Source organism: Shewanella sp. SW24 (genome assembly GCF_025653395.1).
Taxonomy (GTDB): Bacteria; Pseudomonadota; Gammaproteobacteria; order Enterobacterales; family Shewanellaceae; genus Shewanella; species Shewanella oncorhynchi.
Window position 1 is genome coordinate 1 of the sequence record NZ_JAKKSH010000012.1, and the last position, 57,671, is coordinate 57,671.

The 57,671-nt window shown below is 45.5% G+C and carries 39 protein-coding genes and 4 tRNA genes (1 of these 43 running past the window's edge); 22 read left to right on the forward strand and 21 right to left on the reverse strand.

Features of this window, described 5'->3' with window-relative positions; all coding sequences use genetic code 11:
• From L5M17_RS11410 to L5M17_RS11465, 12 genes are all read left to right on the forward strand, one after another.
• A partial coding sequence (locus tag L5M17_RS11410) for a beta strand repeat-containing protein (protein WP_263147513.1) occupies nucleotides 1-4,373 on the forward strand: 4,373 nt, incomplete at its 5' end.
• A gap of 116 nt (nucleotides 4,374-4,489) precedes the next feature.
• Complete coding sequence (locus L5M17_RS11415; RefSeq protein ID WP_105250446.1) at nucleotides 4,490-6,667, forward strand: type I secretion system permease/ATPase; 2,178 nt, start codon at nucleotides 4,490-4,492, stop codon at nucleotides 6,665-6,667.
• A complete protein-coding gene (locus L5M17_RS11420; RefSeq protein WP_168825932.1) occupies nucleotides 6,664-8,046 on the forward strand; it encodes an HlyD family type I secretion periplasmic adaptor subunit in 1,383 nt (460 codons plus the stop codon). Before L5M17_RS11415 ends, L5M17_RS11420 begins: the two co-directional genes overlap by 4 nt.
• Before the next feature lie 29 nt (nucleotides 8,047-8,075).
• Nucleotides 8,076-9,497: a TolC family outer membrane protein gene (locus L5M17_RS11425; RefSeq protein ID WP_105250448.1), complete on the forward strand. Its 1,422-nt coding sequence runs from the start codon at nucleotides 8,076-8,078 to the stop codon at nucleotides 9,495-9,497.
• The gene (locus L5M17_RS11430) at nucleotides 9,494-10,102 is read left to right on the forward strand and encodes an OmpA family protein (RefSeq protein ID WP_105250449.1); all 609 of its coding nucleotides are present in this window, start codon (nucleotides 9,494-9,496) and stop codon (nucleotides 10,100-10,102) included. Before L5M17_RS11425 ends, L5M17_RS11430 begins: the two co-directional genes overlap by 4 nt.
• A gap of 19 nt (nucleotides 10,103-10,121) precedes the next feature.
• Nucleotides 10,122-10,829, forward strand: coding sequence for a transglutaminase-like cysteine peptidase (locus L5M17_RS11435; RefSeq protein WP_105250450.1), 708 nt, complete (start codon nucleotides 10,122-10,124; stop codon nucleotides 10,827-10,829).
• 8 nt (nucleotides 10,830-10,837) lie between these two features.
• Entirely contained in the window at nucleotides 10,838-12,757 is a 1,920-nt protein-coding gene (locus L5M17_RS11440) for an EAL domain-containing protein (RefSeq protein ID WP_173496181.1), read from the forward strand.
• Nucleotides 12,758-12,927: 170 nt separating this feature from the next.
• Nucleotides 12,928-14,385 (forward strand): gamma-mobile-trio recombinase GmtY, encoded by a 1,458-nt coding sequence (gene gmtY / locus L5M17_RS11445; RefSeq protein ID WP_107946335.1) that lies wholly within the window; start codon nucleotides 12,928-12,930, stop codon nucleotides 14,383-14,385.
• Nucleotides 14,385-17,051, forward strand: a complete 2,667-nt coding sequence (locus L5M17_RS11450; protein WP_107946334.1) for an integrase family protein — start codon at nucleotides 14,385-14,387, stop codon at nucleotides 17,049-17,051. The genes gmtY and L5M17_RS11450 overlap by 1 nt, the downstream gene beginning before the upstream one ends.
• Before the next feature lies 1 nt (nucleotide 17,052).
• A complete protein-coding gene (gene gmtX / locus L5M17_RS11455) occupies nucleotides 17,053-17,730 on the forward strand; it encodes a gamma-mobile-trio protein GmtX (protein WP_107946333.1) in 678 nt (225 codons plus the stop codon).
• Nucleotides 17,730-18,167, forward strand: coding sequence for a VPA1267 family protein (locus L5M17_RS11460; RefSeq protein ID WP_107946332.1), 438 nt, complete (start codon nucleotides 17,730-17,732; stop codon nucleotides 18,165-18,167). Before gmtX ends, L5M17_RS11460 begins: the two co-directional genes overlap by 1 nt.
• On the forward strand, nucleotides 18,164-20,335 hold the full coding sequence (locus L5M17_RS11465; RefSeq protein WP_107946331.1) for an AAA family ATPase: 2,172 nt from the start codon (nucleotides 18,164-18,166) through the stop codon (nucleotides 20,333-20,335). The genes L5M17_RS11460 and L5M17_RS11465 overlap by 4 nt, the downstream gene beginning before the upstream one ends.
• A 337-nt stretch (nucleotides 20,336-20,672) precedes the next feature.
• Here L5M17_RS11465 and L5M17_RS11470 read toward each other — a convergent pair whose 3' ends face one another.
• The 6 genes from L5M17_RS11470 to L5M17_RS11495 all read right to left on the reverse strand — a co-directional run bounded on the left by L5M17_RS11470 (nucleotide 20,673) and on the right by L5M17_RS11495 (nucleotide 27,178).
• Nucleotides 20,673-21,602 carry a diguanylate cyclase gene (locus tag L5M17_RS11470; protein WP_218678307.1) on the reverse strand — a complete coding sequence of 310 codons (930 nt, stop codon included), beginning with the start codon at nucleotides 21,600-21,602 and terminating at the stop codon, nucleotides 20,673-20,675.
• Nucleotides 21,603-21,607: 5 nt separating this feature from the next.
• The gene (locus L5M17_RS11475) at nucleotides 21,608-25,414 is read right to left on the reverse strand and encodes a CHASE domain-containing protein (protein ID WP_263147524.1); all 3,807 of its coding nucleotides are present in this window, start codon (nucleotides 25,412-25,414) and stop codon (nucleotides 21,608-21,610) included.
• A gap of 1,216 nt (nucleotides 25,415-26,630) precedes the next feature.
• A tRNA-Pro gene (locus L5M17_RS11480) sits at nucleotides 26,631-26,707 on the reverse strand.
• A gap of 156 nt (nucleotides 26,708-26,863) precedes the next feature.
• A tRNA-Pro gene (locus L5M17_RS11485) sits at nucleotides 26,864-26,940 on the reverse strand.
• Nucleotides 26,941-26,972: 32 nt separating this feature from the next.
• Nucleotides 26,973-27,048 (reverse strand) — tRNA-His (locus tag L5M17_RS11490).
• Between the two features lie 53 nt (nucleotides 27,049-27,101).
• A tRNA-Arg gene (locus tag L5M17_RS11495) sits at nucleotides 27,102-27,178 on the reverse strand.
• 206 nt (nucleotides 27,179-27,384) lie between these two features.
• On the opposite strand from L5M17_RS11495, the gene L5M17_RS11500 reads away from it, so the two are divergent.
• Nucleotides 27,385-30,033, forward strand: a complete 2,649-nt coding sequence (locus tag L5M17_RS11500; protein ID WP_263147527.1) for a diguanylate cyclase domain-containing protein — start codon at nucleotides 27,385-27,387, stop codon at nucleotides 30,031-30,033.
• Nucleotides 30,034-30,080: 47 nt separating this feature from the next.
• On the opposite strand, the gene rep is transcribed toward L5M17_RS11500, so the two are convergent.
• Complete coding sequence (gene rep / locus L5M17_RS11505) at nucleotides 30,081-32,093, reverse strand: DNA helicase Rep (protein WP_263147528.1); 2,013 nt, start codon at nucleotides 32,091-32,093, stop codon at nucleotides 30,081-30,083.
• Nucleotides 32,094-32,327: 234 nt separating this feature from the next.
• Here rep and ubiK point away from each other — a divergent pair, with 234 nt between their 5' ends.
• The 3 genes from ubiK to L5M17_RS11520 all read left to right on the forward strand — a co-directional run bounded on the left by ubiK (nucleotide 32,328) and on the right by L5M17_RS11520 (nucleotide 33,425).
• Complete coding sequence (ubiK, locus tag L5M17_RS11510; RefSeq protein WP_006083441.1) at nucleotides 32,328-32,582, forward strand: ubiquinone biosynthesis accessory factor UbiK; 255 nt, start codon at nucleotides 32,328-32,330, stop codon at nucleotides 32,580-32,582.
• Between the two features lie 93 nt (nucleotides 32,583-32,675).
• Nucleotides 32,676-33,041, forward strand: coding sequence for a hypothetical protein (locus L5M17_RS11515; protein WP_173247981.1), 366 nt, complete (start codon nucleotides 32,676-32,678; stop codon nucleotides 33,039-33,041).
• Nucleotides 33,042-33,077: 36 nt separating this feature from the next.
• Complete coding sequence (locus tag L5M17_RS11520) at nucleotides 33,078-33,425, forward strand: hypothetical protein (RefSeq protein ID WP_173496177.1); 348 nt, start codon at nucleotides 33,078-33,080, stop codon at nucleotides 33,423-33,425.
• Here L5M17_RS11520 and L5M17_RS11525 read toward each other — a convergent pair.
• Nucleotides 33,422-34,594, reverse strand: coding sequence for a winged helix-turn-helix domain-containing protein (locus L5M17_RS11525; protein ID WP_263147530.1), 1,173 nt, complete (start codon nucleotides 34,592-34,594; stop codon nucleotides 33,422-33,424). The genes L5M17_RS11520 and L5M17_RS11525 overlap by 4 nt on opposite strands.
• A 248-nt stretch (nucleotides 34,595-34,842) precedes the next feature.
• Here L5M17_RS11525 and L5M17_RS11530 point away from each other — a divergent pair, with 248 nt between their 5' ends.
• The 3 genes from L5M17_RS11530 (at nucleotide 34,843) to L5M17_RS11540 (ending at nucleotide 37,931) form a co-directional block, all read left to right on the forward strand.
• On the forward strand, nucleotides 34,843-35,373 hold the full coding sequence (locus L5M17_RS11530) for a hypothetical protein (protein ID WP_113940862.1): 531 nt from the start codon (nucleotides 34,843-34,845) through the stop codon (nucleotides 35,371-35,373).
• A 176-nt stretch (nucleotides 35,374-35,549) separates the two neighbouring features.
• Entirely contained in the window at nucleotides 35,550-37,028 is a 1,479-nt protein-coding gene (gene creD / locus L5M17_RS11535; RefSeq protein WP_113940863.1) for a cell envelope integrity protein CreD, read from the forward strand.
• A gap of 93 nt (nucleotides 37,029-37,121) precedes the next feature.
• Entirely contained in the window at nucleotides 37,122-37,931 is an 810-nt protein-coding gene (locus L5M17_RS11540) for a phosphatase PAP2 family protein (RefSeq protein WP_263203776.1), read from the forward strand.
• Between the two features lie 83 nt (nucleotides 37,932-38,014).
• Here L5M17_RS11540 and L5M17_RS11545 read toward each other — a convergent pair whose 3' ends face one another.
• Nucleotides 38,015-38,740 (reverse strand): substrate-binding periplasmic protein, encoded by a 726-nt coding sequence (locus L5M17_RS11545; protein WP_263147539.1) that lies wholly within the window; start codon nucleotides 38,738-38,740, stop codon nucleotides 38,015-38,017.
• 189 nt (nucleotides 38,741-38,929) lie between these two features.
• On the opposite strand from L5M17_RS11545, the gene L5M17_RS11550 reads away from it, so the two are divergent.
• Nucleotides 38,930-39,430 (forward strand): Lrp/AsnC family transcriptional regulator, encoded by a 501-nt coding sequence (locus L5M17_RS11550; protein ID WP_105253008.1) that lies wholly within the window; start codon nucleotides 38,930-38,932, stop codon nucleotides 39,428-39,430.
• Between the two features lie 333 nt (nucleotides 39,431-39,763).
• The gene (locus L5M17_RS11555) at nucleotides 39,764-41,128 is read left to right on the forward strand and encodes a sodium-dependent transporter (RefSeq protein ID WP_263147542.1); all 1,365 of its coding nucleotides are present in this window, start codon (nucleotides 39,764-39,766) and stop codon (nucleotides 41,126-41,128) included.
• A gap of 243 nt (nucleotides 41,129-41,371) precedes the next feature.
• Here L5M17_RS11555 and L5M17_RS11560 read toward each other — a convergent pair whose 3' ends face one another.
• The 10 genes from L5M17_RS11560 to ilvC all read right to left on the reverse strand — a co-directional run bounded on the left by L5M17_RS11560 (nucleotide 41,372) and on the right by ilvC (nucleotide 53,977).
• On the reverse strand, nucleotides 41,372-42,235 hold the full coding sequence (locus L5M17_RS11560; RefSeq protein WP_263147544.1) for a Tim44 domain-containing protein: 864 nt from the start codon (nucleotides 42,233-42,235) through the stop codon (nucleotides 41,372-41,374).
• Nucleotides 42,236-42,713: 478 nt separating this feature from the next.
• Nucleotides 42,714-43,232 carry a DUF4303 domain-containing protein gene (locus L5M17_RS11565; protein ID WP_263147546.1) on the reverse strand — a complete coding sequence of 173 codons (519 nt, stop codon included), beginning with the start codon at nucleotides 43,230-43,232 and terminating at the stop codon, nucleotides 42,714-42,716.
• A 47-nt stretch (nucleotides 43,233-43,279) separates the two neighbouring features.
• Nucleotides 43,280-43,900, reverse strand: coding sequence for an imm11 family protein (locus L5M17_RS11570; RefSeq protein ID WP_131526149.1), 621 nt, complete (start codon nucleotides 43,898-43,900; stop codon nucleotides 43,280-43,282).
• 825 nt (nucleotides 43,901-44,725) lie between these two features.
• Complete coding sequence (locus L5M17_RS11575; protein WP_263147549.1) at nucleotides 44,726-44,986, reverse strand: hypothetical protein; 261 nt, start codon at nucleotides 44,984-44,986, stop codon at nucleotides 44,726-44,728.
• A 1-nt stretch (nucleotide 44,987) separates the two neighbouring features.
• Complete coding sequence (locus tag L5M17_RS11580; protein WP_131524964.1) at nucleotides 44,988-46,121, reverse strand: pyridoxal-phosphate-dependent aminotransferase family protein; 1,134 nt, start codon at nucleotides 46,119-46,121, stop codon at nucleotides 44,988-44,990.
• Between the two features lie 207 nt (nucleotides 46,122-46,328).
• Entirely contained in the window at nucleotides 46,329-47,930 is a 1,602-nt protein-coding gene (ilvA, locus tag L5M17_RS11585) for a threonine ammonia-lyase, biosynthetic (protein WP_263147684.1), read from the reverse strand.
• Nucleotides 47,931-47,947: 17 nt separating this feature from the next.
• On the reverse strand, nucleotides 47,948-49,822 hold the full coding sequence (ilvD, locus tag L5M17_RS11590; protein WP_263147551.1) for a dihydroxy-acid dehydratase: 1,875 nt from the start codon (nucleotides 49,820-49,822) through the stop codon (nucleotides 47,948-47,950).
• Nucleotides 49,823-49,879: 57 nt separating this feature from the next.
• Nucleotides 49,880-50,137 carry an acetolactate synthase 2 small subunit gene (ilvM, locus tag L5M17_RS11595; RefSeq protein WP_007651625.1) on the reverse strand — a complete coding sequence of 86 codons (258 nt, stop codon included), beginning with the start codon at nucleotides 50,135-50,137 and terminating at the stop codon, nucleotides 49,880-49,882.
• Nucleotides 50,134-51,807, reverse strand: a complete 1,674-nt coding sequence (gene ilvG, locus L5M17_RS11600; RefSeq protein ID WP_263147553.1) for an acetolactate synthase 2 catalytic subunit — start codon at nucleotides 51,805-51,807, stop codon at nucleotides 50,134-50,136. Before ilvG ends, ilvM begins: the two co-directional genes overlap by 4 nt.
• A gap of 691 nt (nucleotides 51,808-52,498) precedes the next feature.
• Nucleotides 52,499-53,977, reverse strand: a complete 1,479-nt coding sequence (gene ilvC, locus L5M17_RS11605; protein ID WP_131524931.1) for a ketol-acid reductoisomerase — start codon at nucleotides 53,975-53,977, stop codon at nucleotides 52,499-52,501.
• Between the two features lie 231 nt (nucleotides 53,978-54,208).
• On the opposite strand from ilvC, the gene ilvY reads away from it, so the two are divergent.
• On the forward strand, nucleotides 54,209-55,081 hold the full coding sequence (ilvY, locus tag L5M17_RS11610) for an HTH-type transcriptional activator IlvY (RefSeq protein WP_263141157.1): 873 nt from the start codon (nucleotides 54,209-54,211) through the stop codon (nucleotides 55,079-55,081).
• A 194-nt stretch (nucleotides 55,082-55,275) separates the two neighbouring features.
• Here the strand turns inward: ilvY and L5M17_RS11615 are convergent, their stop codons facing one another.
• Nucleotides 55,276-56,592: a hemolysin family protein gene (locus L5M17_RS11615; RefSeq protein WP_105250472.1), complete on the reverse strand. Its 1,317-nt coding sequence runs from the start codon at nucleotides 56,590-56,592 to the stop codon at nucleotides 55,276-55,278.
• Nucleotides 56,593-57,347: 755 nt separating this feature from the next.
• On the reverse strand, nucleotides 57,348-57,671 hold the end of the coding sequence (locus L5M17_RS11620; RefSeq protein ID WP_263147686.1) for a GGDEF domain-containing protein. The gene runs 1,461 nt beyond the window's last position; 324 of the gene's 1,785 nt are visible here — the last part of the coding sequence; its start codon lies off the right edge, out of view; it ends in the stop codon at nucleotides 57,348-57,350.

Consider the following 57,671-nt stretch of genomic DNA (forward strand, 5'->3'; position numbering starts at 1 on the left):
CCTTGCTCACCGGCACCACCAGTGTCGATGGCCCGCTCAGCATTCAGAGCTTCAGCGTCGCCGGACAAACCGGTCCGTTCACCCTGGGCACCGCCTACGTGATCGCCGGCCAAGGCACCCTGACGGTCAATGCCAACGGCACCTACAGCTTTGAGCCCGCCGCCAACTGGAACGGCAACTTCCCGGTTGTCACCTACACCGTCACCGACGGCGTCAGCACGGACACTTCGACCTTGAACATCGGTGTGACCCCTGTCACCGATGGCTTCACCGATGCCGATGAAACCCTGACCGTGGCTGAAGACAGTGGCGTCACCAATGGCTCCTTGCTCACCGGCACCACCAGTGTCGATGGCCCGCTCAGCATTCAGAGCTTCAGCGTCGCCGGACAAACCGGTCCGTTCACCCTGGGCACCGCCTACGTGATCGCCGGCCAAGGCACCCTGACGGTCAATGCCAACGGCACCTACAGCTTTGAGCCCGCCGCCAACTGGAACGGCAACTTCCCGGTTGTCACCTACACCGTCACCGACGGCGTCAGCACGGACACTTCGACCTTGACTATCACGGTCACGCCAGATAATGACGGAGTTTCTTTAGGTGGTCTCAACGTCCAAGATGGTGAGCTAACAGTTAACGAAGCTAACCTTTCAACGGGTTCAGCGCCTAATAGCAATGCGCTGACTCAGACTGGTAACTTTAGTTTTACCTCTGTTGATGGATTAGCCTCTATCACCATCAAAGGACAAAGCTTTAATTTGGCGGCATTACTGGCACTAAGCCCCAATACTGCGGTAAATATTACAACTCCTTATGGTGTCTTAACACTGACTGGTTTCACAGGCGATGCAAGCGGTGGCTCCATCAGCTACAGCTACACCTTAAATAATAATGTCGACAATGACTCTCCCCCTGCAACTAACACTAGTTATTTAGATAGCTTTGCTGTAACCGTTGTGGATCAGGATGGTAGCCAAGCAAATGGCAGCCTTGATGTGAAGATTGTTGATGATGTCCCTAATGCCAAAAACGACACAGGCAGTGTCGATGTGATCGTGGATAGTTTTATCGTATCTGGCGTTGTGGCAAATTGGACATCATGGACAAATGGCACAAGCGTAACCAGGTTCGATGGTACAACTAGTCCTAATGGTGGTGGGACGGATAATGACAGTGGTTTAGATCAGATCAGATGGGGAAATCCAACTAATACCTATCAATCTGGCTATGGTTTTATTGATAATGACAGTGCATTAAATGGTCAGTTCTCATTAAACCAAGATATCATTTTAGGTACTTTTACCCACTATAATTTCCCAGTCTCTTCAGGAGGAGCAATTACCAAAGCAAGCATGGATGTCACTTTCTCGGTTACTGATGCCTATGGGGTAGTCACACCAGTGACCCTTAAAGTCAACTTTGAACACAATGAAACGCCTAACACCAACGATCCTGAAGCATCAAAGGATATTATTAAAGTCAGCAATACGAATGTAACCTTTGAATATCAGGGGGCAATTTATACTCTGCAGGTAATTGGTTTTAGAGATCCAATTACTAATCAAGTTGTGACTGAAATTAGGACTTCTGAAAATGATGCAAGTAGCTATGAACTAGTTGTTCGTGTAGTAGCTGGTAATGGTTATGAATTACCCTCAACTACTGGCAATGTGTTAGCTAATGACATAATCAGTGCTGGTGCTGATGATGATATCACGGTAATTGGTGCCGCAGCGGGCAACCAAACAGGTTCAGGTACCTCTGGCAACCTAGGAACCATTATTTCAGGGCAATATGGCACGTTAATCATCTTCGCCAATGGTAGTTACACTTATTCAGTAACAGCCAACGCCTCTGCGATTCCAGCTAATGCAACGGAAACCTTTACGTACACCATGCAAGATGCTGATGGTGATAAATCCAGTGCATTACTGACTCTAAATGTAAATACCGTTAATGCAAATACGCTTAAAGCGGCTCAAGATCAAGATAGTGGTCCTGAAGATACTACTGTAATCGGTAATGTGCTGGATAATGATGGCAATAAAAATACGTCTGTAACCCATTTCACTGTTGCTAACAATGCCGCTCAGCATGCCGCTGGTAGTAAAATCACCTTGGCAGAGGGTGAACTGACTCTCAATGCAGATGGTAGCTATACCTTCAAACCTGCCGCTGATTGGAATGGTCAAGTCCCAGTGGTTACCTACACCACTAATACGGGAGCAACAAACACGCTGACCATCAAGGTAACGCCTGTTGATGATCCAACGGTAACTCAGGCAGATAGCAAAACCATTTCTGAGGATGCCTTAGCTAATGGTAACGTGTTGGAAAATGATACGGATGTGGATAGCACATTATCCATTACCAGCTTCCAGGTGAATGGCACAACCTATAATGCCGGTAATGCTTGGTATCAATTACCTGAAGGCAAGCTGCAATTGAAGGCAAATGGTGAATACAGCTTTGATCCAAAAGATCACTGGAGCGGTTCATTGCCTGAAATCACCTACACCACTAATACAGGTGCCACAAGTACATTGAATATCACTGTTAAAGCAGTAGCAGATGTACCTAACCTGACAATTAATGGGTACACCTCTGTTGCTGCTATCAACTTTGAAGATGCCCAATTCTCTGGCAGTTGGGATGGTGTTAAGGCAAATGACATTAAGGGCCTAAATACTATCGGCACTTGGCATACCAGCAATAAAGGTGGCCAAGTTGAGATTGGTTATGAAAGTGTCTACGTCTCTGGTGGCTCCAATAGCAATAAAGTCATGGAAATTGAGTTCAATGGTGGCGATAAAACCTTATATACCGATATTCAAGCGGATGCTGGTCGATTCTACGAACTCGGATTTGATATTGCGGCCCGCTCAGGTAGCGTAAATACCTCTGGACTGACGATTAAGCTTATTCCGCTAGATGCTCAAGGCAACCCATTAAATGCTCAAGCCATAACGCTATACGATTTCGATCCAACGAATGCTAATTGGTTAAGAGATCAAAAGATCACCTTACCTATTGATCACTCAGGTAAATATCGTTTGCAGTTTGAAGGAGATAATGGGGACTCATACGGTGCCTTGTTGGATAACTTAGCATTTAAAGTGGTAGACAATATGGGCTATCGCGGTGAGTTTATTAAACTCAGCAATATTTCGTCGTCGCTCAAAGATACAGATACTTCAGAAACACTGAATCTTAAGCTGCAAGGCTTACCTGAAGGCGCTGTGCTGAAAGATGCTGCGGGCAACGAAGCTACCGTAGGTGTTGATGGCACTGTGGATATCAGCAACTGGGATAAATCCAGCCTACAGATTAAAGTCACTAGCCATGGCAACTTCACCATCACTGTGGTGGCTACGGCGACTGAAACCAGTAATCAGGACACAGCGCAGAGCACTGCGGACTTCCAAGTCACCGTTCTGCACCCCAACAATGTTGTCGGTGGTCAGAGTGTTGATTCATTCATCATGACCGATTGGATCAATAATACAGCTCAATTTGCCGTTAATTTAGGAGGATACGGTACTGTCGCTTCATCATCCAAGACTCAGTACATTGCTAAAGATACTGAGCTGCTGATTAATGCTGGCAATAGTAATGATTACATCGACCTTGGTGTTTCTACTGCTAACAATATTGTGAACACAGGCAGTTCTTTGCCAAACCTAAATAACCCTGTAGTCACTCAGGCAGAGATCCTTAGTAGCAAATTTATGGCTCAGGATGATATCACCACCGATGCAGGTACATTGATGGCTGATGTGCTGCAGCCACTGCAACCAAAAACTGACACTGTTAACCTTGGTAGCGGTGATGATACAGTCTATGGTGATCAAGGTAGTCAACTTGTCTACGGTGGTAGCGGTGATGACTTACTGATTGGCGGCGAAGGTATCGATGGCTTACGCGGCGGTGACGGTAACGACACTCTGATCGGAGGCCTTGGTAATGACGTCCTGCGTGGTGATAGCGGCGCTGACACCTTCGTATGGCGCTATGCAGAAACGGGTATAGACCATATTACAGACTTTAACGTGAATGAGGACAAATTGGATCTGAGTGACTTGCTCAAAGGTGTAAATAGTAACGACCTAAATGACTATTTAAGCTTTAGCTTTGATGGCGGCTCAACTTCAATAACCATTGATACAGATGGTAACGGACCAAACTCGGTAACCCAGTTGATTATTCTTGATGGAGTGGATTTATCTAGAGAGTATGGTGTGACCAGCGATGTTGGTATTATTAATGGCTTACTCGGTACCAATGGTAATGGCCCGTTAATTGTTGATACTCAGCCAATTGTTGTAGACCCTGAGCTCAAGCATGAACCATTGAAAACTACAGAACTATTCTAGAAATAAAATTGTGAACAATTTAGTTTTAATAACTAATTGGATGGCCTATAGAAATATAGGCCATCATGACCGATACTTGCCATAACCATATAAAAATCCAAAGGATAAGTAATTAGGTGTCTGCTGCAGCTTCTGAAAAAATTGATCAATGGACCATTTCAGCCTCACAAAGAGTGTTAGTGGATCCTTTGCTGGATTGTTTAGTGTTACTCACTGAGCATTTTGGCAATCCGTGCTCGAGCGATTCGCTTGCGGCAGGTTTACCCTTGTCAGGTACAGTATTATCACCTGACTTATTGCCTCAGGCAGCTTCAAGAGCGGGGCTAGCGGCTAAGCTGTCTCGAAAAGGCTTAAACGAAGTATCACCTATATTGCTCCCCTGTATTTTATTATTAAAAGACAAAAAAGCCTGTATATTGCGAGAACTTGATGTTGCATCAGATAAAGCAATTATTCAATTACCCGAGACGGGCGGTGAAGAGACACTGACAATTGAGTCGCTCGAAGCCTTATATGTGGGATATTTATTCTTAGTCAAACAAGAATACCGTGGCGACATGGGCTTCGATGTTTATCTACACGATAATAAAACCCACTGGTTAGTCCAAACCCTCAAAGATTCAGCACCAATTTATCGTGATGCATTAATCGCTTCTGTATTGGTGAATTTATTCGCCTTAGTTTCACCGTTATTTATTATGAATGTGTATGACAAAGTCGTCCCAAACCTCGCTTTTGAATCCCTTTGGGTTTTAGCGATTGGTGCGGCGATTGCTTATATGTTCGATCTTATCATGCGGCAACTTAGAAGTTACCTCATCGATGTTGCAGGAAAAAAAGTAGATATTATTGTGTCTTCGCGACTTTTTGCTAAAGCGATAGGTATTCCCCTAGAAAAACGTTCTCCTAGTATCGGCGGCATGGCGAAGCAGTTAGGTGAATTCGATAATATTCGTGAAATTTTAACTTCGGCAACGATCACAACTTTAGTCGATCTCCCCTTCGCGATATTTTTCTTAATTATTATTTTTATTGTCGCTGGTGATCTCGCTATAGTTCCTGTCATTGGCGGCATAATCATTATTGGCTTCACGCTTTATATTCAACCTAAACTCAAAGCGGCAATCGAAGAAGGCAATAAATTTTCAAGCTTAAAACATGGGCATTTAATCGAGAGCTTATCAGCGCTAGAGTCAATTAAAGCTAATGGTGCTGAAGGAATTGTGCAAAAAAGCTGGCAACAGATGATAGGCCACAGTGCAAACTGGCAATTAAGGTCAAAAAAGCTCTCCAACTCAGTATCGAACGTAGCGAACTTTACGGTGCAATTTACCGTTGTCTGCGTGGTGATTTTGGGCGTTTATCGTGTGGCTGATAATGCGATATCTATGGGCGGAATTATTGCTGCGGTTATGCTATCGAGCCGCGCCATTTCACCTATGGCACAACTTGCAGGCCTGATGACGAGAGCAAACCACACAGCTAGTGCACTACGCCAACTGAATGAAATCATGACTCAAGAAGATGAGTTTGAAAATAAAGGGCATTTAGTTAGCAAACAAAGACTCATAGGCAAGATCAATGCTGATCATGTCGGTTTTAGTTATCCAGGTTCTGAAAAGCCTGTGTTGCATCCGATGTCGCTGACGATTAATCCTGGCGAACGCATTGCCATTATCGGTCGAAATGGTTCAGGTAAAAGTACGCTAGCTAAGCTACTGGTCGGGCTATTTCAACCCACGGCAGGAAGCTTGCGCTACGACGGTTTAGACTCAGCACAGATTCATCCGAGTGATTTACGTCGTAATTTTGGATACCTACCCCAAGATGTCACCCTATTCCATGGTTCTATTCGCGACAATATTTTATTTGGTACACGTCAAGTCACTGAACATCAACTCATCCGCGCGGTACAACTTTCTGGTGTGAGTCAATTCACCAACCTAGAAGCAGAAGGCCTAGACCAACAGGTCGGCGAAGGCGGCATGTCACTCAGTCGCGGACAAAGACAAACTGTCGCTCTTGCTCGCGCCACACTGAATGATCCCCCAGTGTTACTGATGGATGAGCCTACGGCGAGTTTAGATGCTCGCGCTGAACAACAATTTATTCGTTCAATGCAAAATGTCAGCAAAGATAGAACGTTAATTCTTATTACCCACAAGATGCATTTATTGCAACTCGTCGACCGCATTATTGTACTTGAACGCGGCCATGTGGTTGCCGATGGACCTAAAGCAGAAGTGCTAGAAAAACTCAATTTTGGCCTAGTGAACGGAGAGGCTAAAAGATGAGTAAACATTTAACAACAAACGACTTAGACATGGTTGATGATGTCTATGGCGCCATGATGACAGACGCTCCCAGCGGACACAGATTAATCATATGGGCACTTGCTGCTATGGTAGTGTGTTTTTTACTGTGGGCGGGGTTTGCTCAATTAGATAAGGTTACGACTGGAACGGGAAAAGTGATTCCTTCATCACAAGTTCAAGTTATCCAAAGTCTAGATGGCGGCATAATGCAAGAACTCTACGTTCAAGAAGGTGAGATAGTCACAAAAGGGCAGCCTTTAGTGCGTATTGATGATACCCGCTTTCGCTCCGACTTTGCTCAACAAGAGCAAGAGGTTTATGGCTTAAAAACCAATGCTATCCGCATGCGCGCCGAACTCGACAGCATTCTAATATCAGACATGACCTCTGATTGGCGTGAACAAGTGCTAATCACTAAAGAAGCATTGATATTCCCTGAAGCTATCATTGCTGCGGAACCCGCCTTAGTGAAAAGACAACAAGAGGAATACAACGGACGCTTAGATAACTTAAGTAACCAACTTGAGATCCTCGTACGTCAAATTCAACAAAGACAGCAAGAAATTGATGATCTCGCCTCTAAAACAACGACATTAACGACGAGCATGCAGCTAATATCCCGCGAGCTTGAACTCACTCGACCTTTAGCCAAAAAAGGTATTGTTCCTGAAGTTGAGTTACTCAAACTCGAACGCACGGTAAACGACTTGCAAGGTGAATTGAATTCAATGCGTTTACTCCGCCCTAAAGTGAAAGCGGCATTAGATGAGGCTATCTTAAAACGTCGTGAAGCCGTATTTGTTTACGCTGCAGAACTGCGCGCACAGCTCAATGAAACTCAAACCCGCCTCTCTCGCATGAATGAAGCACAAGTTGGCGCGCAAGATAAAGTCAGTAAGGCGATTATCACCTCCCCTGTTAATGGCACCATTAAAACCACACATATCAATACACTGGGTGGTGTAGTGCAACCTGGGATCGATATTATCGAGATAGTACCGTCGGAAGATCAACTGCTGATAGAAACTAAAATCTTGCCTAAAGATATCGCTTTCTTACATCCAGGATTACCCGCCGTAGTAAAAATTACCGCCTATGATTTTACCCGCTATGGCGGCCTTAAAGGAACTGTCGAACATATTAGTGCCGACACTTCTCAAGATGAAGAAGGCAATAGCTACTATCTCATCAGAGTTAGGACTGCAGAATCTAGTTTAACCAAAAACGATGGCACACAGATGCCAATTATTCCGGGAATGTTAACTTCAGTTGACGTTATCACGGGGCAAAGATCCATACTTGAGTACATTTTAAATCCAATTTTAAGGGCTAAGGACACAGCGCTCAGAGAGCACTAAGCCTTTTTTTATAAACCGGGAGGTTGGTCATGAAGACTTCAGCAATACGACAATTTCAATGTTCAAAGATAGCCATAGTGCTGTCATTAATCCTGTTACCTTTATCGGCTCAAAGTCAGACGTTAGAACAAGCCGTTGCACATACGCTAGATACAAACCCAGATTTACGAGTGGCTTTCAACCGCTTTAAAGCGCGAGAAGAACAAGTTAATCAAGCGATAGCAGGCTATATGCCAACTATTGATGTCAATGGTGGCTACGGTTACGAACAAACCGACAGCGTATCGACACGTAGACGACCCAATATCGGCGAAGTCGATAGCAAAGGGGTGGCTGAATTAAATCCCGGAGAGTTTGGTGTTAGCATAAAACAAATGCTTTTCGATGGTTTCTACACCAGCAGTGAAGTTGATCGTTATAGCTTTGAAGCTAGCGCAGACCAATGGGCACTGCTTGCTGCAGCTGAAGATATGGCACTCGATGTCAGTAAAGTCTATCTCAACTATTTACGCACCGATGAAGTGTTAAAATTAGCCGAGAAAAACCTTAACAGCCATAAAGAAATTTATGACCAGATTAAACAACGTACTGACTCAGGTTTAGGCTCAATCGCAGATCTATCCCAAATCTCGGGACGTTTGGCGCGTGCTAATGCTAACGTTATTTCTGCTCGCAACAATTTACTTGATGCAAAAGCACAGTACGTCAAAATTGTAGCGGCGGCACCAGCAGACTTAATATTACCAGTGCCAGATGCAGACATGCTGCCAAAGGATCTTAGCTCTGGCATTATTGTTGCGCAAGAGAATCACCCCATACTCAAATCTGCAGCAAACGATATTAGTGCCGCTGAAAATGAACGATCTTCAGTACAATCCAATTACTATCCTCAGGTTTCTTTAGAACTGAATGGTAACTGGAACAACGATATCAGCGGCGAAGACGGAATATCAGGTGCTGGTGCTTTCCGCAGTGATGTGGGTGGCCATAGTAACGATCTCGTCGCCATGGTGAGGGTGAGATACAACTTATTTGCGGGGGGTAAAGATCTTGCCCGTGAAAAGGAAACTGCTTACAAGTTAGGTGAAGCGAAAGAAATCCGCCAACGTGCCCAACGTGAAGTTGTTGAAGGGGTAAACCTAGCTTGGAACGCATTTGAAATGCTAGCGCCGCAAAAACAATATATTCGCGATCATGTCGTGGCCGCAAAGGATACTCAAACAGCCTATGCACAACAGTTTAACTTAGGCCAACGCAGTTTACTCGACTTATTAGATACCGAAAATGAGCTCTTCGAGGCGCGTAAAGACTACTTACAAGCTGAATATGATGAAGTTATTGCTAAGTATCGCGTGCTCAATTCTACAGGGCGATTATTAGACTCACTTAAAGTCACTAGACCTGATGCGTGGCGCGGAGAGCGCAATTATGAAGGAGGAGCTAACAAATGAAAACTCTCACATTTTTTCTAAGTGTCACTCTTTTAGCTGGTTGTTCGATGCGCGATACGGTTAATATTGACGAAATGGTCACAACTCAAACCTATGATCTATCTGATAAAGATAGCGATGGTGTCATTGAAGCCCGTGAACGCTGCAACGACACGGCCCAAGGGGCAGGTATTGATAACTATGGCTGTGGCAAAATAAAAGCGATTAACGAGCGAAAGGAAATAAATATTTTATTCCCGAATGACTCTGCTTATATTGCGCCTGAGTACTATCCTCAAATTGAAGAGGTGGCTATTTTTCTACGTCAGTATCCAACGACCAAAGTGACTATCGAAGGTCACACGAGTCGCACAGGAACCGATGAACGAAATACAGTATTATCTCAAGAACGTGCAAATGCTGTCACCGCAGTACTGGCTGAACGCTTTAGTATTGATAGAAGTCGATTAACTGCTATTGGATATGGTTCTAGCCGCCCAATTGTTTTAGAACAGACGCCAGAAGCAGAAATTCGTAACCGTCGTGTTGTTGCAGAAGTCACTGGTGATGATACGGCAGCAGACATGAAATGGACAATTTACTCGGTCGATGACAACTCAAAATAAAGGACTAACACATTAGGTTATGAACGGCAGACTTGATTATAAAGATTCATTATTGCGAGTCTGCCGCTTTAGCCTAATAGCGTCAGCCTTAGGCATATGTTGCCTATATGCGGCCCCCACACAAAACCTTGATGAAGTGAAGATAACTTCAACCCTAGAAAAACATTACGGCGAACGTGCTGGAATGCGAGCAAGGGCTTGGTTCAAAGTGTTATCGGAAGCGAGTACGCTAGATGAAAAAGAAAAGTTATTGAAGGTGAATAACTTTTTTAATTTATTCCGTTTTGTGGATGACAGTAAATTATGGGGAGACTCGAATTATTGGGCAACGCCGATGGAGTTTATTGGTGTGAATGGCGGTGATTGCGAAGACTTTTCGATCGCAAAATACTTCACCCTACTCCAACTTGGTGTTCAAGAGGACAAGATGCGGATCACTATGGTTAAAGCCACTACGGTTAATCAATACCATATGGTATTGGCTTACTATGAAACACCATCATCAATTCCTTTAGTGCTCGATAATCTTGACCATGAAATAAAACCCGCCACAAAAAGAAAAGATCTACTGCCTGTTTATAGCTTTAACGGTAAACAGTTATGGCTCAATAAAGAGCAAGGTCGAGGCGTACTGGCAGGGTCCTCAAAACGATTAGAAAAATGGAACGATCTTAACCATAGATTAGGTGTTGACCGTCTTAGGCAACCAAAATTAAAACTGGAGTAGCACCAAAAATGACACTGTTTAGACAGATTTATTCGCTGCTTTTTAGCCTGTTCTTGCTTGTAGTTGCAAGCCTTGGCTATGTGCAATTCACTGAGACTCAAAGCTTTTTAACAAAGCAAATGGAGTCCGATCTAAACAATGCCAGCACTTCACTCGGTCTAATGCTTACCCCAGCACTCGAAGCCGGCGATACCGCAGCGGCAGAAACCTTAGTGAATGTTATTTTTGAAGGTGGTTACTATCAAAATGTAAAATTGACTTGGATGGTCGATGGTAAGCAACAAGAGTGGAATAATCCTTTAAAAATTGAAGATGTCCCTCAATGGTTTATCAATCTAGATCTGTTTAAAACCATAAAAAAACAAAGCACTATCACCTCGGGTTGGCTGCAGCTAGCACAGCTTGAAATCACTGCTCATCCTGGTTTTGGTTATCATGAACTATGGCGAATCATGTCCAATACCATCATCGCCTTCTCACTACTTTTTCTCGTTGCTATTTTTACAGCAAGAGTAGGCTTAACATGGATATTGAAACCTCTCCACACCCTGTCTGAACACGCAAAAAGTATCGCAGCACGCCAATTTGGTCCAGACATGGCACTCCCCAAAACAACCGAATTAAAAGACTTAGTAACTGCATTTAACAGCATGTCAGCTCAATTGAAACAAGTGTTCCATTCTCTTGACGAAGAGGTTGGCGCGTTACGTAAGAAGAATCTTGTCGATCCCGCGTCAGGCCTGCCTAACCGCCAATATGTAGTAAGTCGTTTAAATGGTTGGTTAAGTGAACCTAGCAGCGGTGCTTTATTCCTCGCCAAACTCGACTGGCTCGAAGAAGTGCACAGTAAATATGGCTATCAAGTTCGAGATGAAACCATACGGATCCTCGCAGAAAAGTTTCAACAGCAATTAAACGAAATAACGCCTTCGGTCATAGGGCGTATTGCCGCCTATGAATTTGCATTTTTAGTGACCGATGTTGAACACGATCAGATCAGTAAATATTTACAAACACTTATCCGTACCATCAATCAAGAAATGTCAAAAGCAGGCTGTAAGCCCAACGAAGACTTTGCTATCGGTATTGCGGAACGTATTGGGCAAATGAATGTGTCTGATATTTTGGCCCAAGCCGACAATGCCCTTCAAAAAGCGTTACAAGAGAATAAAACCTTCCACTGGTTTGAAACCACAGAGCAGCAATTATTCACCCGCGAGCAATGGCGCGATAACCTCAGCCATGCTATCAGCAATAAGAAGTTTAAGTTTAGATGGCAACCCATCCAATTTTGCGATGGTGATGGCATAGCGCAACGGGAATTGTATTGCCAATTAGAGCTTGGTGATCAACTCGCCCATGCAGGGCAATTTATGCCGTATATCGAGTTATTATCACTTGGTGCCTTACTCGATAAATGCTTAATTGAAACTGTCTACGAGCAAAAACTGCTCGAGCGGAGCTATGAACCGCTCGCAATTAACTTAACCCACCAAAGTATTAACGATCCTCAGTTCCATGAGTGGCTAAATCAATTTTTGCGAAATGCCGCATTTATTGAGCGTATCTGCTTCGAAATCCCTGAGGCTGGTGTTTATAGTGATCTTAAGTCATGTCAGCACTTATGTAACATCATTCGCGATAACGGTGCTAAGTTTGGTATTGACCACTTTGGTCGTCAGTTTGGCTCTATGTCTTATCTACAGGAATTAAGACCTAGCTATGTGAAGCTGGATCAATCCTTCGCCTACTATGATGAGACACACCACAATAGCGAATTGTGCCGCGCCCTAATCAACGTAGCAAAAGGATTGGACATTCAAGTCATAGTTACGGGTATTCAAGAAAAGGCTCAGCTAGAACGTTTTAACGAGCTTAGAACAGATGCCTATCAAGGCTTTATCGCCCCGCCAGTGAATCTTGACTAAGCCGTATTATTAAGAAGTGGTTTTGCAAACAAAAAGCTCCGTAAGTTATATATAGTACATTAAACTATGTATAATGTGTATAAAGGCAGAGAAATCTGCCTTTTTTATTGATATTTTTAAGCGTGGGTATATAGTGATTTGTATGTATTATATGTATAGGCATTCAGAACTTGTCATCAGTAAAAGTAAAAGCGACTGTTGTCGAAGATAACACGGGCATAAAAAGCCAACTACCAGTGTTGCTTACCGAACAAGGCGAGTTGAGTGTTGTAACGGATTACCTTCTTAAAATGGAGGCAAACGGTGTCAGTGCATCCGTTATGAATCAATTCATTCAAGTCGTTTCTTTGCTTTTAGATTATCTGGAGGCTAACAAGGACTTGTTCAACGACCCAAAAATTCTATTCCAAACCTTTGCTAAACGCCTGTATAGCGGCACAGTCGGTGAAGATGGACTCGATCCGTCTGGCTTATATTGGATGCCCAGCTCGACAGAGCATGTCAATAAACACATCCATAGGCTGACAGCTTTTACTGACTGGATTGCTAATAAGCAAGGTACTGAGCCAATGAATCCCTTGAGGGATGCGACTCCGCATGAACAACGTTTAAATTATGCGGCATGGTTTCGTAAAAACCAGCATGATTTTCTTGGGCATATCGAAGACAAGAGCATCAATAAAACTATTCGCAAAGCCAGAACAATGAAGGGGCGCACTCCACTCACCAAAACGGAAGACGATGCGATTGCCTTTCCAGAAAAACAATGGGAGTCATTCTTCAAAGACGGAATGGGTGGCGCAAAAGACCCACGGGTAGTGCTAAGAGATAAGCTTATTCTTCTGCTGATGCATGGCGGTGGTCTACGAGAAAGTGAAGCATTATTAATTTGGGTGACGGACGTGTTTGAAGACCCTTACAATCCAGATAATGCTGTGGTTCGGGTATACAACGAAGTTGATGGTAAAGCACCTGATGGCTGGCGCAGTCGAAGTGGGAAGCATACCAGAGCAGCCTATCTTAAAGAAGAGTATGCCCGCATACCTCGGATCAAAATGCAGGGTACAGCGCGGATTGGTTGGAAGAATCGTGTTGTAGACCATCGTGATAATTACATCCAAGTGCAATGGTTCCCCACGGAGTTTGGCAAGGTCTTCATGTCATTATGGAAAGACTATCAAAAGTACCGAGCCAGTATTGATTGTCATCACCCGTATGCGTTCATTTCATTCCATCACAGCGCCCTCGGCAACCCATACACGCTCAACGCTTTTCATCAAGGCTATGCGGCAGGACTAAAACGCATTGGGTTAGCACCGAATAAAGCGGAAGGGTTAGATCCTCACGGACATCGACATAACTATGGTAGACGATTAGAGCGCTCAGGCCTTAACCCATTAATCATTCGTCGCTGTATGCACCATAAATCACTGGAGTCTCAAGTTCCCTACACAGGTAAAGGGCAGCAGGAAATCTCCGATGAACTCAACAAGGCCACGCTACAACTGGCAAATCCTGAGTCCAAAGTCAAAGCACTCGACTGGAAAACATTGGTCGAACATGGCTTTGACAATATTGACCCGCAAGGCTATTTCACAGGCAAGCATCCGAAATTACGAGGTAAATAATGTCAAAAAAAGGCAAGAAACGTGACGGGCGTGCATCGGACTTAACGTTTAAATGGATGCTCACCACCCTTGGCCCTGAGTGGGAGCAATGGCAGGAACTAGCCGCTGAGTGGATGGCGACACAACATTCAGGAATAAACCACAAGCTTAAGGCGTTGAGCCGTTTCTTTGAGTCCTACCTGTTGGAGTGCGCTCCCTATGCAACTGATATTGGTCTGTTTTTCAAGGGGTACAACGGTCATATCTGCTCCACTGAAGAGCTAGAAATTAGGGTGAGAAAAACAATTAACGCCCACGAGGAAGTATCAAAAGGTATCAACTACCCCTGTGACTTCATTGATTACATCATTGAGCATCATTTATCTGAAGAAGATGATAGCGGCAACTTAACACCACTGGTTCAAAATCCGTTAAGCAAAATTAAGACCCAAGGCTCACACACTGAAACCGTGCGTAACCCACTGCCGTATCGTTATATTCAAAACCTGCGCCAAATTCTGTGTCCATTGCCAGACAAAGCTGAACTGGCGGTGATTGAGCAAAACCTACCGCAAGGCGAGTCGTTACTGCCTAGCTATCACTACCGACATTTCAAGCATTGGACTTGGGCACAAGAGCAGACAGGGCAAAGCAAATCAGGTAAAAGTGGCGACTGGTTCGAGGTCGAGCCTGAACTAATTGACAAATCTGACCCCGATTGCGTGTGGCGCACTAAAGAGGTGACTAGAAATAGTAAAAGAATCACCCTCCACCAAATGTGGTCGCCCGTCAAAGCGATGCTTATATTTATGAAGCTGCATCTGCCACTGCGTACCTATCAGGTATGCATGTTAGATAGTGGTGAAGCGGATACGTGGCGCTATGAAAGCGGTCATTGGAAGCTTAATGATAAGCATGACTTTGCGCTCGGTAGCGAAAAACGCCCCTTTGGAAAAGGTATCTTTCGCCGCATTCATGACACTATGACGGGGCAACACTCAACAGGTTTGTATGTCAATACCAACAAAACCGCAGACCAGAATAAATCGGAACTAGAGCGCGGCTACATTATTCCTTGGCAAAACGAAGAGGTACTGTATTGGCTGGAAAAGTTGCGTAACTGGCAGGAAAAATACAACCCAATAGTGAAACCGACTGACTGCACCACACTGCTAATTAAGCATGCTGGCCCAAAGAAGTCACAAACTCAGTTAGCAAGTATGGGTGAAATCGCCTTTCTGTTTCGGGATGCGTCAGCGAAAGGAGATGACAAATACAAACCATCTTATGGGGGAGTGTCTCTGGCACCTCTTTGGTATCAACTCTTGCTAACACTGGAAAACCAGCTCGCTGAACAGGGCAATACGCTGGATAATGGCGAACGACTTAAACTGGTTGTGGGTTACCCAGAAGGCACTCCAGAAAACGCTAAGGTTGCCACGAACCACCCCCTGCACAGTTTGCGTGTATCGCTGATAACTGCCTACACGATGGATACCCAGTTACCGCTACCTGTCATATCCAAACTACTGGCAGGGCACTCACGCATCCTAATGACCATCTACTACAATAAAATCACCCCGTCCGTGATGGCGGAAAAAATGAGTGAAGCCGAAGGGGAGCTTGAGGGTAAAGCCAAGCAGTCAGTGCGCAACTTCCTTAAAGATGCCTCACTAGCGCAAATTCAGTGCAGGATGGTCTATCACAAAGAAGATAGTATTCAGGCAGCGTTAGTTAATCGTAACCCCATCGGTTGGGAAGAGCGCTCTTCTGGCCTATGTTTGGTCGGAGGCAACACCGTAAAATCCGATGAAGTCAGTACGCTGGGTGGTTGCTGGAACGGCGGTGAGTTGATTAGAGATGCAAGTGCTGCCGCTAATCGCATCTATGGCAGCGTGCCACACGGCCCTGAAAACTGTATTCGTTGCCGTTGGTTTATCACCGAGGCGCGATATCTGCCAGCGCTTAACGCGCAGTTTAATCAACTCAGTTACAAGGCGCACCAAGCGGCTAACCTGTCGGTTGAAATCGAAGGTGAGCTGGAAGCACTCAAAGACGAGCAGTTCTTCTGTGAAGAGCAAGGTACGCCTTTTACCAAACATAATGACATGCAGGTTCTACAACGCCGCTATGAAAAGCAACAAGTCGAGGCTGATGAATACACCAAAGACTGGATAGCCTGTTTTGAGTTAATCGGCAAAATCATTCACGTTGAAGAAGCTAGAAACAGTGGTGACACGAAAGATAAAATGATTGCGGTAGGTGATGAGCATGATATTAGCCATGCCTTGAGATTTGTTGAAACAGAATCTGAATTACTGCATCTATCACTGCTGTGTGAAGATGCTGAATTCTATCCTGATTTGCAGGATGAATTGCGTAAAACTCCCGCCATTGAAAAGCGCTCTCGCCAACTCAGTCGTTTGCTGATGAAAAAAGGCTTTGAGCCTATCTTCATGGAAATGGATGAAAAACAACAGCTAATCGCTGGCAATGCCATGCTTCGCCAAATGGCAAAGATAGCTGATCCTGATGATAAAATGGAAGGCTACCGCAAAGTCGCTAGTTACATCGAAGCGGGTGAATATCTATGCGACAACAAGCTATTTAGCGCAGGTATCAATGCCTTATCAGATAAAGCTTTGCGCTTAGAAAGTTTCACCCAACCTGCACTACTGGAGAAATAGCATGGAGCTGGATATAGATGTCATTCTTGAGGATTTAAAGGACGGTAAAGTACCGAGAACCAAACAAAACTTAGATACGCTCAATACTATCTTAAAAGCGTATGCTGAATCAGGTCAGGAGGACTTTTCCATTACGCAGATTGGACGAATCTCGGCAGCCAAATCTGGCCCCGGTTACGAAGCACTTAGAGCGACCCGTAACGCGCATTACCGTACCTTGATTGAAGCATGGGCGCAAAAGTGCAAGACTACCACTAAGAAGCCGCTATCGCCTACCTCGCGCTCTAAGTCTGTCCCACAGGACAATAAGCTATTAGAGCGTATTCCAGACCCAGCGGTACGAGCCTTGTTCGGCCAAATCATTGCCGAACGTAATCGTTACCGTAAAGAGGTTAACCTACTTAAACAACACGCGAACATTACCATTGATAAACGTCCTGTCCGTCAGTTTGACGCAAGTGCAGAGCCGAGTGTTGAAGTGTTGCCTTCACTATCTGGCATCTTGACGGAATCCGAGAAGAAAGCCTTGGCCTATGCTATCTCGGACGAATGTATGGAAAAGCATGGCTGGCAAACCACACAAGCAGGCCAAGTAAAAGATATGGAGTGCAACACAGAGATCTTCCCTAGAGGCTTTGCAACAGGTCTACGCAAGTTGTTAGGTGAGGTAGACGAATAATGGCAAGTGGGCAGCAAAAAGCACAGCAAAACCTTGAAGCATTCGAAGTTTGGCAAGCTACTCAGTCTGATGATGACTTTAAACAAATAGCCTTCAAAGGCAAGCTCAACCGCATAGAAGTAGCAAAAGGGGTCGGTTTCGGCAAGTCTGCCCTTGCCCAGAACCCAGCGCTCAGGAAGGCGCTCAAGTCGTTAGAAGACAAACTGCGAGATAAAGGTGTGCTCCCACCACTGACCGAATCCGCAAAGAAAGATGCCGACAAGCCAAAACAATATGACAACACTGCTAATCGTAAACTGCTAGATTCAAAGCGTGTTTCTGGGCTGGAGGCTGAAAACATTGAGTTGAAAGCGAAGGTTAAGGAGCTGGAGAGCAAGCTAGAGCGATTCGGGGAGTTGTCTGAAACCCTGTCTGAAATGGGATTCATACCACGATGAATGTAGCACTCCATCAAGACCAAATGCGCGTTACCAGTATCCCTTATAGCTCAACCAATATGGTGATATTCAGTGGTGTGCCACTGGCAAAAAACTCATACAAGACCAACAGTGGTAAGTATTACGTCACCATTAAAGTTAACCCTGATGAAATTCCCGTACAGCCTGCCCTTGGTCAGCATTGGTCGGTGAAAGGCGCTCGTTCAATCGATGAAGTGCCAACGGGGGATTTCGTGATGCAGCAGCACACATATGAGTCACCAGTGCATATTGAATGCAGCCTACCAGAAACGGGTGAGCAACTGATTCGCTTTATCGCAAAAGAAGCAAGCTTCAAAGGTATTGGAGAAAGCAAAGCTAGAGCGCTATGGGAGCTTCTAGGTAAGAGCTTCCACTCAACGGTTAGAAAAGACACTCCTGAATCAAGAGAGCGCCTTAGAAGTGTCCTGAGTGAAGATTCTATCAATGCGTTATTTGAGGGTTACGCCAAATATAAGAATCTGGCCTACTGCAACTGGATGACCGATCACAAGATACCAGCAAGTATTCAGCAGCGCTTATTGAAGCATCATGGAGAAGAGTCCATTGAGGCTATTAAACAAAATCCGTATGTACTGATTGGTTTTGGGATGTCATTTGAACAAGTCGATCTTGTGGTCACAAATTATGACTTCAAACCTGAGTTCACAGATTATGACCACAAGAGGCTCAGCGCAGCACTTGAAACCGCTATTCGAAAAGAGATTGAGAAAGGCCACACCTATACAACTCAAGCGTGTTTGCGCCCATACCTATCCAAATTACTCAAAGATAAGGAACTGGTGACGGAAGCGTTTAAAGCAGGTCACAACAAAGCGCAATACATCCTAAACCCTGACACTGGCTCTTATCATCCAACCGCCCAGTTGTTGATGGAAAATGTCGTTGCCAAACGACTTAAAGCACTAGCTAATCAAAACAACCTTTATGACGAAGTTGCAAATTCTGCATATTGCTCTGCGGTTGATGAATTGCCATACGAGCTAACCAAAAAACAGGTTGAAGCAGTGACAACGTGTTTAGATAACGCCGTGAGCTGTATTACGGGCGGAGCTGGCACAGGTAAAACCACAGTCCTTAGAACCGCACTTCGAGCCTACCATCAAATGGGATTTGAAATACACGCAGTAGCACTGAGTGGCCGAGCTGCTATGCGTTTGCATGAGTCAATTGGCTTTATCACCTCAACTATCGCTAAGTTATTACGTAGAGAGCCTATTGAGCCAAGTTCAGACCAGCCAAAGCATTTACTGGTAATAGATGAAGCCAGTATGATTGACTTGCCAACCATGTATCGCCTGGTCAACCATATTCACCCATTGGTTCGTATTATTTTTACTGGCGACCCTGACCAGTTACCACCTATAGGTTGTGGCAAGGTTTTGGCTGATATCGTTCTATCTAAAGCCATTGCTAATACTATGCTAGATATCGTTAAGCGTCAGAAAGGCTCAACGGGTATTCCTGAATACTCCAAGCTCATTAATCGTGGTATCGTGCCTGAAAAACTAAGTACGGGGGCTATTCACTTCCACGAAACGGCAAAGAGCGACATTGCTCAAGTTTGCTGTGACTTGTATCAGCAATCCCCTGAAAATAGTCGCGTCATGGCACCGACCAAGGCACTCGTTGCTGAAATTAATAAACTGACCCAAGAGGCTGTTAACCCAAGCGGTAGAAGGCTTGAGTTTGAAATGCACGGTGAGAGATTCTTTCAAAACCTCAGATTGAATGATGCGATTCTATTTACGCAAAACCACTATGATAAAGGCATTCAAAACGGCTCTCTTGGTACGCTTACCAGCATTGACTCATCAGGTGAAAGTTATGGTGAAGTAACGCTGGATACGGGGGATAAAGTTGAGGTCACACAATCCGTGCTCGATTGCATGGAGTTGGGTTATGCAATAACCCTACATAAAGCTCAAGGCTCGCAGTTTCCTAGAATCATTATTGCACTACAGAAAGGCAAAATCGTTGATAGAGCGTGGCTGTATACCGCGATTACCAGAGCCGAGGCTGAGATCCATATAGTTGGTAGCTCGGATGAACTAAGGGTTATTACAGAAGCCCACAGTAACTCACATAAGCGAAATAGCTACTTGAGTGAACTACTACACCAAAATTAGTGATTAATTGCACTTAATTTACCACCCCATTGCAACCGCTCCTTACCACGTGTTGCAAATTAATCGCACCACAACTTTCACGGAAAGTACCACTTCGTCGGATCTCGGCTTTGTGCCAGAAGCGGATATTACAATGTGCAGGTATTAAAGTCCGCTATTAGTCGTTAGCAGAACGTTAGTGTAAGGGCGATGAGCAGCGCAGCGGGTTATGGTCCCAGTATTCTGTGTAAATTATCTTGGCCGGTTTCAATATTATGCTGTAAAAATCATGGTAACAACAGAGTTTAAAATTAATCACTCATAGATAGTAATTTTTTGGTAATAGGTTTGCCAGACCTCACGCTAGTACAACCGAATAGGTATTACGACCACGTTGTTTACTTAAATACAGCTGCTGGTCTGCCAGTTCTATAATATTACTATCGTAGCCTTTCGCTTCATCGGCGACGGCAATGCCAACACTGATGCTCAGTTTGGTGGCGGGAGTTTGGGGGTGTGCGATATCTAATTCCAATACATGATGCAGCATCTTTTTTGCCACGGTTACTGCGCCATTTATATCGGTATCGGCTAGCAACACTACAAATTCTTCACCTCCATAGCGGGCGACCGTGTCAGCCTGTCGCCCGTTATGCTTTAGGGCACTGGCCACTTTACGTAAAGCATCATCTCCTGCTAAGTGGCCAAACGTATCGTTATATTTCTTAAAGTAGTCGATATCAATCATCAATACTGCAAGAGGACTCAGTTTACGTCTATGTTGGGCAAGTTGGATTGATAAAACGTTATCAAAATAGCGGCGGTTATAAATACCGGTTAACCCATCCAGATAAGCGAGAGAACGCAGTAAGTCAGCTTGTCTTTTCAGGGCTAAGTGAGCCTTTACCCGGTTACGTAATGTATTTGTATTAAATGGCTTTTGAATAAAATCGACGCCACCTGCATCCCAGCAGGCATCTTCATCCGTTTCATGCTGCAAGCCTGTGACGAATATGACCGGGATATCTGCCAGTTGTTTATCGGCTTTTAATTGCCTGCATGTTTCTAATCCATCCTGCTCAGGCATTACTACATCTAACAAAATGAGATCAGGCCGACTGTCGTGGCAAACTTTTATTGCCTGTTTGCCGCTTGTGGCCATCAGAATATTGTACTCGTTGCCTAAAACCTGAAAGACAATCTGAATATTAATAGGTTGATCATCGACAACTAAAATGGTTGCAGGGAATTGGCTGATAGCTACATTTGGTATAGTGTCAGCTGACATATAAACTACTCTTTGAATTGACTTAACATTTTATCAACTATCACGACTGCTTGCTCAAAAGTCAAGTTGACTAGAGCCTCTTCAAGCTCTTTATTTAGTTCAGGTGTTTGAGCCTGCAGTGACGGTGCCAATTGCTGATAAAGTGGCAACGCTGCCATGTTGGCAAGATTGAGATGTTGCTTTAGCGTCATTAACTGAGCTGCCTGTTCCGTCCGGCTAACAGGGGCTTGTGCGGTAGCTATTTGCTGTTCCACTTGTAATAATTTCACCAAGTCTGTAGCGGTGTTAAGAGTTAACTTCAGTATATCCAGAACGTTGTTATCTACCTGATAACCGTCATCACTGTGCTCACGCAGCTCATCTTCCAAGCGGGCAGTAAGCTTTGCCAGATTGCTAAAGCCAAGTGTGCCTGCAGCACCTTTTAAACTATGAAACAACAATCGTGCATTACGACGGGTAAGTGTTTTATCCTCTAGTTGTTGTAATGCTTGCCTAAGGTCCTGCTCAAATTGCTTTAATACATTGACATAAATCGTCAGGGAATAACCAAGGCGCTGAACAGCAGCTTCGAGTTCAATATGATGCTGCTGGCAGAACGCTAACGCTGCCTGATCAAAATTCAGGTTTGATTTATTAACTTGTTTGACGTGAGGTGCTTTTTCTGCTTTATGATGGCTGAGAATTTTGGTCGTCAACTCGTTAAGATCAAAAGGTTTTGCGATGTGGTCTTGCATACCTGCTGCCAGGCAAGCGGCTATATCATCAGACATGGCGTGCGCTGTAATAGCAATAATCGGCAGCAACTGATGTCTAGGTAGCTTTCTAATCTCACGAGTGGTTTGATAGCCATCCATTCCCGGCATTTGTATGTCCATCAGTACCATATCAAAGTGCTCTGCCGTACTTTCCAGCATCTCTAACGCTTCCTCACCGCTGCTAGCAATTTTGATGGTCGCCCCTAGTTGCTGCAGTAACTCACTGGCAACCAGCTGGTTCGTCAAATTATCTTCTACCAGCAGTAAGGATATTCCCTGCAATGGCAGCTCGTGCGGGAGGGGGGAGGTCGGGAGCGACAGGTCGAGATCGCCAAAAACAACACTCTTTACTGCCTGTATCATCATATTTTTTGTAACAGGTTTAATTAAAAATCCATCCAGATAGCGCTCATAATCGTTATTTTGCTCATCGAGCAGTTCTTTTCCATGAGCGGTAATCATTACAATCAGTGAAACCACGCTACTATGCAATTCCCGTAGCTCGCGAGCGAAGGTTAGGCCATCTTTACCCGGCATACGCCAGTCTACGAAAACGACATCATAGCGAGTACTATCGCGGTGGGCTTGCTTGACTAATAGTGACGCCTCTTGCGCATCGGACGCAATCTTTGCCTGCCATCCCAACGAGACCGCAATACCTTGTAAAATTATTCGCGCACTGTCGTTGTCATCGACAATCAACACGCTCAACTTTTCATTACTACGAGTAAACGTTTGAGAGTTTTGGATCGCCCTCTTCTCCGCATTGCGTACGACGACGTTAAAGCTAAAGGTACTTCCACAACCAAATTCACTCTCTACGCCGATTTCACCACCCATCAAATTCACCAAGCGCTTACTGATGGCTAAACCTAAACCTGTCCCGCCATAGCGACGACTTATTGAAGAATCTGCTTGTTGAAAACCGGAAAAAAGAGCGTTCTGTTGCTCCAGCGTGATACCGATCCCAGTATCTTTAATACTGAAAGACAAGTTAATCTCGCCCTCTGGCAGTGATTGAGACCTAATTGAGATGAGTATTTCACCCTTATCAGTAAATTTTATGGCATTGCCGACCAGATTTATCAGGACTTGTTTAATACGGAAACTATCACCTAACAAATGCTCAGGCACATCCGCTGTGACATCGTATAGCACTTCCAATCCTTTTTGCTCTGCACTAGATGAAAAAACAAGGCCGATATCCTGCAGCAAATCCGTCAAACTAAATGGATGCGGGTCTAGCTCCAACTTACCGGCTTCAATTTTTGAGAAATCCAGAATATCATTTAACAAGGTAAGCAAAGACTTAGCTGCACTATAGGCTTTTTCTATATAGTCGGCCTGGCGTTGATCCAGCGTGCTGTTGGCTACCAATTGTAATAATCCCAGAACTCCATTCATCGGCGTGCGGATCTCGTGGCTCATATTTGCCAAAAACTCAGATTTTGCTTTATTAGCAGACTCAGCTTGTTCTTTTGCTTGTGCCAGTTCCGCTTCGTATTTAAGTTGTTTAGTTAAATCAAACGCGATACCAAGAAAGCCTGCTAGCTGACCTTGCTCATCTTTTAGTGCACTGAGATTTAGTTTTACTTGCACCTGTTCACCGGTTTTTGTCAGGTAGGTCCAGCGCACATTATCCGTTTGCCCCAGACGCGCTTTCGCTACAAGGGTTTCAAAACCGACCGCGATGTTGCTACCGAGCTCAGTGGTCAGCTTAGCGGCATGGTGCTCCACTTCTGCGGGCAGATGAAAAATAGACGGGGTTTGTTGGAAAAGGACCTCCTCTGCGCGATAGCCTAAGAGTTTTTCTGCTGCTGGATTAAAGGCCGTAATAATGCCTTCTTCATCGGTAGCGATAATGGCGTAGCCCGCGCTGCTAAGAATACTGCGCTGCAAGATATTAACACGTGAAATCTCCGCCGTTCGCAGTGCGACCTGCTGTTCAAGCTCAGCATTCGCTTTTAGTAAAGTTTGCTCTGCAATACTTGCCAGCTCCTGCTTATGACGGATTAACTGACTTCTGCGCATTAACATAAGTTGCAGTAGATACACGCCAAAGGCCAGGATGGTACTGACTGCCATTACTTCAAAAAATAAGCTGGTGCCAGAGCGCAGTTGCAGTTCATTAATAAAGCGATTGGTTGGCGTAAGCGACAGCTGCCATTGGCGGCCAAATACAGAGAGATTTAATTTATGTTGTAGAGCAGCGTCGTAAGTGTCTTTCACTTCTTGGCTGAAGAACTCGATTGGCGTTTGTTCGGTAATGTCACTGATTTGCAGAAAGACATCGTTTTCCAGACCAGCAACTGAATTAAGGACGTCGTTAATCAGGATTGGGGCGTAACTCCAGCCAAATAAATGTTCAAGCCGTTGCCGACTATCTTGTGGCACGGTTGTTGTTTTATATACCGGCATTAACATTAAAAAACCCTGTTGAGCTCGCTCATTTGCTTGTACTAAGGTAATGGGCGCTGTTAACCTCACATCGTTATTGAACGCCGCATCTAATGCTGCCTTGCGGCGCATTGCTTCGGAACCAATATCAACCCCCACGGCCTCTCGGTTGTTTTGCTCAGGTTCAATATAGGTGATCACAAAAAGGCTATCTTGGTGTGGCGTAAGCTGCCTGATTTGGAAGTTGTAGCTTGGTCGCTCGGCAGCCATCCGGTCTAGAAATGCCGCAGTTTGGTTTGGTTCAACTTTGATGATTAAACCAAAACCATGAGCCCCTGGAAACTCCCTTTTATAGTCTCGCACTTGCGTATAGACCTGCATATCGTTGTAATCAAAATGCTCAGGGGATAGCGACATTACTGCACCACGGGTGCCGCGCAAACCATATTGATACAGCGTGACCTTTTCCTGAACCCCTTCTGCAATTAGATTTAACCTGACAGTAACCGCATCACTAATTCGCTTTGCTTGGGTTTGTTGTTGCTGATCTACCATGGATGTTGCCACAAAGTAGCCAATAACTAATAACCCTAACGGTAGCCATAATGACATTAACCAACTGCGTAATGAAAATTTGGGAACAGAGATAAGTGACTTCATTTAATGCTCAGGAGGCTCCGATTGATATAAAAAGGGTAGGGCCGATAATTTAGATGGAAAACCAAAATCAAATTCAGAAACAATCCAGCAACTGATTTGCCTGTAGGACTCGCTCATTATGAAACAGTCGCACCAGCGCGCCGTGTTTTTAAAACAAGTTGAGCCAACCAGTAAATTAGAAACTTATTAAAAATATCAATCTAAGCTCAAAAAGCAAAACTTTCAAGTTGCATTGAGCTTATGTCGATATGAATAGTCATATTTAATCTACAGAGCAAGGACAAATTAGCGCCCCCTAACATTGTCAATCCAACTTAATTGCGTGATCTACGGAAATCAATAGAAGCAGATCGCTTTGAAGATGATTGTTGTAGTAAAAAGTTAGCTTGCCTTACTGAGAAGCACGATCCGAGTGACAATCAACTCGACGAATGGATGCTGGACACTGTGGTTGAGACACATGCCATTTTGCGGTTAAAAGTCCGTCCAACTTCAGGCGTTAATGTCCGCTCTATCAAGCAAAGCATACTTTCGCATGAGTACTATGATGCGGAGAGAAATTTCTGCTTTTCGCTCAAAGCTTACGCTCAATTAATTTGATGATTGATGCTACTGGTGGTTACATGAAAGTGCAACGGGTGGTAAGCAGCCAGTGATCATGGTGGTAAATTGGAGTGAAGTTTTACTATTAGCAAAGCCGCATGGATGCGGCGACAACTCTGTACTTGCCGCAAACAACTATCCCCGCCCTGCTAAACCAATGACGTAAACTCCGATCTCTCCCGACTTGTTGGAACAAGTCGCACTCACAAGGTGCAATTAAACACTGAACAAAAATTCATGGATGAATGGTTACCGCCGAAGGACTCGGCGCAAATAAAAAACGTACATACCATTATACACAGTATGTACGTTTGAAATGGAAACCGCTGACGCTATATGTAAAGCTCCGTCACTCACTCACACGCGAATAGACACTGTTTTTACTATATACTCCAAATTGGAGCTTTTTGTTTTTCTACGGTTGAGTGACTATGCCGATACAGTTCAGCAAATCTGCCAGGTGTAAATAAGAACTGTAGCCAACTTCTATACTCATTAAGGATGCGCTATCAAGCGACAACAAACATGATAATGTCAGTGAGTAGTTCCATTTCGCCAATGCAAAAAAGCCTCAGTGTATTCATTAATGAATGCTGAGGCTTTTCTACTTATTTGGTCGGTGATAGAGGATTCGAACCTCTGACCCTCTGGTCCCAAACCAGATGCGCTACCGGACTGCGCTAATCACCGTAAATTTTGCACTATTATTTACATACGCTTAGAGGGTTCACCCTCTCGTCCACTTTCATCCAAAACATCTGGATGCGTTATAGGACTGCGCTTATCACCGTAAAACATTAACTATTTACTTAACTTACATTAAGCTCGCTAGTCACGCGAAGAATTTGGTCGGTGATAGAGGATTCGAACCTCTGACCCTCTGGTCCCAAACCAGATGCGCTACCGGACTGCGCTAATCACCGAGAATAAAAATCTTTATATCAAAGTAAATGAATGGGGTGACTGATGGGGCTCGAACCCACGACAACCGGAATCACAATCCGGGACTCTACCAACTGAGCTACAATCACCACTGATTTTCACTTACTTTACTAACCTTAAAGCTCACAACTCTATTCGGAAGTGGTGCGCCCAAAAGGATTCGAACCTTCGGCCTCACCCTCCGGAGGGGTGCGCTCTATCCAGCTGAGCTATGGGCGCTCGCCTTGGTTAGCGCCGCATATACTAGGGTCAAATCCCCTTTGAGTCTATAGCTGTTTTGCACTTTTTTTACTGACTGCTCAAGTTTTATCACATTAGCTGACTTTTAAAGCGGAATGCAGCCAAAATATGACTTGGATGTTACAGTATTTCATGCTAATTATAGACTTTGGTAAAAGCAAACATATATTTAACTAGTGAGTATCATGTTTAAGGATGAAGATGAAACTGGCCAGCCGCGTGTGAGTGAAACTGAACGCTTACGCAAAAAAATTATTCGCTTAAAACAATTAGCGCATAAATATAAGCATGCTGAGATCATTCAAAACGCATTACTCGAAATATCCAATATTGCGACTCATGCTTCTTCACTCGAAGAATTCTATGTCGGCGTACATAGCCATCTAAAACAGCTCATTCCCGCTGATAATTTTTTTATTTCAACCCTGGATACTCACACAGGTGAACTCGCCATCCCCTTTTTCGCTGATGAGAAAGATGCCCATCCAGCGGAGCTTTATCCTGAACAATCACTATCTACATTATTACAGCAAGGATTAACAGGCTACGTACTCAGAACTGGGAAAGCTTTGTTGTGTAACAATGACACAGTCAATGAACTGATTGCTGCGGGAGAAATTGTTAATTTAGGTTCTCCCTGTCATCTGTGGCTGGGCGTGCCCATCAAACAAGATGACATAGTAACAGGTGTGTTAGTGGTGCAAACCTATGACACAAACATCAGTTATGGTGAAATCGAACTCGAGTTAATGACGTTCATTTGTCACCATATTGCTGGGGTCATGGAACGGCTAAAACATCAAGAACAATTAGAACAAGCTATCCAGCAAAGGACAAAAGAACTCAGCCAAGCCTATGATAAGTTAAAACTAGAAGTCTATGAACGGCGTAGAGCTGAACGCTTACAAAAATCACTGTTCGAAATCGCCGAGCTAGCAAGTTCCAGTGCAGACAACCCAGACTTTTATACCCAATTGCATAATGTTATTCGACATTTAATTCCGGCCAATAACTGCTATATCGCACTTTTGGATGACACAGAAACCCACCTCACGTTTCCTTTTTATGTATCGCAATTAGCCAATAAGCACCCTGGCACTCGGCCGCTACAAGACGGCTTAACCGAATATGTGCTCAAACATAAGCGCCCACTATTGCTAGATCAAAGCAGTATCAATGCATTAATTGCCTCTGGTGAGCTGTATTCCCAAGCGCCAGCATTAAATCATACTCAAACCATGCATCAGTGGATCGGAATCCCGCTTTTTATCCATGATCAAGTTCGTGGTGCGTTAACGATTTACAGTTTTAGCATGACACAGAATTACCAAGTTAAAGACTTAGAATTACTGACATTTGTATCACAACATATAGGCTCGGCTATCGAGAAAAAGCTGTCCGCAGAGTCCTTACAACGCAGTTATGAAGAGCTAGAAGAAAAGGTTATTGATCGTACCAAAGCGTTAGCCGAACTGAATAAAAGTCTTGAGAAAGAAATTCAACAACGCCGTAGTATGGAAGCCAAGCTAGTTCACGATGCCAAACATGATGCACTTACAGGCCTGCCTAATCGCGCTATGTTTATGGAGCGTTTATCTCAAGCGATCAAGCATGTTCGTCGCCATAGCTTAGAACAGTTTGCCCTACTGTTTATCGACCTCGACCGCTTCAAACAGATTAACGACACTATGGGACACCTAGAGGGTGATAAATTCTTAATTGAGACGGCAAGCCGCCTCAAGTCCTGCATTCGTGATAACGACACCTTAGCGCGACTCGGTGGCGATGAGTTTGTGATACTGCTCGATAGCATTAACAACATCAACGACGCGAAAGATATATCAGAAAGAGTGATCCAAAAAATATCCCAGCCCTATCGACTTGGCACAATGGAATTTAGTTCTGGAGCCAGTATCGGTATCACCATCAGTGGCAAGCACAGAATTGATACCAGTGAATCTATGTTACGTAATGCAGATACTGCCATGTATCAGGCGAAAGCCAATGGTAAAGGCTGCTATGTTATTTTTGATGATAACGCCCAACATCAGGCCATGCAGGATGTCGAGTTAGAAACTGAATTTAGACATGCATTACACCATGCTGAAATCCAGCTTAGTTACTTACCAGTAGTCAATTTTAAAACAGGTCAAGTGCATGCATTAGAAAGCCGCCTGTTCTGGCAACATCCGCAACGTGGGCTCTTACAGCAGGAACAACTTAGCACGCTTGCTGAACAGTCACACCTTACCGTTGAGCTCGATAAATATACGATCAGCATCATAGATAGCAGCTATCCCCAACTCCTCAAGCAATATGATGAATCTGTTGAATTACATGTCATGCTTTCGAGCCAACATCTCAAGCATAAGCATGTACTGCGCAGTTTGAAAAACACTCTCAAGCAAACCCAGTTAAACCTGAGCCATTTGTGGTTATTCTTCAATGAAAAAGCCCTAGTGCAGGAAACTGAAAATCATATCAATGGCTTTGAATTGTTGCAGAAACTCGGGGTAAAACTCGGCATCAGCCAATACGGTAGCGGCTATAGTGCCTTAAATAGCTTATTGTTTCTGCCGATAAAAGGCTTAAAACTCGATGCCAACCTCACCAAACAAATACAAGGCGAGCAACAGCTTAAGTTAATGTCTGCCTATCAAAAAACGGCATCAACCTTAGAACTGCAAACCTTTGTCGATGGCATTGATAACCCTGAACAAAAACGTATCTTCAGTGAACTGGGTTATCAACTGGGTCAGGGGGCTGCTTTAGCCGACACTTTTACCTTATGTGAAACCCAATCACAGAGCTGTGCTCAGCTCGAATATGCCTAGTAAAAAATAAGTAGCTGATTTAAAAGAATAGTAAGCGAAACCGCTCGCTATTTTTTAAACATATCTCTTAAGCTAGAAATATTTGCCCGCCCCGTTTGCATCCGTTCCTGTTCCGTTTGTTGTGGCTTACGATTTTCCCACACCACATCATCTTGAGGTAACTCAAGTAAGAAACGGCTTGGTTCACAACGCATGGTTTCACCAAATTGGCGCCTTTCGCGGCAGAGAGTGAACCAAAGCTCTCGTTGAGCTCGAGTGATACCCACATATGCCAACCGACGCTCCTCATCGACGTTATCTTCGTCTATGCTGGTTTGATGGGGCAAGATACGCTCTTCTACTCCAACCATAAACACGAAGGGAAACTCTAAGCCCTTAGAAGCATGCAAGGTCATCAACTGCACCTGATCACCTCCTTCATCCTCACTATTACGCTCCATCATGTCCCTGAGCGTCAATCGAGTCACCACCTCTGGCAAGGTCATAGGCTCATCTAACTCATCACCCGCGAGCATCTCAGTCACCCAACGGTAAAGCTCTGAGATATTCTTCATCCGCATTTCAGCGGCCTTGGCACTGGTGCTGGTTTCGTATAAGTAATCTTCGTAATTGATCTTACGGATCAAATGCTTCACCGCCTCGACGGGTTCACCACGTTCGGCATGATCCCCAGTCTCCACGATAAAACGACCAAACTGATACAAAGATGACATAGCCGCAGGCGGTAAATGATGATTCAGTTCAGGCTCAAAAATCGCCGCAAACATAGAAATATGTTTCTCGTTGGCAAAATTACCTAAACGTTCTAAGGTTGATGGACCTATGCCACGTTTAGGCAAATTAACGATGCGCAGGAAAGCATTATCGTCATCGGGATTCACCACGAGTTTTAGATAGCCCATGATGTCTTTAATTTCAGCACGAGCAAAAAATGACGTACCACCACTCAATTTATAAGGAATACGGTTCGTCATCAGGGCGCGTTCGAGTAACCGTGATTGATGGTTGCCCCGATACAAAATCGCATAATCGCCAAACTGAGTACGGCCGACAAACTTGTGCCGCACAATTTCGGCAACAACACGTTCAGCCTCTTGCTCCTCATTGGCGGCAAACAGCACCCGCAACGGTTCACCATAGGCAAGCTCGCTAAACAGGGCTTTATCGTAAACATGGGGATTATTAGCGATAAGAATGTTCGCAGCCCGTAGGATCCGCTGGCTAGAACGGTAGTTCTGCTCCAGTTTAATCAGCTTAAGCTGTGGAAAATCTTTACCCAATAACACGAGGTTTTGTGGCTTAGCACCGCGCCATGAATAGATTGACTGATCGTCGTCCCCCACCACAGTAAAGCGTGCCCGCTCACCCACTAACAGCTTTACCATTTCATATTGGCTGGTATTAGTATCTTGATATTCGTCCACCAGCAAATATTGGATCTTGGTTTGCCAGCGCGTACGCACTTCTTCATGGTGGCGCAACAATAAGGTTGGCATCAGAATCAAATCGTCAAAATCTAAAGCGTTATAGGCTTTCATATGTTGAGCATAACGCTGATACAACATAGCAAATAAGTGCTGTTGCTCATCTTTAGCGATTTTGCGTGCATGCTCGGGAATAATTAAGCCACCCTTCCAGTTTGAAATCGTACTGGCAAGCGCTTTGAGTAAATCTTTATCTTCATCCAACTCGTCTTGGGTTAACTCTTTGAGCAGTGCCAAGGTATCTTGATCATCAAACAGCGAAAAACCCGGTTTTAAACCTAAGACCCTATGCTCGCGTTTAATGATCTCAAGCCCTAAAGTATGGAAGGTTGAAATCCACAGACCTCTGGCTTCCTTGCGGCCCATCGACTGAGCGACCCGCTCTTTCATCTCGCGGGCAGCCTTATTGGTAAAGGTCACCGCCGCGATATTACGCGCCTTATAGCCACATTTTTCGACCAAGTAAGCGATTTTATTGATAATGACGCGCGTTTTACCACTACCCGCACCCGCCAATACTAGGCAAGGGCCTGAAACATAATGAACAGCATCGTTTTGGGCGGGATTGAGTTTCATCTTTGCGCAATATCCAAACAAGTCGACAGAAAGGGATGGGATCATAGCAGAATCGACAGTTTTAAGGCTAACAAATCCCCGCTTAGGGTGAGCAGAACTCAACTCTGTAGATAAGCTTCTCCGTGATATAAACCCCAACAACAGCCAACTAAAGTGTTCACGCGTCTGCTTTACTTTTGAAAGCTAACGTACTGAGTTACAATCGAGCTATTCAGTAAAGAGGCGGACAAGATTATGATCAATCCAAAGAAAATCGAAGAAATGGCGAAACAATTGAGCGAAAGTTTGCCCAGCGGTCTAAAGCAATTTGCCGGTGAATTTGAAGAGCGCAGTAAGCAAGTACTGCAAAATCAATTGCTCAAGTTGGATATGGTTTCCCGTGAAGAATTTGATGTGCAGCAACATGTACTACTGAAAACCCGCGAAAAATTAGAAGCCCTACAAGCTCAAGTCAATGAGTTAGAAAAAAAGCTCAACGCGGCGGGCTAACTTATCATGCATGTTTGAAAGAGCACAGTTAGCGATAGCGCAGCTGTGCTTTTTGTTTTTAACACTTCAAGCATTGAGTCACTTGGGGAAATAATGCAACAACTCGCCAGCTATATCCTTGCTATTGAAGGCTATCCAAGCCCTGTCTACGTGGTAAGCCAATCAAACGAGCAGCAAACCTATCACGATGATAATGTGGAGATTTGTGAGTCCATAACGCTTTATCACTTCGATAACGGGGTTGTGATTAGCAAGCTAAGCGAGCAAGATAAACAAGCTTATGAGTCAGACATGGTTTGTGAAGATTATTGGCTCAGCTATCGGGTTGTAACAGCTCATATTGCGATTTCGCCGCAGCAAAAATCCTTTAGCAATCTATGTCAGCAAAGCTTTTGGCTTAAGATGCAGCAAGGGCTGGCAGTAAAGCCACCGCTGCAACCAGAGCATAAACAGACTTAATGCTTTAGCGTCGAACAACCAAGGAATGAAGCTACAATGGATGTCACAATCAGCACACACTATCAGGACTATCTTCTTTGGGGATTATTGTTGCTTGGTGGCCTGCCGCTACTCACTTATCCCGGTGTGCTTCTCGCCAGTTTGATGGGACTGGCCAGTCAATCAAGCATTAAACCCGCTTTTATCTATCGATTGATGAATCAGTGTTTTCTATGGGGAAGCCTAGTTTATCCCGCCGTGTATATTCCCTGTTATCGCATTACTAGCGATAGTACTGCGACTTCTTCATCTTTAGTCATTGCTGCGTTGCCACTGCTGTATCTAATCTTACTGTATGGCTGCTTTCGCTTTATGGATGCTCCAACTAAAGAGACAAATAGTTAAAGCTTTTGTTGGCGAGCATACTTTTGCTTAAGGCCTTTATGGTTAGCTTTAACTAACTTCCAGCGGTCACATCCATTGAAACGAGCATATTCACTGACTGCGATATCAAAGGCCGCACAGAAATCCTCATCTAAGCCATTCACCATCATGCCCTCTTCTAAGGTCAATTGCTGTAATAGCAATAGGTTAGCTTGGCGATCGGCTTTAACATCCACGCGGCCAACAAAAGTATCACGCCACAGAATCGCTAAAGAATAATAACCATACTGACGCTTTTCGGCTGGGACATAAACTTCAATTTGATAATCAAAATCAAACCATTGCTTTAACCTTTGCCGTTGGATCAATAAATTATCGAAGGGATTAAGCAGCCACACTTTATTAGGTAATAGTGCATTTAGCTGTAATGAAGGGCGATAAAAGTAGCTTTGGCCCGCAGCCTTAAAACACGCTAATAACCCGTGAGCTAACAACTCTGCCAATTCTTGGGCTACTGCTGATTTCATACCTTTGCGTAAATAAGCCATTTGCGCCGCAGTACCGAAGGCGTGGGCATCAAGATAACGATCAATTAGATAGCGGGTAAATTCACTATCTGTCGGTGCTTTGGCATTTACATCTTGTGGCAACACGCGCGCGGTAAGATCGTAAACCTTTTGAAATTTCTCCCGCCGCACCACCATCAACTCGCCACGCATAAACAGCTGCTCTAGGGCTTTTTTCGCGGGCTTCCAATCCCACCAGGCACCGTTTTTAGCTTCACTATGTTCAAAATCACTGGCCTTGAGTGGCCCTTCTGCAAGGATTCGCGCCCGCACTTCCTGCATTATTTTATCGTCGGGCTCAAACCAATGCTTACCGCCATTTTGCAGCTGCTGTTTACGCTGCAAACTAAAACGGTAATCGGCAATCGGTAAATAAGCTGCCGCATGGGACCAATATTCGAAGATCTCTCCTTTGGCTAAAGCCATATCGAGCATCTTTGGCTGATATTCTGGCATACGACTATGCAGCACATGATGATGCGCTCGCTCAACCACGTTGATAGAGTCAATTTGTACATAACTGAGATGTGAAATTGCCTCGGTGACAGAGGTATATGGTTGCAATAATCCTTGCTGCTGCATATTTAATTGCAGCCACTCGCGGGGTGAAAAGGGATTAGGCATCGATTCTCCAAATTCAACGACAAGCAAATACCAAACCAGAGAAAAAATATAACAAACTGAAAATAAGTGTATTTAGCACACTATTCAACGAGCAGGTTTGTGAAATGTACGCACAAGTCTACTCACTAGGCAGTATCTTCGGATAACATAAGCCATTTATACCTTAACGGCTATCGGTTTACCTACCCGTTAGTTTCACGACTCGAAATAGAGCCTATCTGGCATAGGCTCTTCATTAAGGATTGATGATGAATATCTACTATCGCCAAGCACAACTCTGCGGCCGCAAAACGGGTAATGGCACTAAGCTGCCATTTTTGATGAATATCTTGTATTCACTTGCTGCTAAAAATGGCGATCACCGGCCCTTTTTAATGGATGACATTAACGCCGTACTGTTTAATCAGCATCAGTCGATTGGTTGCTCTATCGAGGCGCCGCTACCGATAGTGAGTTGGCGCACCGAAGCGATAGAGTATGAGTTATTTAAAGGCGAAGAGCTGGTGTACCTGCCCCAATGTATCATCTTTAGCAATGGCGCCATTGCCTATGTCATTGTCGTCATGGGTGATGAGTATGAGCTGCGTATTTGGCCCGATTACAGTAACCGTGATCGAGAAAAACACCACTGGTTTTCCCACCATGCCGTAGTCTATTCCGCAGAACTTGACGTCTTTAAACAAAGCTTCAAAGCACTGCTCAAGCATATTAAAAAAGAAAATGACTACGAGAAAAAACACCCAAAATTTGGCAAAGACATCCCACTATCAGATTCATAAACTTGAATAATGAGTATGGATTTAGCGGCAATCGCCATAATTTTGCCACTATTGATCAGCAACTTGCCCGCAACTTTTGTAAAAAAATCTGTTTTAATACCCGCCGTGATACCGAGTTAACTCTGCACAATCTTAGCGGATAAGTCTCGGTCGTATTTCATAGGGAATGAAATTCAATGTTCAGCATTATTTTCTGGGTACTCACCCTACTTAGTTTGGCCTTATTTGGTAGCGCAGCCTATTTAGTGGTGCGCGCACTCCTCAAAAAATTTAATCGAAGTCAAGGAATCGATATGTCAGCACAAGAACCGTGGGCAGCAGCCACCGCAAAGGGAACAGCATTAAAAAACACCACCTTATTAAAAGCCTTAACCATTGGCATACTGTCAATCCTCGCTTTGATCCCGCTAGGGATCATTATGGATATGACTTCTGATCGCCAAGCCCTTTACCACAGCGTTGTCGATGAAATCGGCCGTTCATGGGGTGAGCAGCAAACCCTCTCAGGTCCTGCGCTGGTGATCCCTTACAGCTATTTTGTGTTGCAAGAAGAAGTCAGTAACGACGGTAAAACTCGCCATGAAGTGAAGCGTACCTATCAAGATGAGCTAGTGATCCTACCGAAAAAGCTCACCCTCGACTTAGACCTAAAACATGATTTTCGCACCCGTGGCATTTATCAATCGCTGGTGTATAACGCAGCTCTACAAGGTCAGGCCGACTTCAGCCTTAACCGTTATGATATTCCTAACCTTATCGCCTTCGATAACAAAAATGCCCGGTTAGTCTTTGGGGTGTCATCGAATCAAGCAATTGATAAAGTAGAAAAAATTGAAATCACCGGTGAATCGACCTTACTCTCTGGATCACTGATGTCGGGCACGGGGTTAACCACTGGCGGTTTAGAAAAAGGCTTTAATCAAAAGATCCAAGTCAGCGAAGCGAGTGATTTTAGTGTGGATTTTGCCATGACACTACGCGGCTCTCAGTCTATCAGCGCATTGCCACTAGGCGAGCAAACGCTAATCAATATTCGCGCCGACTGGCCGCATCCAAGCTTTAAGGGATTATTACCCGCAGAACGGGACATCAACGCGCAAGGCTTTACTGCAAGTTGGAATATCAGCCACTTAACCCGTAACTATCCACAAGAGTTTATTAAGAGTAATCAATCGACTCTGACTGAAGTGTCGGCTAATGCGATTTTATTCGAACCAGTGACTCACTACGGCAAGATTGATCGCTCGGTAAAATACGGCCTATTGTTTATCGTGCTGACTTTTATCATGTTGTTTATCTTCGAAATTGGACAAAAAACGAGCCTTAGCACGATTCAATATGTGTTAGTCGGCAGCGCCATGGCCTTGTTCTATTTGCTACTACTCTCGCTATCTGAGCATCTAGCCTTCTTGCATGCCTATTTAATTGCCGCTTGTATTCCCGTGCTGTCGGTATCGGCTTATGTAGGGAGTGCCACAGCAAGTATTAAGCGCGGTGCACTAGTGGGCATTATGCTGGTGAGTTTATATGCAGTGCTGTACTCGATACTGCAACTGGAAGATTACGCCCTATTGATGGGTTCAGGTTTACTGTTAGTCGTACTGTTGATTTTGATGTTCGTGACTAGGCATCACCCTAAGAACACGGCGCAATAGCGCCCTACCGATCCACCCTTGAAGACCCCCGACAGCGCCATCTTTTGCTGTCGGGATTTTTTTATTGGCAAAACCATTGCCGCGTTGTAGCCTATGGCGTTTTATGAAGAGGCTTATATTTTGACCCATAGCGTCTATCTTTTACGCCGTTTAGGTTTAGCTTGGATACTGTTGGCAACCATTCCGGGCTTACTATTACTGACACAGAATCAGCTGTTTCCACTGATCGATCTGCACTCTACCTTAGCCAAAACCTTATATTGGATTACCATGACTGGCACTGCGCCCTATGGCGTCGCAACAGTCTTGTTTGTATTGGCGATCGCCTATCGTCATATGCCTAAACCACTCTTTATAAGTTTATTTTTTGCCATCAGCCTCAGCCAAGTTATCAGTTTAGGCTTAAGCCACACCCTCAAATCCTATTTTAAAGAACCCAGACCTAATCTCGTTTTTCTAGCAGAACAAGCACTGCCTAAGCATGAACCGCTTTCACTCGATGCCTTTTATCAATTGGATAAACAGTCACGTTCAAAGACAATTGCCAATGCACTCGATAGCTTGATCGCTGCAGAACCAGCCTTGAAACTCGACTCACGGATCCATCAGCATTGGGAAGATGAAATCGGCTATTCTTTTCCTTCGGGACATACCATTTTTGCTGTGACGCTAGTGCTTACCGCCAGCTACTATTTGCTACTCGCTGGATTACCTAGCTTAGTCATGGCGTTATGGAGCTGGGGATTTTTGATGGGATTAAGCCGTATGCTGCTTGGCATGCATTGGCCACAGGATGTACTGTTTTCAACCTTTTTAGCCGCCATCATCAGCGGATGTAGCGTGTTTTTTGTCAGTAAGTTGCGTCCACTCTCCCATGCGTTTGCTAAAGGATCTGAACGCTAACGCTGTTAATTCAGCGTCTCGATTTGGCTGTCGACTCAAATACAACAGCTTCAAACACTATGAAGTTAAATACTTAGGCATTGCTAAGCACTGCCTAAGTATTTTGCCACTAGGGCCTGATAAATCCCATTGGCCTTAATTCTAGCGAGCCCTTGATTGAAAGTATCCCGCGCCACTGAGTTGTGGAACACCATTCGATAGGATGTTGGGGGGAAAATAAAGTGGTAGCTTAATGCTTGCTGGGTATCAACATCATCCTCAACGAACTTATTCAGTTGAGCGAATATATAACGATCCGCAATCACTGTATTAATGCGACCTAAGTACAACATACGGTTCTGGCTTAATTGGCTATCGACTTCACGATAAATAGTCTGTTGCGCTACGGCATTAAACTCAGGGCCAAGTAAGAAGCGAGCATTTTCAAAAGCGGCGACACTGTACTTTTTAAGATCCACAATACGTGTTATTTCAAGGTGTTGCTCGGCCAAACTGATCGCCACATTGGTATATTCAACATAATCATTGGACCAATAACCATCAACGCCATTTGCAGGGTTCATCGTCATTACAGCATCTAATCTATCTTTATTGAAATATAAAACTTGGCGTTTACGAGAGTAGAATTTGAAGTTGACTGGCTGCCCCATTTCCTTAAACGCGGCCTTAATAATATCGATCTCAAGCCCTGATTCAGCATCTTCGATAATATAAGGCGGTCGATTTAGAGCACTACCAATGGTTAACGATGCAGAAAATACATAAGTCGGTAATATGAATAAGCAGATTAGCAACAAACTCAAGCGCATACAGTGTCTCACTCTTATTAGTATCATAACAATAGCGGTAAATAACGGGAGTTCCAAACAGCGCGACTCCCAAAATCTCTATCCGTTATCACTGTCACAACCTTAAAATGTCTCATTTGATCAAGATTTTTGGCAAAGTCCGCTAAGACTGGCAAACTAGAGGCTGACTCAGTTAACCCTAAGCTTTCGATGACAGACACTCACCCCTACAAACTCGATCAACTCGATTTAACGATTCTGCGCTTACTGCAAACCCACGGCAGATTATCGAATCTCGAACTGGCCAATAAAGTCGGACTATCGCCATCTCCTTGCTCGCGCCGTGTTAAAGCCTTAGAAGAAGCGGGTTATATTGCCGATTATGCAACGCGTCTGTCGGCGGATAAGTTCAACCTGCATTTGACCGCGTATATCCATGTTCGAATGGAGAAACATACACCGGCGATTCTCAATCAATTTGAAACCAATGCACTCGCCTACGAAGAAGTCCAAGAATGCGCGCTGATCACGGGCTCAGAGGCCGACTATCAACTTAAAGTGCTAGTACAAGATATGGCGCACTTTCGCACTTTCCTGTTAGATAAACTCACGACCAACGTGCATATCGCAGGGGTGCATTCCAGCTTTGTCCTCAAAAAGGTTAAGGACCACACGGCCATTCCCTTAGGGCACGTCAACATTCAAGCATAAGCCAACAGTCACAGCAAACACCGCAAACAAGACAGCGGCACAAGTAACAGTCATAGCACAAAATAGCGGTTAGACATCTGCCATACGGTATTTTTTGACCATAAGATCACAATTCAATGAATTTTTATCATCGCAATGATTCGCCAAATCTCGACCATCCGCCGCACCTGATAGCAATAAAATCTCGCAAAAAACAGATAGGCGGCACACAACATTAACCTATAGCCAAAAACCGATAAATTATTGCAGATTAACACCAAATTAACGCACTAAAATTGCGTTGAAATCCTCATTTATCCGCCTAAGATACGCCTTCTTTTTACGGGAGGCACAATGCAATCGGCCAATACAAGTTCAACTAACCACTTCAGCTCACGCTTAGGTTTTATCATGGCGGCCGCAGGTAGCGCCGTTGGCGTCGGCAATATTTGGGGATTCCCCACCCAAGCGGCCACCCATGGTGGCGGCGCCTTTCTACTTGTGTACCTAGTGCTGATTTTCATCCTAGGCATTCCCATGCTGATGGCTGAACTCATGATAGGTCGCCACGGACAAACCAACCCCGCCGATGCCATGGGTAAACTCGGCTTCAACTCACTCACCCGCGGTTTAGGCAAGAGCATAGGTTTGCTTTCCATAGTGACAGCGGGATTGATTTATACCTTCTACAGCATTCTCTCCGGCTGGTTTGTCAGCTTTGCCATCGCGCCTATCGCCACTGCCTTTGGCTCGAATGATACCGCCGCTTGGCTAGTGGATTTTTCGCTGTCACGTAATCTGGTGTTTACACTGATCTTCAGCACGCTGGTGTTTCTGGTATTACTGCAAGGCGTGCAAGAAGGCATAGAAAAATGGTCGAAACGCTTAATGCCGTTATTACTGATCATGCTGATCGCGGGCGTGGCGTATATCTTCACCCTAAATGGTGCGAGCGAAGGGATAAGCGCGCTACTAACACCTAACTTTACCAAGGCACTGGCGCCAGATACCTTGATCAGCGCGCTCGGACAAACCTTCTTCTCCCTTACCATAGGCACAGGTGCCATGATGGTGTACGGCAGTTATCTGAACCAAAAAGAGAATATCGCTAAACTGACCGTCTGGGTTGCCTTTACCGACAGCGGCATCGCCTTTCTCGCCGCCTTTTTAATCATTCCAGCCATGTATGTGGCCCAGCACAATGGCGTGCAGATTTTTAACGCCGAGGGTAAATTACTCGATTCGGATGCATTGGTGTTTACTGTCTTACCCGCGTTATTTTCCACCTTAGGCGATACGGCTAACCTCATCATCAGCGTGATTTTCTTTATTCTGCTGATCATCGCGGGTTTAACCTCGGCCATTTCCATCGCCGAAGTGCCGACGAGTTATGTGATGCAAAAGTTCGGACTCAGCCGTCAACGCGCCACCTTGATCATCGGCCTATTGTTGACCTCATTATCCTTATTACTGGCGGTATTTTTTGAGACGCTATTTAGTTTCACTATAATGCTGACCACCCAAATCGCCCAGCCGCTGGTCGCCCTCGGTATTGCGGTTTACTTAGGTTGGATTTGGCGCCAAACCCAACTGCTCAAGGCAATTCGTGGGCAAGAAGGTGTCGATAGCACAGGGCTTTTCTGGCGCATTTGGCCAAGATATGTAAAGTATGTTTGCCCAGTGCTGATTATCGCCATAGCCATCAGACAATTTGTGTAACCATTTGAAAAAATAACAAAATCCACGCTAATGGCGGGGATTTTTTATTTAGCAATTGATGCACTAATTAACTACTTTAAAATAATCAGCAAAGTCTTGCTGCCGCCAATAGTGAATGCGATGACAGCCGGATTTTTTCAATCTATCGATGACGTTGAACTGCTAGGGTAAGGCTGGATTGAAACGAAAGGGGATGTAAACAGCAGCCTTAAGAGATTAAGGCTGCTTTAAACACTGAGCTGATTACTGTTCGATACCCACAATTAACCAAGGTGAGTTGGCTTGCGTTACGTTACGCTCTAAATGCCAGATTTCCTTAATGTCCTCTTCTACGCCTTCAACGGTATCGCAATAGCGGCCGCTAAATTTAACACTCACTTCCGCAAGATTTGCATTGTGTGTGGCGCGGACAAGTTCTGCATCCAAAAACATCACTTCTGTGTGCTGATCGCCAACTAACTCGCGACGTTGGTTGCTGAGTTCATTGTAAAGATCAATAGAAACATACTCTTGGATTTTGCTTAAATCGTTTTCATTCCACGCCAATTGCAGGGTTTTGTAGTGACTACGAGCGCCTTCCAAAAAGCTTGGTAAATCAAAACCCGCGGGTAAATTAAAGGGCACATCGCTTATCGCTTGGCCAAAGCCATTGCTGCCGCTGTTTGCATTGGTGGCAAAACCTGTTTGTTCAGTCTGTTGGCGCTGTAGATTAGTACTTGGCTGACTCGCCCCTGCATAGGCCGGTCTTGGCTGCGCCCCCGCTTTTGAGGCCATCACAGTACGAACGATTTTGAATAGCACGAATGCCAGCAAACCGATAATCAAAATATCCATGATTTGAATATTTTCAAAACCACCGCCCATAAACAGCGCAGCCAATAAGCCACCTGCTAATAAACCGCCTAACATGCCGCCCATCATACCTTTTTTGCCCGGTGCTCCCGCTGGCGCCGTAGTCGGTGTGTTGGTCGCCGCTGGTTGAGCCGGAGCCGTTTGATGGCTTTTGCCGATAGATTTACTACCGCCGAATTTTTTTGCTTCAACGACTGGGCTAGTAACTAAGCTAACCGCAAAAATCATCGCCAGCATAATAAATAACTTTTTCATTTATAGGATCTTGTTCGTGTAATCTGAGGTGCTGCCATAATAGCGGGATGACATTATATGTCAATTAGCAAAAAGCGAAGGCTGATTGTCCTGTGCATATTTAGTGAGTTGCGATTAGCACTGTCATTCCAGTGACGCGCCAACTTTGGTTTAAAAATAAGTCATCCATGCGGGCTCGACGGCTGCATCTGCTGTATATGGACATACGAATGTCGCGATCACATGGATGTGAATGAGCGGCCATGCCGCCAACGGTCACTTACATGCCAGTGCTTAATCCCATAAACTGCCGTACATTCTGATAGCCTGAACTACCCAAACCGAAGTCCAGACAGAGGTGACCATCTCAGCAGTCATATCTTTTGAATCAAGATTTAGAATAATCGCCATGAAGAAAAGATGCGTTTGTCCTATATTTTTTCATCTTTTTTAAAAAGAGATTATTTTTCTATTTTTATAGATAAACCTGTACGGTTAATTAGTCAAATCTTAAAATAAATGCCATTAAAAGGGGGGCATCGTTTATTAATTTTGCAGAAGAGTTTTCTATTTCCTCAGACTCATCGTCGTCAGTAATTGAAACAAAACACACTGTCGAATTTAGCTCAATAGGCAGTTCTCTTTTTATTCTGATTAGTACATTTGATAATGTCTTAATTAGTTCATTTTTAAACTTTGCAAAGTTTATTTCTCGAGATGAGTCCTCTCGAAGCATCTTACTTATTTTAGAGAAGGCTCCCGCATTATATCCATCATAAAACCACTCAGATACTGCCCATCTATAGTAATTTTCACACTCTATGCTCTGATCTTCTTCAGCAACGAGAATGCTTTTAAGCTTACCCTCAGAGCTAGCACTTAATGATGCTGACATGGCACTACTGTCAGTGTAAAGAGATACCGCATAGAATGCCTCATCTTTATTTTCTAACAATAACATCTTGATTGTATCGTATGTAATTTCAAAGCATTTTTCTTCTAACTCAGTCCAGTCCATTATTCACTCCTTGTACTTAGCTTCAATATTTTCATTTTATGATACACTCAGCTCCATGCAGAATACTGATAATTATCATTTATTTCCTTAAAACTCACACCCGTTAAACCAAGAGCCTCGTACTCGTTTTTAAACTGAATAGAACATACAGAAGCCGCTATCTCGTTACAAAAGAATAAATGTTCACGAATATTATTCTTTATTTTAAATTTATCTATAGACTCATAATATGTCTTCTTTAACCCACGTTCCTCTTGCGTGTTCAATTTTCCAGAATCTAAGTCAATCGAGATAGTATAAGTGGACTCATCTTTATCTAAGATAGACAAATAACTTAGTGGAAAAAATAAAAAGTACTTTTTCTGCGGCCGAACTCCTCGATGCAGGTTAATATCGACAGGAATACGAATACACTTAACATTTAATTTTTCACACAAGTATAACATTTCATTAGAAACTAAATTTTCATCAACCAAATAATCACCATTCAGTTGATATGTTTTTGCTTTAAGAGAATAAGCATTTAAAAAATCACCCTCACATGGTGGTGAGTCATAAAACTCATAGTCAGGTAGCTCAGGAGTCCAATGTTTATCCATAAAATACGGTATTCCCTTACCATCAGGATCTGATTGCACAATAAAAAATGCCTGTGGATTTATACTCATAATAACTACCCTGTAATAGGTTAAAAGTTTAATGTCCCTAAGAAAGCATTAGCGCAAACTTGAATTTATTTTAAACATCGTTTTACTCTGTTGCCAGCAATAATATTCCCTCGCAAGTCAAAAAAGCTTAACGAGCCACCCATTGTTAAATTCTCGGTATTAAATTATCGGAATGCATAATTATAAATAACAGACTATCAGGTATACCAAGGGTTTAACGGGATTAAGCACTGTCGTGGAAGTGACCGTTGGCGGCATGGTCGCTCATTAACATCCATGTGATCGCGACATTCGCACTTCCGTATGCATCAGATGCCACCGTAGAGCCTATTAGGGTGACTTATTTTTAAACCAAAGTCGGCGTGTCACTGAAATGAGTGTGCTTAATCAATATCCCCAGAGTAAAAGTACAATTTTGTTAATAAAACTCAACTATTACAAATACTTCTTATCAGAACAATAGTCGAAAGAAAGTGCTCAAAAAGATCGGGCATACAAAATGCACTTGGCATTAACAGTCAACACCGAGGCTACAGAAGTTCACCTCCCCTCGAAGTTGCCGCAGGGCGAATAGACAAATTGCGTGAGTTCGGTCATGGATGACCGACTAGCTTTCGCAGGTGCAGGGACGCATCCTTCGGAAGCGATAGCAAATTTGGCTATGAGCACAAGGGGCTTTCAACTCCGTTGGGGCGTCTTGGAGAATCCAAGGAGGATAGGACGAGCAGTCCTCCTTGGTCGGGTGTGGGGTGAAGCCCCACGACCTTGATTCACCTCGGCCGTAAGGCCGCAAACATATAGTCAGCCAACATTAAAACTCAATTATTACAAACACTTTCCATCCGATGACTTATCGGAAAAAAGTGCTCGGCTGATGCCGCCAAAGATGACATTCAAGAAGCCGATACCGACATCTTTTTGCCGCTCATCGGCGCTGCCCGTATCGTGGCCGCTCGCATCGCGCATGCTTTGATTATTGTTGGTTCCGCGCACAAAATCGCAGGAGACATTGCTCGTATTATTCACCGAGCAGGCACTGAGCAAAGTGATCATTAGCCCGCAAAGTGCAAGGCGTAATCTTGGCATATTAGTTCAACACCTCTTCTAATGCCTTGAGGCATAAGGCGACATTTTCACGACGGGCACCAAAACCCATGAGGCCAATGCGCCATGCTTTACCCGCAAGGGCACCAAGGCCGGCGCCGATTTCGAGGTTATAATCCTTCAGCAAACGAGTCCGCACCGCAGCATCATCGACTCCAGCGGGGATGTAAACTGCGTTAAGTTGTGGCAGACGCGAATCTTCGGCAACCACAAAATTTAGCCCTAACTTTTCCAGCCCAGCACGCAGCACTAAGTGCATGTCATGATGGCGTTGCCACGCATTTTCTAAACCTTCAGCCGCCAACATACGCAGGGATTCATGCAGTGCATAAAGTGCATTAACGGGCGCAGTGTGATGGTAACTACGTTTGCCGCCCGCGCTGGTCCAATAGGCCATCACTAAGCTTTGATCGAGGAACCAACTTTGCACTGGGGTCTTGCGATTCTTGAGTTTTTCGACGGCTGCAGGCGAGAAAGACACGGGCGATAAACCCGGTACACAGGAAAGGCACTTTTGACTGCCAGAATAAATGGCATCTATGCCCCATTCATCGACCCTTAACTCGACACCGCCAAGGGAAGTCACGGCATCGACTATGCTCAAACAACCATAGGTTTTAGCTAATGCGCACAGGGTTTTGGCATCGGACAGCGCGCCAGTTGAGGTTTCGGCGTGCACAAAGGCTAAAAATTTGGCATCGGGATTGGCTTTCAGCGCCGCTTCAACCGCTGCAGGATCAACAGGTGTGCCCCACTCATTGTCCACCAGCACGGCAATAGCGCCCATACGCTCGACGTTTTGGCGCATACGCTCACCAAACACACCGTTACGACAGACAATCACCTTCTCACCCGGCTCGACTAAGTTAACGAAACAGGTTTCCATGCCCGCACTGCCCGGCGCTGATACCGCCATGGTCATTTCGTTTTTAGTTTGGAAAGCGTATTGGATCAGGCTCTTAAGCTCATCCATCATGCCCACAAACAGCGGATCTAAGTGGCCAACTGTAGGTCTGGACTGTGCCGCAAGCACTTCGGGATAAACATCCGACGGGCCAGGGCCCATTAAAATACGGCGAGGAGGATTAAAAGCGGTAAAACGCGGTGCTGGTAACATCATGTCTCCTTAATGCGTGTAGGTGTAGGTCGAAGTCTAGTTATTATTCGTTAGCCAATCGTCAGCGGATTAAGTCAGCGACTTAACTGTGACGTATTAATCGGCGGCTAGAGTATTAAGTCTACAAAACTACCACAAAAAGGAGCGCCTGTGCGCTCCTCCTTTAGCCTTAGTTATGACTAACATAACTATCACGCGCATGGTGCGCTAAGGTTGTAACGCCTTGTTGCCGTTACCCGCATTTAAAAACAGCTGATAGGCAGGACTTTGAGTTTCCTCTTGATAGACAAAACCCAACTCAGTTAAAAACTGTTGGAACGGCAAAGCATCACTCGCGGGTACTTCAAACCCCGCCAGCACTCGGCCAAAGGCCGCGCCGTGGTTGCGATAATGGAACAGACTAATGTTCCATTTACTCTGCAAGGTAGTTAAAAACTTCAGCAGCGCACCGGGATGCTCGGGGAACTCGAAGCTAAATAAACGCTCCTCTAAAGGCTCAGGTGGATGACCGCCGACCATATAACGCACATGCAATTTCGCGGTTTCATCACCGGATAAATCCTGCACTTCAAAACCATTGGCCTCTAAGGTGGCAATGATTTGTTCTAGCTCACCTTGGCCTCGGCTTAAACGAATGCCGGCAAACACCACGGCAAGATCACGACTACTGAAACGATAGTTAAACTCTGTCATCACCCGCTTATCGAGCAACTCACAGAATGTTAAGAAACTTCCCGGACGCTCAGGGACTTTCACCGCCAGTACCGCTTCTTTTTGCTCGCCGAGTTCGCAGCGCTCCGACACATAACGCAGACTGTGAAAATTCACATTCGCGCCACTTAAAATCGCCGCGACCTTTTCACCATTGCCGCAATCACCACTGGCATTAGCGCTGACATATTTTTTAAGCCCAGCTAAGGACAAGGCCCCTGCGGGTTCGGCGATCGCACGGGTGTCTTCGAAGATATCTTTCACCGCAGCGCAGATTTCATCCGAAGTGACAGTCACTACTTCATCGACATAGAGTTTAGCGACTCGAAACGGCTCAGTGCCGATACGTTTAACCGCCACGCCATCGGCAAATAAACCGACTTGCGCCAGCGTCACGGGCTCGCCCGCTTCCATCGCTGCCTTTAAACAGGCCGCGTCTTCTGGCTCGACACCGACAATTTTCACCTGCGGCATCACCGCCTTGTAATAGGCAGCGATCCCCGCGATGAGCCCGCCACCGCCTACGGGCACAAATACCACTTCGAGATCGCGCTGCTGCTGCAACATCTCTTGGGCGATAGTGCCTTGGCCTGCGATCACGGCTTCATCGTCGAAGGGCGCGATATAGACTCGGCCCTCTTCTTTGGCCATCGCCATCGCAAAGCCATTGGCTTGATCGAAGGCTTGGCCGTGCAATACCACGTTGCCACCTAAACGGCGCACCGCATCGACTTTAATATCGGGCGTCGTCTCAGGCATCACAATCACAGCATCCACACCGCGACTCGCCGCTGACATAGCCACACCCTGAGCATGATTGCCTGCCGAAGCGCACACCACGCCGCGCTGGCATTCTTCTTTCGTCAGCTGGGCGATACGGTTATAGGCACCGCGTAACTTGAAGGAATGCACTGGCTGCATATCTTCGCGCTTCAAAAATACCTGACAACCCAAACGCGCTGATAACTTGTTCATGCTGGAAAGCGGCGTCACTTTCGCTATGTCATACACGGATGACAACAGGATTTTTTGCAGATAGCTTTGTGCCAACTGAAAATGGGCTAAATCCGCCTGAGTTTGCGATGAGAGTGGCAACATAGATGCAGTAAACATAATTAGTCCTCCAGTTTACTGCGATCGCGCACCGCGCCCTTGTCGGCACTGGTGGCGAGCATGGCGTAGGCCTTAAGCGCGAGTGACACATAACGCTGGCGACCAATAGGTTTCCACGCCATTGGGCCAAGACTATGCATTTTTTCACGGCGAGCATTGAGTTCAGCATCGCTTACCGCCAGCTTGATGCTGCGCTTGGGTATATCAATTTCGATGCGATCACCATTTTCAATCAAGGCGATTGTACCGCCAGCGGCAGCTTCGGGTGAGACGTGGCCGATAGATAAACCAGAAGTACCACCAGAGAAACGACCGTCGGTGATCAGCGCGCAGGCCTTGCCTAAACCACGTGATTTTAAGTAACTGGTTGGATACAACATTTCTTGCATACCTGGGCCACCTTTCGGGCCTTCGTAACGGATAACCACCACATCGCCCGCCACCACTTCACCGCCTAAAATGCCCGCCACAGCATCATCTTGGCTTTCATAGACGCGAGCAGAGCCGATGAAGGTCAGATTCGATTCATCCACGCCCGCGGTTTTAACGATACAGCCGTTTTCGGCCACGTTGCCCGACAATACGGCAAGCCCGCCCTCTTGGCTAAAGGCAAACTCACGGCTACGGATACAGCCTTCTTGTCTGTCATTATCCAGTGACGGCCAGCGACAATCTTGGCTAAAGGCTTTAGTGGTCGGAATCCCCGCAGGTCCCGCCATAAAGAAATGTTTTACTTTTTCATCTTGGGTTTGCATTATGTCGTACTTGGCCAATACCGATTTCAAGGTCCCGCCGCCCAGCGTACCGTCATTATCGGCCGCCACATGGAACACATCGGTATGCAGCAATCCGGCTCTGTCTAGCTCACCTAAAATCCCCATCACCCCACCCGCACGGTGCACGTCTTCCATATGGTATTTAGGCGTCGATGGCGCAACCTTACAAAGGTGCGGCACTAGGCGCGACATGCGGTCGATATCAGCCATGGTAAAATCAACATCAGCTTCCTGCGCGGCCGCCAATAAATGCAATACAGTGTTAGATGAACCGCCCATGGCGATATCTAAGGTCATGGCATTTTCGAAGGCTTTAAAGTTGGCGATATTGCGTGGTAATGCCGATTCATCATCTTGATGATAATAACGTTTTGCCAGCGCCATCACGCGGCGCCCCGCTTCCAAAAACAGCTCGCGGCGATCGGCGTGGGTTGCCAACATAGAGCCGTTACCCGGCAGCGATAACCCTAGTGCTTCGGTTAAACAGTTCATTGAGTTGGCGGTAAACATGCCAGAACAAGAACCGCAGGTTGGGCACGCGCTACGCTCGATTTTGGCACTGTCTTCATCGCTCACGTTCGAATCGGCGCCCGCTATCATAGCATCGACTAAGTCGAGCTTGATGAGTTTATCCGACAGCTTAGTCTTGCCCGCTTCCATCGGTCCGCCAGACACAAACACGACGGGAATATTGAGACGCAGCGCCGCCATCAACATGCCGGGGGTGATCTTGTCGCAGTTGGAGATACAGACTAGAGCATCGGCGCAGTGGGCATTAACCATGTATTCCACACTGTCGGCGATAAGCTCGCGCGATGGCAGACTGTAAAGCATGCCGCCGTGGCCCATGGCGATACCGTCATCGACGGCGATCGTATTGAATTCTTTGGCGATACCGCCCGCCTCTTCGATGGCGCTCGCCACCAGTGAGCCCATGTCTTTTAAGTGCACATGGCCCGGTACAAACTGAGTAAAGGAGTTAGCAATGGCGATAATTGGCTTACCAAAATCATTGTCTTTCACCCCTGTGGCGCGCCATAACGCACGGGCACCCGCCATATTGCGGCCTTCGGTACTGGTAGCTGAACGTAACTTTGGCATTGACTGTATCCTTTATCTCAAATCGAAAATCGTATTCTTAATTCATATGGCGCAGGCTTACGCATTCGCCGTTTGTTGCAAGCTCAGTGGTAACAATACCTTACATTGAGTCACATCAATCAGTTTATTCAGCTGATTACTTAACAGTTCGATGGCACGTTCGCTATCGACCTCCATATCCAGCGACAGGCTAGCGTCGTCATTCATGCGCATCTGCATTTGGGTAATCCTAAAGCCACGATGGCGAGTCACGCGCAAAACACGCTCAAGCACTTCGGGGCGTTGTTGAACCGTTAATTCCAGAGAGTGGATCATGTTTGTTTCTCCATTTCGTCCATCATATCGCTGTTTGATGCGCCGGGGGGCACCAGTGGCCAAACGTTAAAAGCATCATCGATTGCAACGTGTAACAAATACGGGCCCTTAGCCGCTAACATTTCGGTTAAGGCTTCTTCCACTTCGTCGGAAGAAAAAATCGTCCGGCCGGGAATATCAAAAGCAGAGGCCAATAACACAAAATCAGGGTTATCGGATAAATCCGTTTCGCTGTAGCGCTCTTCAAAAAATAGCTGCTGCCACTGCTTCACCATGCCGAGTTTTTGATTGTCGATCAGCACTATCTTCACCGGCAGCTTACGGCGTTTGATGGTAGTCAGCTCCTGCACATTCATCATAAAAGAACCATCGCCAGAGACAGTCACCACTGTCGCATCGGGACGGGCCACTTGCGCACCAATGGCGGCGGGTAAGCCAAAGCCCATAGTGCCTAAGCCAGCGCTGGACAGGTGATCTTCTGGACGGCGGAACCACATATGCTGGGCCACCCACATTTGGTGCTGGCCCACATCGCAACAAACAACATTGTCTTCGGGTAATTTATTGGCTAAACGGCGCAGCAGCGCAGGTGCATAGATCAAACTGCCGGGGTGTTGATAATCCCATTGATGCTTACGGGATAAATGCTCCACCTCAGCCTGCCAAGGCGTAATGTTCATCGACATGGCTAAGGTGGGGAGGATTTGGCGTAAGTCACCGGCGATTGCCACCTCTGGCATACGTAACTTGCCCAGCTCAGCGGCGTCTATGTCTAAATGGATCACTTTGGCCTTGTCGGCAAAGCTCGCTAAACGGCCGGTGACTCTGTCGTCGAAACGGGCGCCCACCACGATCAGCAAATCACAATCCTGTACCGCTAAGTTAGCCGCCTTGCCACCATGCATGCCTAACATGCCTAAGTAACCGGGCGTGCCGTGGGCGATACTGCCAAGCCCTTTCAAGGTCGCGACCGAAGGTATACCCGTTATTTTGATAAACTCACGCAGTTGATCGACCGCGCCCGCCATGCCTACACCACCGCCGACATACAACATAGGCTGTTTAGCCTCAGCCAACAGCGCACGGGCGGCGTCGATATCACTCATCTCGGCTTGGGGTTCGTTCATGACGGCCAGCAAAGGTGTACGGTATTCGAGGTGAGCGAGTTGGATATCCTTCGGGATATCGACCAACACAGGGCCAGGGCGGCCGGATGCGGCGATCTCAAAAGCTTGATACAAGGTTGGGATAAGATCGTTGATGTTTGTCACCATAAAACTGTGCTTAGTGCAGCTCAGTGACATGCCCAGCACGTCGATTTCTTGAAAGGCGTCGGTGCCGATAACGGCGGTGGAGACTTGGCCTGTGATGGCCACGATAGGCACTGAATCTAACAGCGCGTCGGCTAAGGAAGTGATCAGGTTAGTCGCGCCTGGGCCTGAGGTCGCGAAGCACACGCCGGTTTTACCGCTGGCTCTTGCGTATCCTACGGCGGCAAAGGCGGCGCCTTGTTCGTGACGGCTTAAGAGATGTTCAACAGGGCTTCCATAGAGGGCATCGTATATTGGCATAATGGCACCACCTGGGTAACCAAACACTGTGGTGACTCCATGTGCTGCTAACACTTTGATTACCGCGTCTGCACCTCTGATCATCTGCCCTGGTTCCATATTCTCTCTCGCTACGTTAGTCCTGAATTGCCGAAAATCGACGCTAATTTTTTACTCTTTCGAAGCTTAGAACCTTACTCTAGGCCCTGAAACGAAGAACCCCCCGGTCCTTTCGGAGCGGGGGGTTCTTTCGAAACTTTTAACCTTTTAGGTCTATCAGTTCGCCATGCGCCGCCCCCGCTGTGATTTAATAATCACGACGGTGATAATCACGAGAATGAGCTTGGCAGCTTGGTTAAACATCAATATGGATTCCTAATCGGTGTTTCTAAAATTGGGATATTGCATGAAAGTTAGTATCGCTTTGGGCTTTGCCCTAGCGCGAGCTATTAGCTTTACCATAAAGCAACGGCCAAACACAATAAAAAATATCTTTTGTCAAAAAAAATTCAGCTTCCCTGCCGAGACAATGCAAAACAACAAAGTAAAACGTTAACTGTTGAGCCTCAGTCGGTGCGATTCACCTACTGAACAATAGACTCACTAACTGTGTCGTTTTTGCCCGCTCGACAACCTACTGAACAGGAAAAAATTTGTTTCTCACTAACTGATTTATCACTAAGCTGATTCATCACTAAGCAAGCTCAAGATGCGCGTTTCACTATCTTGAGCTTGCTTGGGAACTGAGCTGAGACCCAAATCCTTTGAGTATCAACCCTCTCCCCCAATGCTGGGCTTAACTCACTATCAATTAAGCCTCAACAATGCTCTTCATATCTGTCATATAACCGCGAAGCTCAGCGCCAACATATTCCACTGCCGTTTCACGAATCGCTTCGTTAACAGCGATGAGCGTTAGGTTGTCGACACCGGTTGCGCTGTCTTTCAGACCAGCACCTAAATACTCAGATGACATGGCATTAACGTAGTCGCGCAGCATAGGTACGGCGGCGTGATTGAACAGGTAGCAACCGTATTCTGCTGTGTCTGAAATCACTACGTTCATTTCGTACAAACGCTTACGGGCAATCGTGTTAGCGATAAGTGGGGTTTCGTGCAGTGACTCGTAATAAGCCGACTCTTCCACAATACCCGCAGATACCATGGTATCGAATGCCAGTTCCACACCCGCTTTGATCATAGCGACAAGGAAAATACCTTTGTCGAAATAGGTTTGTTCGTCGATATGCTCGCTCGATACGGGCGCATTTTCGAAACCTGTTTCACCAGTTTCGGCTCTCCAACGCAGTAGGTTCGCATCATCGTTCGCCCAGTCTTCCATCATAGTGCGTGAGAATTCGCCGCTGATGATGTCATCCATGTGCTTTTCAAATAACGGTTGCAGAATTTCTTTTAAATCTTCTGCAATTTCAAATGCTTTAATCTTGGCTGGATTAGACAAACGGTCCATCATGTTAGTGATGCCGCCGTGTTTCAGCGCTTCAGTGACCGTTTCCCAACCTTGCTGGATAAGCTTGGCCGCGTAGCCTGGCTCAACGCCATCGGCGATCATTTTCTCGTAACCTAAGATGGCACCCGTCTGCAACATACCGCACAGAATTGTTTGCTCGCCCATCAGATCCGACTTCACTTCTGCGATGAAAGACGACAGTAAAACACCGGCTCTGTCTCCACCCGTTGCGCTAGCATAGGCTTTAGCAATCTCTAAACCGTCACCGTTTGGATCGTTTTCTGGGTGAACAGCGATAAGGGTAGGCACACCAAAACCACGTTTGTATTCTTCACGCACTTCAGTACCTGGGCACTTAGGCGCAACCATCACCACAGTAATATCGGAACGAACTTGCATACCCTCTTCAACAATGTTGAAGCCGTGTGAGTAAGACAAGGTAGAGCCTTGCTTCATCAGTGGCATAACTGCGTTAACCACGTTTGAATGCTGTTTGTCCGGCGTCAGATTAAGGACCAGATCCGCCGCGGGGATTAATTCTTCAAAGGTACCGACACGGAAACCGTTATCGGTTGCTTTTTGCCATGAGGCACGTTTCTGTTCAATCGCTTCAGGACGCAGGGCAAAAGAGATATTCAGACCCGAATCACGCATGTTCAAGCCTTGGTTAAGACCTTGAGCACCACAACCTAAAATAACAATATTCCAATCTTTGATGTAGTTACAGCCGTCGCTAAACTCAGAACGATCCATGAAACGACATTGGCCAAGCTGTGCTAATTGTTGACGTAAATTCAGAGAGTTAAAATAGTTAGCCATCTGATATACCACCTATAAGTCAGAAATTTTGGACGCAACCAAACTAACATAATGTTACGACTTGGTTGTGATTGAAATCACTATAACCCATGCTTATCATTGCTTAAAATGATATATTCGGAACTTCATATTGCATTATGCGCAACGTCAGCCGCAATAACGCTCAGTAACACTGGCAGCAACATCGGCGGCAATATGCAGCACTCAAGCTCAGGCTAAACAGGATAAGTTATGGATATTCGTACCCTCAAATTGTACCTGCACTTATGTGACAGTTTGCACTTCGCCAAGACCGCGGAGCAGATGCATGTGAGCCCATCGACCTTAAGCCGAGCACTGCAAAGATTAGAAGAAGAAGTGAACGCTAAACTGTTAGAGCGGGATAATCGCAGCGTGACCTTAACCCTCGCGGGACACGAGTTTAAGCGATTCGCCGAGCAGACCTTGAACCATTGGAGCACACTCAAGCACAGTATCGATCTCAAGCAGGACGTACTGCGCGGTCGGTTAAATCTATATTGCTCGGTCACTGCTGCCTACAGTCATTTACCGGGTTTATTGGATTTATTCCGCCAAGAACATCCCTTCGTCGAGATTGCTTTAACCACGGGAGATGCGGCGAACGCACTGGCCGAAGTGCAGCAGAATCGCGCCGATATCGCCATCGCCGCCTTGCCGGATCCTTTCCCCAGCAGCTTACATTTTGCCAAAATCGACGATGTGCCACTGTCGATTATCGCACCGACGATCCGCTGTGCAGTACAGCAACAAGTGAGTCAAACGCCCATCGATTGGTCGAGCGTGCCCTTTATCATCCCAGATCACGGCCCAGGACGGCGCCGCGCCGATAACTGGTTCAAACAAATGGGCATCAGCCCTAATATTTACGCCCAAGTCTCGGGACAGGAAGCGATCGCCTCTATGGTAGCGTTAGGTTGTGGCGTGAGCATGAGCCCCGAAGTGGTGATCAATAATAGCCCAGTGCGTGATCGCATTCAGTTGCTCTCGTCGCCAGTGGCGATTCCACCGTTCGAGTTAGGTTGCTGCTGCAAAGTGAAACGACTTGATGATCCCATCGTTAATGCGTTTTTGGATGTGATTTAAACGGGGAAAGTAATACAAAATAAAAGTGCGAGTGGAGAGTTTCAACGAGATAGAAAACCGAAACGGCTCTCAAAAAGCTAAAAACTTAGCTGAAAGAGAACCGCTTCACTATCGAACAGTTGTTATCAAATTGGTGCTAACGAACTATTGCCACAAGATTTCTATCGCAAGGCAATCAACACAAGATGACAGGATTACACATCCGGCGAGTTGAGCTTATCAATAGGATCGATACGGGTCACCAATAGCTGATCGACCTTGTACGAATCGATATCGACCACCTCAAATTTATAGCCCGCATAGTTCACGAAATCCGTACGCTTAGGGATTTTACGCAGCATATACATCATAAAACCAGCAATGGTTTCGTAGTTCTGATTATGCGGAAACTCCTCAATACCAAAGGCGCGCATTACGTCGGTAATAGGCGTCACACCGTCGACTAACCAAGAGTTGCTATCACGGGCGATGATCTGCTCTTCGCTCTCGTGCAATGACCAAGCCCCCATTACGGCGCGCTGTAGATCGTTAGTAGTGACAATCCCCACCACTAAGGCGTATTCGTTCATGACCACGGCAAAATCGGCGCGACTATTTTTAAAGTATTCCATCGCTTCTGACAGGCTCAGCGTATCGGGAATGATCAGCGAAGTATGGATTAAGTTACTGCCTTTTAAGATGATATTCTCACCGTTGATCACACGTATCAGCAATTCTTTCGCATCCACGAAGCCTTTGATCATATCCAACTGACCATCGCAGACGAGGAACTTAGTATGGGGATCTTCAGAAATTTTACGCTTGATATCTTCTTCACTGTCTTGCAGTAAAAAGTACACTAAGCTTTCACGGGCCGTCATGGCCGAAGTCACAGAAACGGTTTGCATTTCAAACACATTTTCCATCATCTGTTGCTCACCGCGATCTAGCACCCCAGCTTCGGCGCCCGCATTCATGACGGCATAAATATCGTCGGAGGTGATGGCATCGTTACGCACGGTTGGGATCTGCAGCAGTTTAAAGATACCACTCGCCATGCCATTGAAAAACCACACTAATGGGCGTAATAGCACAATACAGAAAGACATAGGCCCGACAACAGCTAAAGCGACAGGCTCAGGCATCGCCATGGCAATGCGTTTTGGCATTAAATCGGCGACTAAAATAAAGGCGCTGGTTACCGTTATGAAGGATAAAACAAAGCTCAATTGGCTCAGCCAAGGCTCGGCAACTAAAGGGGAAAGCAACTGATAGAAGTAAGGCCGAAATGCCGACTCACCCACAATACCGCCCATGATGGCAACGGCATTAAGACCAATTTGTACTACCGTAAAAAAGCTACCGGGAACGGCTTGTAACTGCAGCACTTTTTCTGCTCGTGCATCGCCCTCATCGGCTAACTGACGTAAACGAATTTTACGTGAAGCGGCAAGTGCAATTTCTGACATAGAGAAAAAACAACTCGCGCCGATTAGACACAATATAATCATCACGTTATCAAAGAGACTCATGTAACACCTTTCATTTAACACTGGACTAACTAGGACCAACTCGCGCTTTATTGCTCGCGAGTCAGTTGAATTCATTGTATTTGAGCAAAGTTTGCTTTGTCTGGTCGCTGCACAACAAGATTGTATTGACCACTTTCACCCCAAAGATGAATGAGCGCTTAGATGACAATCCTTAGGGTGCACTCAGTATATCTGCAAATTCACGAGTTATGCGTGACTCCGCTCTCGCAGCCCACGCATAGCGCTAATGCACTTGCATCATTTAAGTAATGTTTTATGTCGAAGCGACTGAATATACAGCATTTAATTATTTTACTCGACTCGATGGCATTAGACATCCGAGCGCGGTGGCTTTGATATTGAGCTGCTAGAACGTACATTTAAGCCAATAGAATTGACTATGCAGTCGTGGCTTTGCTTAGTTGCGTTACGTAAAATACGTCCAGAATGGCAGCATGGATGTCACTCAGAGTGCATCGCTAAATCGACAATAGGCGACAGATTATATCTCATCTGCCGCCTAATATTACCTCACCTTGGGTAATTTTTATCTTAGCGACTTATCTACCGCTATGTTTCACATAAATGTTATCAATTAGTTAGCATGATTGAGGGCGTCTGTGGCGTGGTGATGCTAACCGAATATGTCTCCAATTTTGCAGCATAGAGCCTAGACTCTTGAAGCTCAGTAGCCAATCCAGCAACGCGTTGGGATATCTTGGCGAAAGAGTAACGTCACCTTCAACCGGCTCCCATTAAATCACTTCAACCTCGACTCTGTTGCGACCTTTATCCTTAGCGCGATAGAGGCAAACATCGGCGCGGCGTAATACGTCGGCCATCTTAAACCCCGAGATCTTATCTAATGGCAAAAACACGCTGCCAATACTGATCGTCACCACAGCCAAGGGAGATACTTGATGGGGAATATTGAGTTGCTCAACGAGATAACACAGTTGCGTAGCAATAGCCGTTAACTGTGCTGGCGTGACCTGCTCGACGACCAAAGCAAACTCTTCACCACCAATGCGAGCCAATAGAGCATTGTGCGGCAGGATATCGCACTGTGCTAAGGCATC

Bases quoted from the DNA above. Each gene is read 5' to 3' on its own strand.
- L5M17_RS11420 (WP_168825932.1), top strand. From the start codon at position 6,664: ATGAGTAAACATTTAACAACAAACGACTTAGACATGGTTGATGATGTC.
- L5M17_RS11425 (WP_105250448.1), top strand. From the start codon at position 8,076: ATGAAGACTTCAGCAATACGACAATTTCAATGTTCAAAGATAGCCATA.
- L5M17_RS11430 (WP_105250449.1), top strand. From the start codon at position 9,494: ATGAAAACTCTCACATTTTTTCTAAGTGTCACTCTTTTAGCTGGTTGT.
- L5M17_RS11435 (WP_105250450.1), top strand. From the start codon at position 10,122: ATGAACGGCAGACTTGATTATAAAGATTCATTATTGCGAGTCTGCCGC.
- L5M17_RS11440 (WP_173496181.1), top strand. From the start codon at position 10,838: ATGACACTGTTTAGACAGATTTATTCGCTGCTTTTTAGCCTGTTCTTG.
- L5M17_RS11450 (WP_107946334.1), top strand. From the start codon at position 14,385: ATGTCAAAAAAAGGCAAGAAACGTGACGGGCGTGCATCGGACTTAACG.
- gmtX (WP_107946333.1), top strand. From the start codon at position 17,053: ATGGAGCTGGATATAGATGTCATTCTTGAGGATTTAAAGGACGGTAAA.
- L5M17_RS11460 (WP_107946332.1), top strand. From the start codon at position 17,730: ATGGCAAGTGGGCAGCAAAAAGCACAGCAAAACCTTGAAGCATTCGAA.
- L5M17_RS11465 (WP_107946331.1), top strand. From the start codon at position 18,164: ATGAATGTAGCACTCCATCAAGACCAAATGCGCGTTACCAGTATCCCT.
- L5M17_RS11470 (WP_218678307.1), bottom strand. From the start codon at position 21,602: ATGTCAGCTGACACTATACCAAATGTAGCTATCAGCCAATTCCCTGCA.
- L5M17_RS11475 (WP_263147524.1), bottom strand. From the start codon at position 25,414: ATGAAGTCACTTATCTCTGTTCCCAAATTTTCATTACGCAGTTGGTTA.
- L5M17_RS11500 (WP_263147527.1), top strand. From the start codon at position 27,385: ATGTTTAAGGATGAAGATGAAACTGGCCAGCCGCGTGTGAGTGAAACT.
- rep (WP_263147528.1), bottom strand. From the start codon at position 32,093: ATGAAACTCAATCCCGCCCAAAACGATGCTGTTCATTATGTTTCAGGC.
- ubiK (WP_006083441.1), top strand. From the start codon at position 32,328: ATGATCAATCCAAAGAAAATCGAAGAAATGGCGAAACAATTGAGCGAA.
- L5M17_RS11515 (WP_173247981.1), top strand. From the start codon at position 32,676: ATGCAACAACTCGCCAGCTATATCCTTGCTATTGAAGGCTATCCAAGC.
- L5M17_RS11520 (WP_173496177.1), top strand. From the start codon at position 33,078: ATGGATGTCACAATCAGCACACACTATCAGGACTATCTTCTTTGGGGA.
- L5M17_RS11525 (WP_263147530.1), bottom strand. From the start codon at position 34,594: ATGCCTAATCCCTTTTCACCCCGCGAGTGGCTGCAATTAAATATGCAG.
- L5M17_RS11530 (WP_113940862.1), top strand. From the start codon at position 34,843: ATGAATATCTACTATCGCCAAGCACAACTCTGCGGCCGCAAAACGGGT.
- creD (WP_113940863.1), top strand. From the start codon at position 35,550: ATGTTCAGCATTATTTTCTGGGTACTCACCCTACTTAGTTTGGCCTTA.
- L5M17_RS11540 (WP_263203776.1), top strand. From the start codon at position 37,122: ATGGCGTTTTATGAAGAGGCTTATATTTTGACCCATAGCGTCTATCTT.
- L5M17_RS11545 (WP_263147539.1), bottom strand. From the start codon at position 38,740: ATGCGCTTGAGTTTGTTGCTAATCTGCTTATTCATATTACCGACTTAT.
- L5M17_RS11550 (WP_105253008.1), top strand. From the start codon at position 38,930: ATGACAGACACTCACCCCTACAAACTCGATCAACTCGATTTAACGATT.
- L5M17_RS11555 (WP_263147542.1), top strand. From the start codon at position 39,764: ATGCAATCGGCCAATACAAGTTCAACTAACCACTTCAGCTCACGCTTA.
- L5M17_RS11560 (WP_263147544.1), bottom strand. From the start codon at position 42,235: ATGAAAAAGTTATTTATTATGCTGGCGATGATTTTTGCGGTTAGCTTA.
- L5M17_RS11565 (WP_263147546.1), bottom strand. From the start codon at position 43,232: ATGGACTGGACTGAGTTAGAAGAAAAATGCTTTGAAATTACATACGAT.
- L5M17_RS11570 (WP_131526149.1), bottom strand. From the start codon at position 43,900: ATGAGTATAAATCCACAGGCATTTTTTATTGTGCAATCAGATCCTGAT.
- L5M17_RS11575 (WP_263147549.1), bottom strand. From the start codon at position 44,986: ATGCCAAGATTACGCCTTGCACTTTGCGGGCTAATGATCACTTTGCTC.
- L5M17_RS11580 (WP_131524964.1), bottom strand. From the start codon at position 46,121: ATGTTACCAGCACCGCGTTTTACCGCTTTTAATCCTCCTCGCCGTATT.
- ilvA (WP_263147684.1), bottom strand. From the start codon at position 47,930: ATGTTGCCACTCTCATCGCAAACTCAGGCGGATTTAGCCCATTTTCAG.
- ilvD (WP_263147551.1), bottom strand. From the start codon at position 49,822: ATGCCAAAGTTACGTTCAGCTACCAGTACCGAAGGCCGCAATATGGCG.
- ilvM (WP_007651625.1), bottom strand. From the start codon at position 50,137: ATGATCCACTCTCTGGAATTAACGGTTCAACAACGCCCCGAAGTGCTT.
- ilvG (WP_263147553.1), bottom strand. From the start codon at position 51,807: ATGGAACCAGGGCAGATGATCAGAGGTGCAGACGCGGTAATCAAAGTG.
- ilvC (WP_131524931.1), bottom strand. From the start codon at position 53,977: ATGGCTAACTATTTTAACTCTCTGAATTTACGTCAACAATTAGCACAG.
- ilvY (WP_263141157.1), top strand. From the start codon at position 54,209: ATGGATATTCGTACCCTCAAATTGTACCTGCACTTATGTGACAGTTTG.
- L5M17_RS11615 (WP_105250472.1), bottom strand. From the start codon at position 56,592: ATGAGTCTCTTTGATAACGTGATGATTATATTGTGTCTAATCGGCGCG.